52 protein-coding genes and 1 pseudogene (2 of these 53 cut by a window edge) are annotated in these 56,450 nt (G+C 67.3%); 26 read left to right on the top strand and 27 right to left on the bottom strand.

Features of this window, described 5'->3' with window-relative positions; translation table 11 throughout:
* Positions 1 to 493 carry the 5' portion of a response regulator gene (locus L0976_RS13820; RefSeq protein ID WP_234187925.1) on the bottom strand. It extends 212 nt beyond the left edge of the window, so 493 of the gene's 705 nt are visible here — the first part of the coding sequence; it begins with the start codon at positions 491 to 493; its stop codon lies beyond the left edge, outside the window.
* A 108-nt stretch (positions 494 to 601) separates the two neighbouring features.
* Between L0976_RS13820 and L0976_RS13815 the strand changes: the two genes are divergently transcribed.
* From L0976_RS13815 to mog, 8 genes are all read left to right on the top strand, one after another.
* Positions 602 to 3,289, top strand: a complete 2,688-nt coding sequence (locus L0976_RS13815; protein WP_234187924.1) for a molybdopterin-dependent oxidoreductase — start codon at positions 602 to 604, stop codon at positions 3,287 to 3,289.
* A gap of 77 nt (positions 3,290 to 3,366) precedes the next feature.
* Positions 3,367 to 4,596, top strand: a complete 1,230-nt coding sequence (glp, locus tag L0976_RS13810) for a gephyrin-like molybdotransferase Glp (RefSeq protein WP_234187923.1) — start codon at positions 3,367 to 3,369, stop codon at positions 4,594 to 4,596.
* Entirely contained in the window at positions 4,586 to 5,638 is a 1,053-nt protein-coding gene (gene moaA, locus L0976_RS13805) for a GTP 3',8-cyclase MoaA (RefSeq protein WP_234187922.1), read from the top strand. Before glp ends, moaA begins: the two co-directional genes overlap by 11 nt.
* 5 nt (positions 5,639 to 5,643) lie before the next feature.
* A complete protein-coding gene (locus L0976_RS13800) occupies positions 5,644 to 5,898 on the top strand; it encodes a MoaD/ThiS family protein (RefSeq protein ID WP_234187921.1) in 255 nt (84 codons plus the stop codon).
* A 5-nt stretch (positions 5,899 to 5,903) separates the two neighbouring features.
* Positions 5,904 to 6,689: a molybdopterin-synthase adenylyltransferase MoeB gene (locus L0976_RS13795; RefSeq protein ID WP_234187920.1), complete on the top strand. Its 786-nt coding sequence runs from the start codon at positions 5,904 to 5,906 to the stop codon at positions 6,687 to 6,689.
* Entirely contained in the window at positions 6,686 to 7,174 is a 489-nt protein-coding gene (gene moaC, locus L0976_RS13790; RefSeq protein ID WP_234187919.1) for a cyclic pyranopterin monophosphate synthase MoaC, read from the top strand. Before L0976_RS13795 ends, moaC begins: the two co-directional genes overlap by 4 nt.
* Positions 7,174 to 7,686 carry a DUF2478 domain-containing protein gene (locus L0976_RS13785; RefSeq protein ID WP_234188024.1) on the top strand — a complete coding sequence of 171 codons (513 nt, stop codon included), beginning with the start codon at positions 7,174 to 7,176 and terminating at the stop codon, positions 7,684 to 7,686. The genes moaC and L0976_RS13785 overlap by 1 nt, the downstream gene beginning before the upstream one ends.
* Positions 7,676 to 8,215, top strand: coding sequence for a molybdopterin adenylyltransferase (gene mog / locus L0976_RS13780; protein WP_203315560.1), 540 nt, complete (start codon positions 7,676 to 7,678; stop codon positions 8,213 to 8,215). The genes L0976_RS13785 and mog overlap by 11 nt, the downstream gene beginning before the upstream one ends.
* An 83-nt stretch (positions 8,216 to 8,298) precedes the next feature.
* Here the strand turns inward: mog and L0976_RS13775 are convergent.
* From L0976_RS13775 to L0976_RS13745, 7 genes and pseudogenes are all read right to left on the bottom strand, one after another.
* Positions 8,299 to 8,430, bottom strand: a pseudogene (locus L0976_RS13775) (SDR family oxidoreductase); the annotation flags it as partial.
* Between the two features lie 123 nt (positions 8,431 to 8,553).
* The gene (locus L0976_RS13770) at positions 8,554 to 9,201 is read right to left on the bottom strand and encodes a dihydroxyacetone kinase family protein (RefSeq protein ID WP_234187918.1); all 648 of its coding nucleotides are present in this window, start codon (positions 9,199 to 9,201) and stop codon (positions 8,554 to 8,556) included.
* A 4-nt stretch (positions 9,202 to 9,205) separates the two neighbouring features.
* On the bottom strand, positions 9,206 to 10,207 hold the full coding sequence (locus L0976_RS13765; RefSeq protein ID WP_234187917.1) for a dihydroxyacetone kinase subunit DhaK: 1,002 nt from the start codon (positions 10,205 to 10,207) through the stop codon (positions 9,206 to 9,208).
* A 21-nt stretch (positions 10,208 to 10,228) separates the two neighbouring features.
* Complete coding sequence (locus L0976_RS13760) at positions 10,229 to 11,263, bottom strand: ABC transporter permease (protein WP_234187916.1); 1,035 nt, start codon at positions 11,261 to 11,263, stop codon at positions 10,229 to 10,231.
* On the bottom strand, positions 11,260 to 12,828 hold the full coding sequence (locus tag L0976_RS13755; protein ID WP_370643665.1) for a sugar ABC transporter ATP-binding protein: 1,569 nt from the start codon (positions 12,826 to 12,828) through the stop codon (positions 11,260 to 11,262). Before L0976_RS13755 ends, L0976_RS13760 begins: the two co-directional genes overlap by 4 nt.
* 75 nt (positions 12,829 to 12,903) lie before the next feature.
* Complete coding sequence (locus L0976_RS13750; RefSeq protein ID WP_203315555.1) at positions 12,904 to 13,914, bottom strand: substrate-binding domain-containing protein; 1,011 nt, start codon at positions 13,912 to 13,914, stop codon at positions 12,904 to 12,906.
* A gap of 29 nt (positions 13,915 to 13,943) precedes the next feature.
* Positions 13,944 to 14,963: an ABC transporter permease gene (locus tag L0976_RS13745; protein WP_234187914.1), complete on the bottom strand. Its 1,020-nt coding sequence runs from the start codon at positions 14,961 to 14,963 to the stop codon at positions 13,944 to 13,946.
* A gap of 197 nt (positions 14,964 to 15,160) precedes the next feature.
* Here L0976_RS13745 and L0976_RS13740 point away from each other — a divergent pair, with 197 nt between their 5' ends.
* Together L0976_RS13740 and L0976_RS13735 are read left to right on the top strand one after the other, a co-directional pair.
* Positions 15,161 to 16,243: a LacI family DNA-binding transcriptional regulator gene (locus L0976_RS13740; RefSeq protein WP_234187913.1), complete on the top strand. Its 1,083-nt coding sequence runs from the start codon at positions 15,161 to 15,163 to the stop codon at positions 16,241 to 16,243.
* 17 nt (positions 16,244 to 16,260) lie between these two features.
* Complete coding sequence (locus tag L0976_RS13735; protein WP_234187912.1) at positions 16,261 to 17,322, top strand: aldo/keto reductase; 1,062 nt, start codon at positions 16,261 to 16,263, stop codon at positions 17,320 to 17,322.
* 152 nt (positions 17,323 to 17,474) lie between these two features.
* Here L0976_RS13735 and L0976_RS13730 read toward each other — a convergent pair whose 3' ends face one another.
* From L0976_RS13730 to hchA, 4 genes are read right to left on the bottom strand one after another with little or no spacing between them, the layout of a single operon-like run.
* Positions 17,475 to 18,107 carry an NAD(P)H-binding protein gene (locus L0976_RS13730; RefSeq protein ID WP_234187911.1) on the bottom strand — a complete coding sequence of 211 codons (633 nt, stop codon included), beginning with the start codon at positions 18,105 to 18,107 and terminating at the stop codon, positions 17,475 to 17,477.
* Between the two features lie 10 nt (positions 18,108 to 18,117).
* Entirely contained in the window at positions 18,118 to 18,891 is a 774-nt protein-coding gene (locus tag L0976_RS13725; protein WP_234187910.1) for an SDR family oxidoreductase, read from the bottom strand.
* Positions 18,892 to 18,910: 19 nt separating this feature from the next.
* Complete coding sequence (locus L0976_RS13720) at positions 18,911 to 19,633, bottom strand: PA1136 family autoinducer-binding transcriptional regulator (RefSeq protein ID WP_234187909.1); 723 nt, start codon at positions 19,631 to 19,633, stop codon at positions 18,911 to 18,913.
* Positions 19,633 to 20,481 carry a glyoxalase III HchA gene (gene hchA, locus L0976_RS13715; protein ID WP_234187908.1) on the bottom strand — a complete coding sequence of 283 codons (849 nt, stop codon included), beginning with the start codon at positions 20,479 to 20,481 and terminating at the stop codon, positions 19,633 to 19,635. The genes L0976_RS13720 and hchA overlap by 1 nt, the downstream gene beginning before the upstream one ends.
* 325 nt (positions 20,482 to 20,806) lie before the next feature.
* On the opposite strand from hchA, the gene L0976_RS13710 reads away from it, so the two are divergent.
* Positions 20,807 to 24,847, top strand: coding sequence for a Pls/PosA family non-ribosomal peptide synthetase (locus tag L0976_RS13710; RefSeq protein WP_234187907.1), 4,041 nt, complete (start codon positions 20,807 to 20,809; stop codon positions 24,845 to 24,847).
* Entirely contained in the window at positions 24,844 to 25,563 is a 720-nt protein-coding gene (locus tag L0976_RS13705) for a 4'-phosphopantetheinyl transferase (protein WP_370643663.1), read from the top strand. The genes L0976_RS13710 and L0976_RS13705 overlap by 4 nt, the downstream gene beginning before the upstream one ends.
* On the opposite strand, the gene L0976_RS13700 is transcribed toward L0976_RS13705, so the two are convergent.
* The 6 genes from L0976_RS13700 to L0976_RS13675 form a co-directional block, all read right to left on the bottom strand.
* Complete coding sequence (locus L0976_RS13700; protein ID WP_234187906.1) at positions 25,504 to 26,469, bottom strand: ABC transporter ATP-binding protein; 966 nt, start codon at positions 26,467 to 26,469, stop codon at positions 25,504 to 25,506. The genes L0976_RS13705 and L0976_RS13700 overlap by 60 nt on opposite strands.
* Positions 26,466 to 27,377, bottom strand: coding sequence for an ABC transporter ATP-binding protein (locus L0976_RS13695; RefSeq protein WP_234187905.1), 912 nt, complete (start codon positions 27,375 to 27,377; stop codon positions 26,466 to 26,468). Before L0976_RS13695 ends, L0976_RS13700 begins: the two co-directional genes overlap by 4 nt.
* Positions 27,374 to 28,195 carry an ABC transporter permease gene (locus tag L0976_RS13690; protein WP_203315543.1) on the bottom strand — a complete coding sequence of 274 codons (822 nt, stop codon included), beginning with the start codon at positions 28,193 to 28,195 and terminating at the stop codon, positions 27,374 to 27,376. The genes L0976_RS13695 and L0976_RS13690 overlap by 4 nt, the downstream gene beginning before the upstream one ends.
* Before the next feature lie 5 nt (positions 28,196 to 28,200).
* Positions 28,201 to 29,136: an ABC transporter permease gene (locus L0976_RS13685; protein ID WP_234187904.1), complete on the bottom strand. Its 936-nt coding sequence runs from the start codon at positions 29,134 to 29,136 to the stop codon at positions 28,201 to 28,203.
* Between the two features lie 86 nt (positions 29,137 to 29,222).
* Positions 29,223 to 30,815, bottom strand: coding sequence for an ABC transporter substrate-binding protein (locus L0976_RS13680; protein WP_234187903.1), 1,593 nt, complete (start codon positions 30,813 to 30,815; stop codon positions 29,223 to 29,225).
* 56 nt (positions 30,816 to 30,871) lie between these two features.
* Positions 30,872 to 32,497 carry an amidohydrolase gene (locus L0976_RS13675; protein WP_234187902.1) on the bottom strand — a complete coding sequence of 542 codons (1,626 nt, stop codon included), beginning with the start codon at positions 32,495 to 32,497 and terminating at the stop codon, positions 30,872 to 30,874.
* Between the two features lie 240 nt (positions 32,498 to 32,737).
* Here L0976_RS13675 and L0976_RS13670 point away from each other — a divergent pair, with 240 nt between their 5' ends.
* Positions 32,738 to 33,673 carry a LysR family transcriptional regulator gene (locus L0976_RS13670; protein WP_234187901.1) on the top strand — a complete coding sequence of 312 codons (936 nt, stop codon included), beginning with the start codon at positions 32,738 to 32,740 and terminating at the stop codon, positions 33,671 to 33,673.
* Here the strand turns inward: L0976_RS13670 and L0976_RS13665 are convergent, their stop codons facing one another.
* The 3 genes from L0976_RS13665 to L0976_RS13655 are packed head-to-tail and all read right to left on the bottom strand — an operon-like array spanning position 33,674 to position 36,386.
* A complete protein-coding gene (locus L0976_RS13665) occupies positions 33,674 to 34,474 on the bottom strand; it encodes a M55 family metallopeptidase (protein ID WP_234187900.1) in 801 nt (266 codons plus the stop codon). It abuts the gene before it with no gap.
* The gene (locus L0976_RS13660) at positions 34,471 to 35,508 is read right to left on the bottom strand and encodes a P1 family peptidase (RefSeq protein WP_234187899.1); all 1,038 of its coding nucleotides are present in this window, start codon (positions 35,506 to 35,508) and stop codon (positions 34,471 to 34,473) included. Before L0976_RS13660 ends, L0976_RS13665 begins: the two co-directional genes overlap by 4 nt.
* 26 nt (positions 35,509 to 35,534) lie before the next feature.
* A complete protein-coding gene (locus tag L0976_RS13655; protein WP_234187898.1) occupies positions 35,535 to 36,386 on the bottom strand; it encodes a D-amino-acid transaminase in 852 nt (283 codons plus the stop codon).
* Between the two features lie 353 nt (positions 36,387 to 36,739).
* Between L0976_RS13655 and L0976_RS13650 the strand changes: the two genes are divergently transcribed.
* The 9 genes from L0976_RS13650 to L0976_RS13610 all read left to right on the top strand — a co-directional run bounded on the left by L0976_RS13650 (position 36,740) and on the right by L0976_RS13610 (position 46,306).
* The gene (locus L0976_RS13650) at positions 36,740 to 37,243 is read left to right on the top strand and encodes an Lrp/AsnC family transcriptional regulator (protein ID WP_234187897.1); all 504 of its coding nucleotides are present in this window, start codon (positions 36,740 to 36,742) and stop codon (positions 37,241 to 37,243) included.
* A gap of 3 nt (positions 37,244 to 37,246) precedes the next feature.
* Entirely contained in the window at positions 37,247 to 38,791 is a 1,545-nt protein-coding gene (locus L0976_RS13645) for a hydantoinase/oxoprolinase family protein (RefSeq protein WP_234187896.1), read from the top strand.
* On the top strand, positions 38,788 to 39,909 hold the full coding sequence (locus L0976_RS13640) for a DUF917 domain-containing protein (protein WP_234187895.1): 1,122 nt from the start codon (positions 38,788 to 38,790) through the stop codon (positions 39,907 to 39,909). The genes L0976_RS13645 and L0976_RS13640 overlap by 4 nt, the downstream gene beginning before the upstream one ends.
* Before the next feature lie 33 nt (positions 39,910 to 39,942).
* Entirely contained in the window at positions 39,943 to 41,505 is a 1,563-nt protein-coding gene (locus tag L0976_RS13635; RefSeq protein ID WP_234187894.1) for an ABC transporter substrate-binding protein, read from the top strand.
* Between the two features lie 16 nt (positions 41,506 to 41,521).
* Positions 41,522 to 42,544, top strand: a complete 1,023-nt coding sequence (locus tag L0976_RS13630) for an ABC transporter permease (protein WP_203315532.1) — start codon at positions 41,522 to 41,524, stop codon at positions 42,542 to 42,544.
* A complete protein-coding gene (locus L0976_RS13625) occupies positions 42,541 to 43,380 on the top strand; it encodes an ABC transporter permease (protein WP_234187893.1) in 840 nt (279 codons plus the stop codon). The genes L0976_RS13630 and L0976_RS13625 overlap by 4 nt, the downstream gene beginning before the upstream one ends.
* Positions 43,367 to 44,320, top strand: a complete 954-nt coding sequence (locus tag L0976_RS13620; protein ID WP_234187892.1) for an ABC transporter ATP-binding protein — start codon at positions 43,367 to 43,369, stop codon at positions 44,318 to 44,320. The genes L0976_RS13625 and L0976_RS13620 overlap by 14 nt, the downstream gene beginning before the upstream one ends.
* Positions 44,317 to 45,105 (top strand): ABC transporter ATP-binding protein, encoded by a 789-nt coding sequence (locus tag L0976_RS13615; RefSeq protein WP_234187891.1) that lies wholly within the window; start codon positions 44,317 to 44,319, stop codon positions 45,103 to 45,105. Before L0976_RS13620 ends, L0976_RS13615 begins: the two co-directional genes overlap by 4 nt.
* A gap of 106 nt (positions 45,106 to 45,211) precedes the next feature.
* A complete protein-coding gene (locus L0976_RS13610; RefSeq protein ID WP_234187890.1) occupies positions 45,212 to 46,306 on the top strand; it encodes a tyrosine-type recombinase/integrase in 1,095 nt (364 codons plus the stop codon).
* Between the two features lie 48 nt (positions 46,307 to 46,354).
* On the opposite strand, the gene L0976_RS13605 is transcribed toward L0976_RS13610, so the two are convergent.
* The 5 genes from L0976_RS13605 to L0976_RS13585 are packed head-to-tail and all read right to left on the bottom strand — an operon-like array spanning position 46,355 to position 51,865.
* On the bottom strand, positions 46,355 to 47,485 hold the full coding sequence (locus L0976_RS13605; protein ID WP_234187889.1) for a substrate-binding domain-containing protein: 1,131 nt from the start codon (positions 47,483 to 47,485) through the stop codon (positions 46,355 to 46,357).
* Positions 47,486 to 47,536: 51 nt separating this feature from the next.
* Complete coding sequence (locus L0976_RS13600) at positions 47,537 to 48,520, bottom strand: ABC transporter permease (RefSeq protein ID WP_234187888.1); 984 nt, start codon at positions 48,518 to 48,520, stop codon at positions 47,537 to 47,539.
* Positions 48,517 to 49,494, bottom strand: a complete 978-nt coding sequence (locus L0976_RS13595) for an ABC transporter permease (RefSeq protein ID WP_234187887.1) — start codon at positions 49,492 to 49,494, stop codon at positions 48,517 to 48,519. The genes L0976_RS13600 and L0976_RS13595 overlap by 4 nt, the downstream gene beginning before the upstream one ends.
* The gene (locus L0976_RS13590; RefSeq protein WP_234187886.1) at positions 49,491 to 51,008 is read right to left on the bottom strand and encodes a sugar ABC transporter ATP-binding protein; all 1,518 of its coding nucleotides are present in this window, start codon (positions 51,006 to 51,008) and stop codon (positions 49,491 to 49,493) included. Before L0976_RS13590 ends, L0976_RS13595 begins: the two co-directional genes overlap by 4 nt.
* The gene (locus L0976_RS13585) at positions 51,005 to 51,865 is read right to left on the bottom strand and encodes a sugar phosphate isomerase/epimerase family protein (RefSeq protein ID WP_234187884.1); all 861 of its coding nucleotides are present in this window, start codon (positions 51,863 to 51,865) and stop codon (positions 51,005 to 51,007) included. Before L0976_RS13585 ends, L0976_RS13590 begins: the two co-directional genes overlap by 4 nt.
* A 138-nt stretch (positions 51,866 to 52,003) precedes the next feature.
* On the opposite strand from L0976_RS13585, the gene L0976_RS13580 reads away from it, so the two are divergent.
* Positions 52,004 to 53,023 carry a helix-turn-helix domain-containing protein gene (locus tag L0976_RS13580; RefSeq protein ID WP_234187882.1) on the top strand — a complete coding sequence of 340 codons (1,020 nt, stop codon included), beginning with the start codon at positions 52,004 to 52,006 and terminating at the stop codon, positions 53,021 to 53,023.
* Positions 53,024 to 53,037: 14 nt separating this feature from the next.
* Here L0976_RS13580 and L0976_RS13575 read toward each other — a convergent pair whose 3' ends face one another.
* Positions 53,038 to 53,724, bottom strand: coding sequence for a GntR family transcriptional regulator (locus L0976_RS13575; RefSeq protein WP_234187880.1), 687 nt, complete (start codon positions 53,722 to 53,724; stop codon positions 53,038 to 53,040).
* Positions 53,725 to 53,980: 256 nt separating this feature from the next.
* Here L0976_RS13575 and L0976_RS13570 point away from each other — a divergent pair, with 256 nt between their 5' ends.
* The 3 genes in view from L0976_RS13570 to L0976_RS13560 are tightly spaced (at most 2 nt apart) and all read left to right on the top strand, a layout consistent with a single transcriptional unit that may run on beyond the window.
* Positions 53,981 to 55,081 (top strand): ABC transporter ATP-binding protein, encoded by a 1,101-nt coding sequence (locus L0976_RS13570; protein ID WP_370643661.1) that lies wholly within the window; start codon positions 53,981 to 53,983, stop codon positions 55,079 to 55,081.
* A gap of 2 nt (positions 55,082 to 55,083) precedes the next feature.
* Entirely contained in the window at positions 55,084 to 56,007 is a 924-nt protein-coding gene (locus L0976_RS13565; protein ID WP_203315835.1) for an ABC transporter permease, read from the top strand.
* Positions 56,000 to 56,450 carry the 5' portion of an ABC transporter permease gene (locus L0976_RS13560; RefSeq protein WP_203315834.1) on the top strand. The gene runs 365 nt beyond the window's last position, so 451 of the gene's 816 nt are visible here — the first part of the coding sequence; the start codon lies at positions 56,000 to 56,002; the stop codon falls past the right edge of the window. Before L0976_RS13565 ends, L0976_RS13560 begins: the two co-directional genes overlap by 8 nt.

Raw genomic sequence — 56,450 nt, 5'->3', positions numbered from 1 at the left:
GCAGGTCGAATTCCTGCCCGCTCAACGCCTCCACGCGCGCGGCGGAGACCAGCCGGTGACGGATGCGGTCGAAATGCCAGGGACCGAAGTCGTCCACGGCCCCCGGCTGGGGCGCGCTGCGGCCGATGTCGGCGATGCGGGACAGCAGGTTCTTGATCCGTGCCGCCAGCTCGCGGCGGTCGAACGGCTTGGTGACGTAGTCGTCGGCGCCCATTTCCAGGCCGACGATGCGGTCGACCTGCTCGTCCCGGGAGGTCAGGAGGATGATGCCGACGCGTGAGCGGGCGCGTTGTTCGCGCGTGATCGTCAGCCCGTCCTTGCCTTCCAGGCCAATGTCGAGCAGCAGCACCTCCGGCGGATCGCGGTCGATCACGTTCTCCATGGACACGGCATCCTCGACCTCGGTGACCCGATAGCCGAGCCCGCGCAGGTAGCCGGCAAGCCGCATCCGCGTGACGCGGTCGTCCTCGACGATGAGAATATGTGCGCTCATGGGTTTTACATCCCTTTACATCTCTTCACCGCAAAGCTTGTCCCACGTCAACAGCTTTGCATGCCCGGGACATCACAACTGTGCCGAAACACAGACGGGAGTCCTACAATGACAGCGATGCTTTCCACCCGACGCGGCTTCCTACAGGGCGGGGCCGCCCTCCTGGGCACGAGCTGGCTTATGAACAGCACGACCCTTGCGTCGATCGATCCCAATTCCTTCGCCGGGCGCGTCTTCAGCGCCAGCCATTACGGCCCGTTCGAGGCGGTCGTGCGCGACGGCAGGATCCTCGAAATCGCGCCGATGATCGAGCTGGACCAGCGGCCGACCGAAATGCTGAGCTACGGCGTTCTCGACCGTGTCTACGACAAATCGCGCATCGACTATCCCATGGTGCGCAAGTCCTATCTCGCGGGGTGGAAGTCGGGCGACGTGAAGCCCGAACTGCGCGGCAAGGAGGAATATGTCCGCGTCGACTGGGACACCGCCCTGAAGCTGACGGCGAAGGCGATCGTCGACACGATCGAGCAGTACGGCAACCAGGCGATCCTCTCGACCTCCTACGGCGGCTGGAGCCATGCCGGCCTCATGCGGCCCAACGTGCTCCAGGGCAAGTTCTTCAACATGATCGGCGGCTGCACCAACACGGTGGGCGACTGGTCCGGCGGCGCAAGCCAGATCAGCCTGCCGCATGTGATCGGCGACATGGAGGTCTATTCGGCCCAGACGGCCTGGGAAGTGATCCGCGACAACACCGAGGTGTTCGTTCTGGTGGGCTGCGACCCGATCAAGAACAACCGCGTGGAATATACCGTGGCCGACCACGGCATGTACGCGCCGTGGGAGCAGATCCGCGACAACGGCTGCAAGTTCGTCTCGATCAACCCGCAGAAAACCGCCTCGGACGCCTATCTGAACGCGGAATGGGTCAGGATCATTCCCAATACCGACGTCGCGCTGTTCCTCGCCATGGCCCACCATGTGCTCGAAAAGGGCCTGGAAGACCGGGCCTACATGGACAGGTACACCGTCGGTTCCGACAGGTGGATCGCGTATGTCAAAGGCGAGGGTGACGACCGGACGCCCAAGACCCCGGAATGGGCCGCCGCCATCACCGGCATCGATGCCGCCAAGATCCGCGAGCTGGCCGAACTGCTGGCGAAATCGAAGACCGAGATCGCCGGCGCCTGGTCGCTGCAACGCGCCCATCACGGCGAGATGACCCATTGGGCCATCATCAACTTCGCCGCCCTCACCGGCAAGATCGGCAAGCCGGGCGAAGGCGTCGGCTTTAGCTGGCACTACGGCAACGGCGGCATGCCGCAATCGGGCAAGGCCACGCCCGCCGGCCTCAGCCAGGGCAAGAACTTCGTCACCGAGTATATCGTGCCGGCGTCCCGCGTCACCGAAGCGCTGGAAAATCCGGGTGCCGAAGTCGTCTACAACGGCAATCTGCGCAAATATCCCGACGTGCACATGATCTACAATGCCGGCAACAACTTCATGTCGCACCAGCAGGACACCAACCGGCTGATCAGGGCCCTGCAGAAGGTCAGGACCATCGTCAGCCAGGACGTCTGGTGGACCGCGGCCACCCGCTGGGCCGACATCGTGCTTCCCGCCTCCTCGCCGCTGGAGCGCGACGACATGTCGGTCGGCGGCACATATTCGAACGACCGCATCTATGCGATGAAGAAGATCATCGAGCCCGTCGGCGAAAGCCGCAGCGACTTCGACATCTTCGCCGATCTTGCCGACCTGTTCTACAGGAAGTCGCAATTCATCGAGGATCAGGCCTATCCGGAATACATGGACATCCTGAAGGTTGCCTATTCGAAGACCGGTGCGGCCGAGACCACGCCGTTCGAGACATTCTGGGAAAAGGGCTACGCACGGCAGCCCGCCCCCGACGCGGCCCGCGCCTGGGTGCGGCACGGGGACTTCTACACCGACCCGGAGAAGAACCACCTGCACACCAAGTCCGGCAAGATCGAGATGTTCTGCCAGACCATAGCCGACATGAAGCTGGAAGATTGCCCCGGCATGCCGATGTGGCTGGAGCCGGCCGAGTATCTGGGCAATGCCAGGGAAGGCCAGCTCCATGTGGTCAGCCCGCATCCCTGGTATCGCCTGCACAGCCAGATGGCGAACTCGGAGCGGCTGCGCGCGCTCTATCAGGTTCAGGGCCGAGAACCCGTGCGCATCAACAGCAAGGATGCGGCCGCCCGGGGCATTGCCGATGGCGACCTCGTCGAGATCTACAACGATCGCGGCACTGTCATCGCCGGGGCGGTCGTCTCCGACGAGATCATGCCGGGCGTCATCTCGATCTACGAGGGATGCTGGCCGAGCCTCGACGGCAAGGGACGCTGCAATTCCGGCCTGGTGAACTTCCTGACCTCGACGCAGAAATCGTCCGGCCTCAGCCAGGCGACCACGGCAAACACCTGCCTGGCATCCATCCGCAAGTGCGACGATCCCGAAGGCCCGAACCTCGCCTACGAGAAGCCGCCGATCATCGAGGACCTGAAGGTGGCCGCGATCGACGACGACGATCTCGCGCTGGACCGGCTGGATAGCCTCGTGGAGGCACTCTATGCCGACATGAGCCCGGGCGAGAAGCTGTTCTACGAACGCTGCACCGTCTGCCACGGCCCGCGCGACGTGGGCGCCTTCACCCAGTTGCAATGGAAGGCGATCACGCCCTCGATGTTCCCGCGCGCGGGCCTCGACGACGACGAGAAGGCGATCGTCATGGACTTCCTCCTGTCCAACGCCTCCGACGCCGCGAAGTGACCTGCACGAGCAGCGGCCGGCTCTCCCGGCCCTGCCCCCTTTCTCACGGATATTCATGCAAGATGCGCGACCCGGCCATGCCCACCCCACTCATCGACGGCGCGGCAGCCCTTGAGGCGGCCCTCGACCAGATCTCCCCGGTCACGGCCGTGTGCGACGTCGCTCTCGCCCAGGCGACGGGCCGGGTGGCCGCGCGGGACGTTGCGGCCCCAACGGCCATGCCGTTCTTCACCAATTCGGCGGTCGACGGCTTTGCCATTCGCCTTGCCGGCGCTGCGGTCTCACAACGGCTGCCGGTTGTCGCAACCCTTGCGGCAGACGCGGCCGCGGTGCCCGATCTTCCCGAGGGCAAGGCGATCCGCGTCTTCACCGGCGCCCCGCTGCCGGAGGGCACGGAAGCGGTGGTCCCGCTGGAGGACGTGCGCGAGAGCGATCACGCGATCCTTCTGGAAACCCTGCCGGAAGCCGGCGCCAACATGCGGCGGGCCGGCAGCGACCAGCCGCAGGGCGCCATCCTCCTGTCGCGGAGCCGGCGCATCCTTGCGCACCATATCGGCCTCCTTGCCGCAAACGGCGTGAGACAGGTGCGCGTCTTCGCCCGCCCGCGCGTGGCCGTCCTGTCGACCGGCGACGAGCTCACGGCCGACCTCCTTCGTGCCGGGCAGATCTACGACGCCAATCGCCCCATGCTGCTTTCCATGGTGCAGGCGGCGGGCGCCGAGGCGCTGGACGCCGGCGTGCTTCCAGACGCGCCCGGGCCTCTCGCCACCCGGCTTGGCGAGCTCGCCCGGACGGCCGATCTCGTTCTGACCTCCGGCGGCGTATCGATGGGCGGGCGCGATCCGCTGCGCCCGGCCTTCCTTGCCGCGGGCGGCACGATCGCCGCCTGGCGCGTGGCCCTGAAGCCGGGCAAGCCCATTGTCTTCGGGCGCCTCGGCCCGGCAGCCTTCACCGGATTGCCCGGCAATCCCCTTGCCGCTTTCGTCGGCTTCCAGCTCTTCGCCGCCGCACAGATCACACGGCTCTGCGGCACCGAGCCGGCGCCTTTCGCCGCCTTCCGCGGCAGGGCCGCGTTTTCCTGGCGCCGCCGGCCCGGGCGGCAGGAGGTGTTCCCCGTGCGATGCCTCGGCACGGACGAAACCGGCCTTCCCCTGCTCCAGCGCCTGGGCAACGGCGTCTCGGCAACCCTGTTCCCGCTTGCGGGCGCCGACGGCCTTGCCATCGTCGCCGCGGATTGCGCGGACGTCTCGCCAGGCCAGATGCTGCGCTGGCAGCCGCTTTTCGACGGGATGACCCATGATGCCTGAAGCCACCACCACCCTTTCCCCCTGTTCCGCAAAGCCGGGCACCGGCGCGCTGACCGATGCCTTCTGCCGCCGGATCAGCTATCTGCGGGTCTCGGTCACCGACCGGTGCGATTTCCGCTGTACCTATTGCATGGCCGAGCGGGTCGAATTCCTGCCCCGCAAGGACCTGCTGACGCTTGAGGAACTGGATCGGCTGTGCTCCGCCTTTGTCGGGCTGGGCGTGACGAAATTGCGCATCACCGGCGGCGAGCCGCTGGTGCGCAAGGGCATCCTCGGATTTTTCCGCGCCATGTCGCGCCACCTGGCAAGCGGGGCCCTGCGCGAACTGACCCTGACCACGAATGGCAGCCAGCTTGCGCGCCATGCGGAAGAACTGGCCGCCTGCGGCGTACGTCGGGTCAATGTCTCGCTCGACACGCTCGATCCCGGCCGCTTCGCGCGCCTGACACGCCGGGGCCGGCTGGAGACGGTGCTCGACGGCATCGCCGCCGCCCGCGCAGCGGGGCTTCGGGTGAAGATCAACGCCGTGGCGCTGCGCGGCCACACCGAGGACGAGCTGTTCCCGCTGGTCGACTGGTGTGCGGCGGAAGGCCATGACCTGACCTTCATCGAGGTCATGCCTTTGGGAGAGACCTCCATCGAAGAGCGTCTGGATCAGTATCTGCCTCTTTCCGACCTGCGCGCGCGCCTTGCCGGCCGCTTCACCTTGCAGCCGCTGGCCGGAACCACCGGCGGGCCGGCGCGCTATCTGCAACTTGCGGAGACCGGCCAGAGAATCGGCTTCATCACGCCGCTCAGCCACAATTTCTGCGAGAGCTGCAACCGGGTTCGGCTCGGCTGCACCGGAACCCTCCACACCTGCCTCGGCCAGGAGGGCGCCACCGACCTGCGCGCGCCGCTTCGGGGCTGCCCGCAGCAGGCGGAGCTGGAAGAGGCCATCCGTGCGGCCATCGCGCGCAAGCCGCGCGGGCACGATTTCGATTATTCCCGCGCCGCGCCGGGCGGGGCGGTCCGCCGTGCCATGAACCGCACGGGAGGTTGACCGGGATGGCGACGATCGACATCCTCTACTTCGCATGGCTGCGCGAACGCATCGACGAACCGCGCGAGCGCATCCTCACCTCGGCGGTAAGCGTCGCCGACCTCGTCGCGGAACTCCGCCTGCGCAGTGAACGCCATGCCGCGGCCTTCCGCGACCCCGCCTCCGTCCGCGTGGCGCTCGATCAACGCCTGGCGGATTTCTCCGCATCCCTTTGCGAGGTGCGCGAAGTCGCGTTCTTCCCACCGATGACCGGAGGCTGAGGGTCATGGAGATCGAGGCGCCGCTCTATGGCGAAGGCGAACTGCCGCGCTACGAGCGCCACATCCTGCTGCGCGAGATCGGCGGCCAGGGACAGGCGCGGCTCAAGCGGGCGCGCGTGCTGGTCGTCGGCGCGGGCGGGCTCGGCGCACCGGTGCTGTTGTACCTGGCGGCGGCGGGCGTCGGCCGGATCACGGTGGTGGACGACGACAGCGTGTCGCTGTCCAACCTGCAGCGGCAGGTGATCCACAGCCAGCAACGGCTGGGCATGGCCAAGGTGGAATCGGCCCGGATCGCCCTTGCCGGGATCAATCCCTACGTCACCGTGGTGCCGGTCGAGGCCCGGCTTGACCGGACGCGTGCGGCGGACCTCATCGCCGGGCAGACACTGGTCATCGACGCCACCGACAACCTGCCAACGCGCCATCTCCTCAATGCAGCCTGCACCGCCGCCGGCGTGCCGCTGCTTTCCGGCGCCATCAGCCAATGGGAGGGACAGTTGACGCTGTACGACCCGGCGAATGGCGCGCCGTGCCTTGCCTGCCTGTTTCCGGTGCTGCCGCCGGACGAGCTCCAGGTCACCTGCACCTCGGCCGGCGTGATGGGCGCCCTTCCCGGCATTCTCGGCGCGATGATGGCGGCCGAGGCCATCAAGGAGATCGCCGGAGCGGGGCAGAGCCTGCGCGGCCGCCTCCTCCTGCACGACGCGCTGTGGGGCGAAAGCCGCCAGATCGCAATTCACCGCAGCCCTGGATGCCCGGTCTGCGGCCACTGCCGGAAGGATCCGACATGACGCTGACGCATTTCGACGCCGACGGCCAGGCGCATATAGTCGATGTCACCGCGAAGGTGGAAACGACACGGCTGGCTGTGGCCGAAGCGCAGGTCCTGATGGCGCCCGAAACACTTGCCCTCGTGGTCGCGGGCAGTGCCAGGAAAGGCGACGTCCTCGGCGTGGCGCGCATCGCCGGGATCATGGCCGCCAAGCGCACGGCGGACCTGATTCCGCTCTGCCACCCGCTGGCATTGACACGGGCGACGGTGGATTTCGAGATCGATCACCATCTGCCGGGCGTTCACGTCCGCGCCGCGGTGCAGACGAACGGGCCGACCGGCGTCGAGATGGAGGCGCTTGCCGCCGCATCGGTGGCTTGCCTGACGATCTACGACATGCTGAAAGCTATCGAGAAGGGCATGGTCGTCACCGGATTGCGACTGGCGTTGAAGGACGGCGGCAAATCGGGCCGGTACGTGGCCGACGAGAGGAGGACATCGTGATGCGGCTTGCGCATGTCAGCATCGAGGGGCGCGGCGAGACCGACCGCTTCCTGGCCATGGTTGCGGACGCGCTCCAGGCCGAAGGGCTTCGCCTGTCGGGCGTGGTGCAGACCAATACCGCGCGCGCCGACCGGCCCAAATGCGAAATGGACCTGCGCGTCCTGCCCGATGGACCGACGCTGCGCATCAGCGAGGATCGCGGCGCGCTGGCACGCGGCTGCATCCTCGACCACGCGGCGCTGGAACAGTCCGTTGCCGAAGTCTCGCGGCGGCTGCACGGCGCCGACGTGCTGATCGTCAACAAGTTCGGCAAGCGCGAGGCGGAGGGTCACGGAATGGTCCCCGTCATCGCCGAGGCGCTGGAGGCAGGGATTCCCGTCCTCGTCGGCGTGAACAAGCTCAACCTCGAACCGTTCCTCGCCTTTGCCGGGGAGATGTCGCTGGCGCTCCCGGCCGACATGCGGCAAGCGGTCGACTGGTGCCGGGCAAGAGAGGTCGCAGATGTCCGCTGACAATCCGCTGATCGCCATACTCGTCGTCTCGGACCGGGCGGCCCGGGGCGAATATGAAGACCTCGGCGGCCCCGCGGCCGAGGAGTGGCTCCGGCGCGCCGTCCGCCCGCCAGTGCCCCTCCTGCGTCGCATCGTCCCCGATGGCTGCGAGACGGTGGCCGCCGCCCTCCAGGACCTCGCGGACAACCACGGCGCCGACCTCATCCTCGTCACCGGCGGCACCGGGCCGGCACCGCGCGACCAGACGCCGGAAGCGCTCGAAGCGGTGATCGACAAGGCGCTTCCGGGCTTCGGCGAAGCCATGCGGCAGGCAAGCCTTGCCGAGGTCCCGACCGCGATCCTGTCGCGGCAGAGCGCCGGCATCCGCGGCCGGACGCTGATCATCACATTGCCCGGCAAGCCGTCGGCGCTCGCGACCTGCCTCGACGCGGTGTTCAGCGCCGTGCCCTATTGCCTCGACCTCATCGGCGCCGCCCGCATCGAGACCGACCCGCAACACTGCGTCGCATTTCGTCCCTCGAAAAGCTGACCCGGATTCTTCATCGAATTTCCGGACAAAGACCACCGCGCGGCGTTATCCTGCGCGTTGCCGCCGATAGTCCTGCGAAGTCTTCAGCGAAAGACGATACCGCCGTCCACGCTCAATGTCTGGCCGGTGACGAAGGCGGCATCGTCGGAAGCGAAGAAGGCGACGGCGCCCACGACGTCGTCCGGGTCTCCGATGCGGCGCATGGCGGTCTTGTCCCTGCCGGGACTTGCGCACGCAGCAGTAAGTGGTTCAGGGGGGCTTGCCGCCCCGAGCAGAACCGCAAGCCGAAGGCACCGCAGAACGGCAGCGCCCCCTTGGCTCAGGCGTGGTCGAGGAGATTACCGGCTCGCCGCGAACTCCGCCATGCGGCGGATCAGGAGAGCGCCGACCGTCGCGCCGGCATCCTGCAGGCCGACGGTCTTTTCCTGGAATGCCGCCGCCTTGCCATGCTGTGCGAGCATGGACTTGGTGGCCTCCAGCGCCTGTTCGGCCGCATCCGCCGTCGCGGTCAGCGCGTCGGAAAGCGAGGCACCGGCGGCAGCCTGCGCCTCCAGCATCGTGGCGATGGGATCGAGCACGTCGAGCAGCGTCTTGTCGCCGACCTTCGCCTTGCCGCGCTCGGCAACGCCGTCGCGATAGGCGCGCCAGAAGGCGGCCATGTCGGCGGTGCCGAGCGCATCCTTGCCCTCGACGGCTTTGCTGGCGCGCAGGAACCCGGTTGCCGTCAGCGTGCCCATGGTGGAGGGTGCGGTGCGGGCCATGGTGGCGCCGGCGGTGCGCAGCAGCTTGGAAATGCCCGCCGCCTCGCCTTCCGCTTCGAGCGCTTCGGCGGCGGCGGCGAAGGCCTTGCTCATGGTGATGCCGAGATCGCTGTCGCCCACCTTGCCGTCGAGCGCGATGAGGAATTCGCGCTGTTCGGCGAAGAGTTCCTTCCAGCTCTTGAAGAGGTCGATCAGGCTGGCGGCGTCCAATGTCTGAAGCGTCATGGCATCACCCCGCGACGTGCTGGAAGAACGGCGTGTTGGCCGGGGCGGCGATAAGACGGTCCAGTTCCTCGTCGAGATGCAGGATCGAGATCGAGGCGCCGGCCATCTCCATCGAGGTGGCGAACTCGCCGACCCAGACATGTTTCGCGGTGACGCCGCGCGCCTCCAGAAGCTGCGATACGCGGCGGAAAAGGATGTAGAGCTCTTCCAGCGGCGTGCCGCCGAGGCCGTTCATCAGCACGGCGACAGTGTCGCCCTGCTTGTAGTCGGTTTCCGCGAAGATGCGGTCCACCATCTCGTCGACGACGGCGTCGGCCGGCGCAAGCTTCTTGCGGCTGATGCCGGGCTCGCCATGGATGCCCATGCCGATTTCCATCTCGTCCTCGCCGATGGAGAAGGTGGCGTGGCCGATTTCCGGCACGACGCAGCTCGAAAGCGCGACGCCCATGGTGCGGGTGCGCAGGCGCGCCTTGTCGGCAAGGCGGGTGACCTCGTCGAGCGAAAGACCTTCGGCGGCGGCAGCGCCCGCCGCCTTGTAGATGAAGAAGATGCCCGCGACGCCACGGCGCTTGTGCTCCTCGCCGACGATCGACGAGGCGACGTCGTCATTGCCGACGACCTGCTTGACCGCGATGCCGTCGAGATCGGCAAGCTCGGCCGCCATGTCGAAATTGATGATGTCGCCGGTATAGTTGCCGTAGATGTAGAGGACCCCGGCGCCCTGGTCGATGTGCTTCGTCACCTGGTACATCTGCTCGGCGCTGGGCGACTGGAAGACGCCGCCGACGGCCGCGCCGTCCAGCATGCCGTCGCCGACGAAGCCGAGGAAGGTCGGAAGGTGCCCGGAGCCGCCGCCGGTGGCGATGCCGACCTTGCCGGGCCTGGTCCGGGCCGTCACGAGGCAGCGCAGGTCGTCGGCCGCATAGGTGACGGCGGGATGCGCCTTGTAGATGCCTTCCAGCATCTCGTCGACGAAGTTGACGGGGTCGTTCAGGAACTTCTTCATGGGTTTCCTCCGAAGTGGGGGTTATTTCTTGCGCTGGCGCGTGACGAAGAAGGCGGCGGCCAGCAGGATGAAGCTGCCGACGACGAGCCGCTGCCAGGTGCTGGGAATGCCGACCATGACGAGCACGCTGTTCAGCACGACGATCAGCAGCACGCCGAGAAGGGTGCCGAGCACCGTGCCCGTGCCGCCGGTGATGCGCGCGCCGCCGAGCACGACGGCGGCGATGACGTTGATCTCGGTGCCGACGAGATCGAAGGGATTGGCCTGCCGGTTGGCGCAGACATGGATGATGCCGGCAAGGCCCGCGAGCGCCCCCGCATAGCCGAACAGGAAGACGTGCACGGTGCGCAGGCTATAGCCGAGGCGGCTTGCGATGTCGGCATTGCCGCCGACGGCGAAGATGGCGCGGCCCATCAGGGTGCGGTTGAGGATCCACCAGGTCACGAGGGCCGCGACGGGCAGGACGAGGAAGTAGAAGGGCAGCGTGATCAGCGCGCCGTTGGCGGATTCGAACTGGACGAGCGGCATGCGGCCGAAGGCGCCCATCTGCGGCGGCAGCGACATGATCCAGACCGTGCCGATGAAGGAGAGCAGGAAGCCGCGGAAGAGATATTGCGTGCCGATGGTGACGATCAGCGACGGAACCTTGAGGTGATGGACGAGCAGGCCGTTGACGATGCCGAGCGCCACCCCGCCGAGCGTCGCCATGAAGATGACGACGACGATGGGAAGGCCCGGCAGGTAGCTCTGCACCAGCACCGTCATCGAATACATGGTGAAGGCCGCGATCGCCGTGAAGGACACATCGATGCCGCCCGCCGCCAGGATGATGAAGACGCCGAGCGCGAAGAGCCCCATGACCACGCTGGCGCGGCCGATGTCGATGAGCGTCGAGGGTTGCAGGAAAGCCGGGTTGGCGATGGCGACGCTGACGCAGATCGCGACCAGCAGCAGGAAGGTGATGGTCTCCGGGCGGCGGCGCACGAGCTCACCGAAGCTGAAGGAACGCGACGGGCCGGCGGCGCCGTGGAGTTCATCGGTCCGTGAAGCGTTCATTGCACAGTCTCCGTCATGGTCGTCAGCATCGCCTTGTAAAGCTGGTCTTCGGTTGCCGCCTCCGCATCCACCTCCGCGACCACCCGGCCGCTGTTCATGACGAGGATGCGGTCGGCGTTCTGCAGGAGCTCGGGCAGGTCGTCGCTGACGATGACGAGACCCATGCCTGCTTCGGCGAGCGCCTGGATGACGCGGTAGATCGTATCCTTGGAGCCGACGTCGACGCCGACGGTCGGTCCGTGCAGCACGAGCAGCTTCGGCGCGATGCTGAGCCAGCGGCCGATCAGCACGCGCTGCTGGTTGCCGCCAGAGAGCGCGCCGACCGGCAGGTCGAGGTTCTTCGTGTTGAGCCGCATCTCCTCGGAAAGGCGCGCGGCGATCCTGCGCCCCTCCTCCCGGTCGACGACGCCGAGCGAATTGGCAAGGCGCGAGACGATGAGGGCGATCTCGTTCTCGAAGATCGACTTGTCGAGGAAGAGGCCTTCGGCGAGCCGGTCCTCCGGCACGTAGCCGATGCCCTGCTCGATGGCCTCTGCCGGCGAGCGCACGGTGACGGCCTTGCCACCGAGCGTGAGCGTTCCGGCCGATGCGGGGGCGACGCCCGTCAGGGCCATGGCGAGTTCGTTGCGGCCGGAATCGGCAAGGCCGGTGATGCCGAGGATTTCGCCCTTCCTCAGCGAGAAGCTCATCTCCTGCACGCCATCGGCGGCGAGACGGTCGACCTTGAGGAGTTCCTCATCGGAGGGCTTGCCGGTGCGATAGCGCTGGGCGTCGATGGAACGGCCGGTCATCAGCTCGGCCAGCTCCTTCTTGCTGTAATTCGCGATAGGACCCTGCGCGACGCACTGGCCGTCGCGGAAGACGACGGCATGGCCGCCGATGCGGTAGCATTCGTCCAGCTTGTGCGTGACGAAGAGCACGGCGACGTTTTCGGAGCGAAGGCGCTCGACGACGCGGATGAGATTGTCCACCTCGCGGCGCGTCAGCGAGGTCGTCGGCTCGTCCATGATGACGAGCTTGGCGCGGGTCGCGATGGCCCGCGCGATGGCGACAAGCTGGCGCGAGGCGAGCGGCAGGTCGGAAACGATGGTGTTGAGGAAGGCGCGGTCGGTCGGCAGGCCCGCGGCGGCGAGCGCCCGTTCCGCCGTCTCCCGCAGCCGCTTGCGGTCGAAGAGGCGCGCGAGGCGGCCGTTGGCGTTGACCAGCTGCTCGTTCAGCGCGACGTTCTCGGCGACCGTAAGGTTCGGCAGCAGCGACAGGTCCTGGTAGACGGTCTCGATGCCGGCGGCGAGCGACTGGATCGGCGTCAGCGACGAGAAGGTCTCTCCGCCCAGCACAATCTCGCCCGAGGTCGGTGCATGCGCGCCCGACATGATCTTGATGACGGTGCTCTTGCCGCAACCGTTCTCGCCCAGGAGATGGTAGGCCTCGCCCGGCTGGAGCGTCAGGTCGATGCCGCGCAGGGCATGGACGCCGCCGAACCATTTCTGGATGTTCCTGAGTTCAAGGAGCGCCGCCGGTTGCTGCGCGGTATGTGCTTGTGCCGCCACGGAAATTGTCCTCATGCTGACCGGCGCGTCGCCACGCCGGACGGTTCCGGCCGGAAGGAAAACCTCCCGGCCGGCTGACGGTTTGCCGGATCAGAACATGTGTTCCTTGTAGGTCGCCTTGTCGGCGAGGACCATGCCGTTGCCGAGGATCAGGAGGCCCTTGCCCGCGCCCTGCTTGACGGAGACCTTGTTGTAGCCTTCGACGCCGAGGTCCATGCCGTCGGTGACTTCCTTCTTCTCCAGCAGCAGCTTGGCGACGGCGTTCATCGCCATGCCGGCCTTCTGCGGATCCCAGAAGCCGATCGCCGTGATGGCGCCGGATTCCAGAAGGTCGGCCGACGGGTTCGGAAGGCCGGTGCCGACGAGGCAAATCTTGCCGCTCAGGCCCGCTTCGTCGATGGCGCGGCCGACGCCGAGGACGTCGTTGCCGGCAGAGGTCTGGAAGCCCTTGATGTCAGGGTGCTTGCGCAGGATTTCCTTGGCCTTCTCATAGGTGCCGTTGGCGTCGTCGAAGGATTCGTTGTTCGGATCGACGAGCTCCATGCCGGCATATTTCTTGGCGTTCTCCTCGCCCGCACCGACCCACTGCATATGCGTGCGGCTGCCGAGCGAGCCGACGAAGGTCGTCCACTTGCCTTCCTTGCCCATGCATTCGGCCAGGCGCTCGTTCAGCGCCGCGCCGTAATCGGCATTGTCGAAAGCCTCGACGTCGGCATTGGTGTTCACCTGGTTGTCGGCCTCGTGCGTGACGACGACGATGCCGCGCTCCATGGCGCGCTGAAAGGTGCCTTCCAGGACGGCCGGGTCCATCGGCACGACGGCGAGCGCGTTGACGCCCTTGGCGACGAGGTCGTTGACGATCTGAAGCTGCTGGGCCGAGTCGGCCGTCGCCGGGCCGCTCTGGCTGGCGACGACGTCCGGATTGGCCTCCTGATAGGCGACGACGCCCGTGTTCATGCGGTCGAACCACGGAATGCCGCTGATCTTGACCACGGTGGCGATGACGGGCTTTTCCTGGGCGGCCAATACGCCGATGGAACCTGCGAGCGCGACGGCTGCAACGGTGGTTCCGGCCAGAACCTTCTTCGAGAACGATTTCATGTTTTCCTCCACGAATTTTCCCTCCACTTTCACTTCGGCGCTTGAGGGACAGGCACCGAAGGGGTTTGCGAGCGGCAACCCGGGGCGAGGAAGCCGGCAATGTCGTAGCGGCCGACGGCCAGGAAGGTGAGCAGCAGCAGCCCCCAGGCGAAATCGCGCACGAAATTGGAAAGGCCGCCGAAATTGAGCAGGCTCGACATGAGCTGCAGGGCGATGGCGCTGAGCACGACGCAGACGACGCGCCCGTAGCCGCCCTCCGGCTTCACGCCGGCCATCACGGCGATCAGGATGGCGATCAGCAGGTAGGAGCTGCCGTAATCGAACTTCACATTGACGTTGCGCGCCGCGATGATGATGCCGGCAAGGCCCGACAGCGTGCCTGATATCGCATAGGTGGCGACGATCACGCCGTTCCGCGGGAAGCCCGCATAGACCGCGGCCTTGGGATTGGTGCCCATCAGCATCAGCCAAAGACCATAGGGCGTGAACTTCAGCAGCGCGGCGACGATGCCGGCGACCAGCACGAAGAGAAGGAAGCTGATCGGCACGGCCGCGATCATGTCGTTGCCGATGCTGGAAAGCAGCGCCGGGCTGCCGACCATCACGGCCTTGCCGCCGGAAACCACGACCGCAAGCCCCATGAAGGCCATCTGCGTGCCGAGCGTGCAGAGGATGGGCGTGATGTTCAGCCGCGAGATCAAGAGGCCGTTGATGACGCCGCCGGCAAGGCCGACGAGCAGCGCGCCCGCGATGAAGGCGAGGCTGAAGGCCGTGCCGCTCTCCGTCGCCGACAGGAAGGACGAGACGATCACGGCGGAGAGCACGCCCGAGAGATTGGCAAGCGCGATGCCGGAGAGGTCGATACCGCCATTGCCGGCGCACATGGCCAGCATGACGCCGATGGCCAGCAGGCCGATTTCCGGCACCTGGCTCGCCATGGACTGGAGATTGAAAACGGAAAGGAAGCCGCCGGAGATCAGCGCGCCCGCCACGAGCAAAAGGCCGTTGATGACAAGCAGCATCGCCAGCTGTGCGCCGGTTTTGTGCATGATCTCCTCCCATTTGTTTACTAAACAAATTTCGACTTCACTAAAACGCTAGCAAAGGAAATTTGTGCTGACAAGCCCTGTTTGCATGCCATATCGGTTGCGAAAGGCGTCAATTTGCCCTAGGTCTCAGCAGGATCACTTAAATCGTTTAGTAAACTTGTTCGCAGTTGCAGCATAAAAAGGCCGCTGACCGCCGCATGAAAAAACCGGGAAAACTGACCATCAGGGACATCGCCGAGGCGGCGCGCGTATCGCCGGCGACGGTTTCGCTCGTGCTGAACGGCAAGGGGGAGATTTCCGGCGTGACGCGGGCGCGCGTGCTGGAGGCGGTGGCGAGCCTCAACTATGTGCCGCGGGCGACACGCAGCGCCGAACCCGGCGAGACGCTGCGCTTCCTGAAGATCGCCAAGCACGGCCACACCGTCAACCGCGACCACAGCGTCTTCATCTCCGACTATATCGACGGCATGTCCGCCGAGGCGACGCGGCGCAACTATACGCTGGAGGTGGTGAGCTTCGAGGGACAGCCGATCTCCTCGGTCGCCGAATCGCTGGCGGGCGCGCCGATTTCCGGCGTGATCGCGCTCGGCACCGAGCTGACGGAGGCCGATATCAGGCTGATCCAGGGCCTCGGCCTGCCGACCGTCTTCATCGACACGTTCTACGACGTGCTCGACGCCAATTTCGTCGACATGAACAACGAGGACGCCGTCTACAAGGTGCTCTCTCGCTTCCGCATGCAGGGCTTCCAGCGCATCGGCTTCGTCGCCTCCCATGTCGACACGACCAACTTCCGCCTGCGCCGCGAGGCCTTCTTCAAGAACATGGCGCGCCTCGGCCTGCCGGTGAACGAGGCCGACATCCTCTCGGTGGAATCGACCTATGACGGGGCCTATCTCGATACTCGCGCGCTGCTGTCGACCGGGCTCGACCTCGCCGAATGCTACTTCTGCACCAACGACATCATCGCCTACGGCTTCATCCGGGCGCTGCGCGAACACGGCGTCTCGATCCCGGAGGACGTCTCGATCATCGGCTTCGACAACCTGCCGCAGAGCGCGACCATGGAGCCGGGCCTGACGACCATCGACGTTTCGAAACGCAAGATCGGCTACCTCGCCGTCACCGTGCTCGACGACCTGATCACCGCCGCGGACCCGCAGCCGCCGGTCAAGATCCTCGTCGGCGCGGAGCTCGTCCTGCGCGCCAGCCACCAGCACGGCGCGCCGAAGATCACCGAGGAGCGCCCGCGACGGGCGGCAAGGCAGCCGGCGGAATAAACCCGAGGAGGAAGACCATGGAATACAGGACGCTCGGCCGCACGGGCCTCAAGGTTTCGGCCATCGCCATGGGCACCTTCTCCTTCGGCGGGGTCGGCGCGTTTTCGCGCGTGGCCAGCCAGGGCGTGGCGGAAGCCCGTCGCCTCATCGACTGCTGCATCGACGGCGGCGTCAACCTCTTCGACACGGCCAACATGTATTCGCTCGGCCGCTCGGAGGAGATTCTCGGCGAGGCGCTCGGCGACAAGCGCGAGAAGGTGCTGATCTCCTCCAAGGCCCGCATGCGCATCGGCGACGGGCCGAACGACGAAGGCACCTCGCGCTACCACCTCATCCGCGAATGCGAGGCGAGCCTCAAGCGGCTGAGGACCGACCATATCGACATCTACTTCATGCACGAATGGGACGGGGTGACGCCGGTCGAGGAAATGCTCTCGGCGCTCGACACGCTGCGCCAGCAGGGCAAGATCCGCTATATCGGCTGCTCCAACTATTCCGGATGGCACATCATGAAGGCGCTCGGCGTCGCCGAGGCGAAGAACCTGCCGCGCTTCGTGACCCAGCAGATCCACTACACGCTGGAAGCGCGCGAGGCCGAATACGAGCTGCTGCCGATCTCCATCGACCAGGGCCTCGGCGTCATGGTCTGGAGCCCGCTCGCCGCCGGCCTGCTCTCCGGCGCCTTCGGCCGCGACAGGACGCCGGCCGATTCCCGCCAGGCCGCCGGCTGGAGCGAACCGCCGATCCGCGACCGCGAACGCCTGTGGACTATCGTCGATGCGCTGGAAGGCATTGCCCGGCAGCGCGGCGTCACCGTCGCGCAGGTTTCGCTCGCCTGGACACTGTCCCGCCCCGCCATATCGAGCCTCGTGGTCGGCGGCCTCAGCGAGGACCAGTTCCGGGAAAACATCGCGACCGCGGACCTGAGGCTCTCGGAAGATGAGCTCAACACGCTGAACAAGGTCAGCCGCCCGCCCTACATCTATCCCTATTGGCACCAGCACAATTTCGCCAGCCAGCGCTTCAGCGCCGGCGACCGGGCCTTGCATGACGGCTACGCCGATCTTGGACCGGTTTGACCTGACGGTTGGACCAGGGAAAGGCATAAGGTTTGCCGAACGCAGTCACGGGACCAGCGGTGATCCCTTGAGGTCGAAACGATGCATCCATGCCGGCTCATCGGCCCGGGTAATTGGCGACACAGCCCGAATAGGCATCGAGGCCTCTCGCATCATGACATTTCGGCAGAATCTATAACTCTGGTTCCCGCGCGCCCTTCGATGGCGGCGTCAAGCAGGGCCTTTGCAATCCTTGGGCTCGGATTGATCCGCAACGACTTGGGGAGCAACGGCCCCAACAGTTTCAGGACGGCGGCGCCGATTTGCTCGCGTCGACGCATGTCCTCTCGTTCGCCGCCGATCAGCCCCGGTCTCGCCAGCGTCAGCGACGCGAATCCGAGCGTAGCGAGGTCGGCCTCGGTCTCGCCTTTCACCTTGAAATAGAAAAGGGCCGAGCGAGGGTTGGCGCCCCTCGCAGAGACGATGGCGAAAGCCGGCGTTCCATGCGCTCTGGCGAGCCTGGCGACGGCAAGGGCATAGTCGTGGTCCACCCTGCGGAAGTTTTCGCGAGACCCTGCCTTCTTGATGGTGGTGCCAAGCGTGCAGATCACCGCATCGGCCCGCCACCAGTCGGCGTCCGCGGGCAGGTCGTCGAAACGGACCAGCGGGGCGGTCAGCTTGGGATGGGTCACCGCGAGGGGCCGCCGCGTCGGTGCGACCAGCGTTTCGACCCTCGCATCCGCAAGCGCCTGCGCCAGAACCTCCCGCCCCACGACACCGGTCGCACCCAACAACAGAAGTCTCATGCCGGCCTCCTCAGGCTTTTCGATCCCAGACCAGCGCCTGCTCCTTGCGGACCATCTCCCCGGCGCTCTCGGGGCGCACGGTGCGATAGGGCGGATCCTCCGCCTCGATGACGTCGATCATCGCCGCGATCATTTCGGCAGGGTCGTGCTGCCTGTCAAGTTCGCGCACGGGCCAGTGCTCCACGACGCGCTCGCCCAGGCCCCACCACTGGTCCATGCTCTCCATTCCCGTATCGTTGAAGCCGGTGCGATAGGCGCCGGGATTGACTGTCACGACCTCGACGCCATAGGGCTTCAGTTCCTCGTGCAGGGCCGAGCAGATGCCTTCGACCGCATGCTTGGAGGCCGCATAGGCACCGTCGAAGGGCACCTTGACCAGCCCGGCGACCGAGGAGGTCCAGACGATCCGGCCGCTGCCGCGCCTGACCATCTTGCGGGCAAAGCCCTGCGCCAGTTCAAGGGCCGCAAAGACGTTGGTCTCGAAGACCGAGCGGAAGACCGCCATCGGAATCTCGGCCATCGGCCCCGATTCCATGATGCCGGCATTGTTGTGCAGAACGTCGATGTCCAGTTCCAGCGCCCTGGCGCGGTCGATCTCGTTGAGCACGTCGAGCTTGATAACCTGCATCTCAATGCCATCCGCCCTGGCGGCGTTGCGCAATTCCCAGACCTGCGGCCAGATCTGGCAGCCGGCGATCACCTGATGACCGCGCCGTGCGAGGCCGAAGGCGACACCGCGGCCGAACCCGGAGGCCGCGCCGGTGATGAGGACCGTCTTACCCATGTCGTTTCTCCCGGTGCGTTCAGGCCGCGATCTCGCCGTTGCGGATCGCCACCCGGATCGCCTGTGCCGTCGTCGTAACGCCGAGGCGCTTGCGGATGCGCCGAAGGTGATTTTCGATCGTGCGTTCTGAAAGGCCGAGCGTCGCGGCGATCTCGACCTGCCGGCGGCCGGCGGCCGTCCAGGCGAGCACCTCGCGCTCGCGTCCGGAGAGCGCTCCGATCTCATCGTCGGCGGGTGTCTCGAGGAGCTCGCGTGCCGTAAGAAACGCGGCTTCGGCAACAAGTTTCAACGCCAGTTGGGCCTGCGGCGACGCGTCGATCCGCTCGCCGCCGAGGCTCATCGCGCCTTCCAGTCCCAGCGGGCCGAACACCGGCACCTGAAGGCCGTGAATACCACGCCCCCGGGGCGTCCGGACGATCCGGTAGAGCTGGCCGCCCCTTGCCGTCGTCTTGGTCCAGAAGAACGGCTCCCGCGCGTCGAGGATATGCCGCGTGACCGGGCAGCGACGCACATAGGTTTCGGCATCGACCGCCTCGCCGCCGCCGAACCAGTCGCCCTCGACCCAGTAGATGCGCTCGACCACCTCGTCCTTCGCGGCGGAGGCCGAGAACAGGACGAAGCGGTCGTAGCCGAGCGAACCGCAGAACACGCGCAATGCGTCCTCGATCACGGCGAGGCTTTCGGCGCCCTTGATGAGGAGAGCGCTCCGGAATGCCGCCTCTGCCGTGCGCGCGTCCGTCATCAGGCCGTGACTTCCTTGAGGAGGGTCTCCGCCGCGAGCTTGCCCAGGTTGTTGCCGGCCAGCGGGCTGTCTCCCGTGATCAGGGTACGGTCCCTGTGCACGGCGCCGGTAATGCCGTCGTTCACGATCTCGAAGCCGAGCGTCTTCAGCTTCTCGCCGAACTTCCACGTCAGGTGGCCCGGCATGTAGCCGATGTCGGGCGTCGTGGCGTCGAGCGCATCGGGGAAGGCGCAGATCCTGAAGCCGCGATAGATGTCGCTGTCGCCGACTGCCAGGAAGGCCGCCGGGCCGTGGCAGAGAGAAATGACGAAGCGGTCGTTTGCCGCCGCCCATTCCAGCGCCGCGCCGACATCCCTGCTCCCGGGAATGCCGATCAGCGCGCCATGCCCGCCGGGAACGAAGATCGCGGCATAGCCGTCCAGCCCGCCGGCGATCACATCGGCCAGCTTGCGCGGCTGCTTGAACTGCGGATGATATCTGGCGAAGAAGCCCTTCACCTCGTCGTCCTCGGACGGCATGGCCCAGAACTCGAACTTGACCGGATTGCCGGAGACGGTGGCCACGTCGAAGGCGAAGCCCGCCTTGTCGAGGTGATACATCGGCAGCAGCGTCTCCACCGGGTGGTTGCCGGTCGAAAAGAAGCTGCCGTTGTCGGTCAGGAGGTAGCGCTCATCCGCGCCGATCATGAGGATTTTCTTCGCGCCCCTGTAGGGGGTCGGATAATCCGCGCCGCCGAGGTCGGACTTCGGCGACGTGAACTGGCTCAGGGAATAGATCGAGGGAAAGAACGCGTTCTCTTCCGCCGGATCGGGTTGCGGTTTCTTGTCGGATACATTTCGGTAGGACATGCGCGCCTCGCTGGCTTGTGATGATATGACGAAGTTAGCGCGTAGGGAACGATTGCATAATGAGGGATTTCCCTCAACGCCCGGAGAGACGGCCGGGTTCCGCGTCGTCATGCGGTTTCGCGTCGGGACGCCCGATGCAACGCTATTTTATGCCGCGATCCAAAAATCCGCTTTTCTTTTCGCAAAGCCGCGCGTAAGGCGCCTCCCACGACGATGACGGCAGTCGAAGCGACCACGCGGGATGCTTCGCATGGCCTCGCCCCGCAGAGGCGCGCCATTGCCCGACGCCGCCCTCGCCGTATGCGCAACAAGCAGGATTTTGGAAATGAACGACGCAGGGACCCATTTGCGCGGCCTGGCTCGGGACGCTACCGAACTGACGGAGAGCGGCCTGACGCCGCAGATCCTGTGCGGTCCCGATTCGCCGCTTGCAGGCCAGCCGGGCGAACGGCTTTCCCGTGTCTTCGAGGGGCTGGCCGCTGTCCACGCCGCCGCGCCGGCCGTCATGGACAACGGCCGTGTCTGGACCTACCGCGAGATGGATACGGCGGCGAACCGCTTCGCGCATCTCCTCGCCGGGCGCGGCGTCAGGCCCGGCGACCGCGTCGCCCTCCTGCTCGACCGCTCCGCCGAAACCTATATCGCCATCCTCGCCGTGATGAAGGCCGGCGCCGTCTTCGTGCCGCTTGCCCCGGCCTTTCCCGAAGAGCGCATGTCGCTCATCGTCGAGGATGCCGGCGTCAGCCTCGTCGTCACCAACGCCGGCTATGCGCCGCGCGCGGCGGCGCTTTCCGTTCCCCATCTGGTGATCGCGGCCGATTGCCCGCAGGCTGCCGCGCAGCCGGATACCCCGCTCGAGGTCGCCGCCGGCGGGGACGACACCTGCTACATCCTCTACACATCGGGTACGACTGGCCGGCCGAAGGGCGTGGCGGTGCGCCACCAGAGCATCTGCAATTTCGTGCGCATCGCCGCCGAGGCCTACAGCTACCGCCCGGGCGACCGCGTCTACCAAGGCATGACCATCGCCTTCGACTTCTCCACCGAGGAGATCTGGGTGCCCTTCGCCGCCGGGGCGACCATCGTGCCCGCGCCGGGCCGCATGACGCTGGTCGGCGAGGAACTGGCGGATTTCCTCCGCGCCAACGCCATCACCTGCATGGCCTGCTCGCCGACGCTGCTCTCCTCCATCGAAAGCGACGTGCCGAGCCTTCGCGCCATCCTGGTCGGCGGCGAGGCCTGCCCGCACAATCTCGTCACACGCTGGTCGAGGCCCGGCCGCCGGATCCTCAACACTTACGGCCCGACCGAGGCGACCGTGACGGCGACCATGGGTTACCTGACGCCCGAGCGCGCGGTCACCATCGGCGCCCCGCTGCCGACCTATTCCATCGTGATCCTCGATGCGGAGCGTCCGGTTCTGTCGGCACCCGGCGATCTCGGCGAGATCGGCATCGCCGGCATCGGCGTGGCCTCCGGCTATCTCAACCGGCCGGAGCTTACGGCGCAGAAGTTCATCGCCGATTTCATCGGCCTGCCCAACAACCCCTCGCAGCGTATCTACCGCACCGGCGACCTCGGCCGCATAAACGCCGACGGCGAGGTCGAATACCACGGCCGCATCGACACGCAGGTGAAGATCCGCGGCTACCGCATCGAGCTCGGCGAGATCGAGGCCGTCCTGCTCGGCCAGCCCGCCATTGCGCAGGCTGCCGTCACCACCTGGGAAATAGAGCCCGGCCGCGTCGAGCTGGTCGGCTACTACGCGCTGAAGTCCGGCGCGGAGGCGATCGCCCGCGCGGACCTTGCGCGCGAACTGCGCCGCCGCCTGCCCGACTACATGGTGCCCTCCTTCCTGGAGGAACTGCCGGCGCTGCCGATGACCGTCTCCGACAAGGTCGACACGCGCAAGCTGCCGAAGCCGTCCGGCGTGCGGCTCGGCGCCGAGCGCAAGGAGATCCTGCCTTCGACCGACGACGAGCGCTTCCTGACGGAGGCGCTGCGCGACGTGCTGAAGATGGACGACATCTATGTCGAGGACAATTTCTTCGACGACCTCGGCGCCAATTCCCTGCTGATGGCCCGCTTCTGCGCCCGGCTTCGCACGCGCCGGGAATGGGCGACGACGTCGATGCGCGACATCTACCTGCATCCGACGGTGGCGGACCTCGCACGCCACCTGCGGGGACCGGAGGAGGAGGCCGCGGCGGCGGAGGAACCATGCCTCACGCACCGCGCCTCGAACCTTGCCTACTGGACCAGCGGCGCGGCCCAGCTCGCCTTTTACGGCCTCTACAGCTATTTCGGCTTCTGGATGCTGAATTCGGGCCTCAACTGGGTCTATGACATGCTCGACGACCCGGTCCAGCTCTACCTGCGCTGCGCGATCCTGTCGGCCGCCGTCTTCTTCGGCATGTCCGGCTTCGCCGTCGCCATGAAGTGGCTGCTGGTCGGCCGCTGGAAGGCCGAGAGCTTCCCGATCTGGGGCCTTCGTTACTACCGCTTCTGGGTGGTCAAGACGCTGATCCGCACGGCGCCTGTCGTGCTCTTCCGCGGCAGCCCGCTCTACAGCCTTTACCTGCGCCTGCTCGGCGCCCGGCTCGGCCGGAGCACCACCATAGAATGCCGCGCCGTTCCGGTCTGCACCGACCTCATCTCCATCGGCGAGAACGCCATCCTGCGCAAGGAATCGATGGTGCTCGGCTACCGCGCGCAGGCCGGCTATATCCATACCGGCCCCATCGCCATCGGCCGCGACGCCTTCGTCGGTGTCGGCTGCATGATCGACATCGACACCGCGATCGGCGACCGCGCCCAGCTCGGCCACGCTTCCTCGCTCCAGCGCGGGCAGCATATCCCCGACGATGCGCACTGGCACGGCTCGCCCGCCGTTGCGACCACGGCGGACTATTGCAAGGTGCCGGTCGTCACGCTCTCCAAGACGCGGCGCATCCTTTACGAGGCGGTGCAGCTCGTCACGCTTTTCGTCATCGTCACGCCGTTCCCGCTGTGGTTCCACAGCTACTGGCAGGATGTCAGCGACGATTACCAGGAATCCATCGGCATCGTCGCCATCGGCACGACCTTCACGCTGGTCGCGCTCATCGCCGCCCTGCTCTTCGCCGCGCTGGCGCTGCCGCGCCTGTTCAGCCTCGTTTTGAAGCCCGGCCGCACCTACCGGCTCTACGGCTTCCATTTCTGGCTGCAGTCCATCGTGGAGGTGTGCACCAATGCGCGCCTGCTCAACCTGATGTTCGGCGACAGCTCCGCCGTCGTGCATTACATCCGCGCCCTTGGCTGGAACCTCAACAAGGTGGTGCAGACCGGCTCGAACTTCGGCAGCAACCAGCAGCAGGACAACCCGCTGCTCTGCGAAATCGGCACGGGCACGATGGTCTCCGACGGGCTCTACATGATCAACGTGCACAAGTCCGCGTCCGCCTTCCGGCTGGAACACACGAAGGTCGGCGAGCGCAACTATTTCGGCAATAACATCTTCTATCCGCCGGATGGGCGCACCGGAGACAACGTCCTGCTCGGCACCAAGGTCATGGTGCCCATCGACGGGCCGCTGCGCGAGAATGTCGGCCTGCTCGGCTCGCCGCCCTTCGAGATCCCGCGCATGGTCAAGCGCGACAAGGAGCTGATCCAGGGCGTCAGCGAGGAGGACCGCCGCGCGCGCCTGCCGCACAAGAACCGGCACAACCTGGCGACGGCGCTGATGTTCATCGCCGTGCAGTGGACGATGCTCTTCGTCACGCTGGCGATCTGGGACCGGGCGCTGAACTACTATACGGAATGGGCGCAGGCCGCGCTCTTCGCCGCCGTCGTCCTCACCGGGGCCGTCACCATCCCGTTCTATATCCTGATGGAATGGGCGAGCCTTGGCTTCCGCCGCCTCCAGCCGCAGATGACGACCATCTACGACGTCGCCTTCTGGCGGCACGAGCGGCACTGGAAGCTGTCGGATTCGCCCATCGTCCGGCTCTTCGCCGGTACGCCCTTCCGCCCGATGATCCTGCGGGCTCTCGGCGTGAAGGTCGGCAAGCGCGTCTATGACGGTGGCGCGAACCTGACGGAGCGCTCGCTGGTGGAGATCGGCGACGACGCCACGCTCAACGAGGGCTGCGTCATCCAGGCCCATTCGCTGGAGGAAGGCGCCTTCAAGTCGGACCATATCCGCATCGGCAACGGCTGCACGCTCGGCCCCGCCGCCTTCGTGCACTACGGCGTGACGATGGGCGACGGCGCGATCGCCGATGTCGACTGCTTCGTCATGAAGGGCGAGATCCTGGAGCCGAACTCGATCTGGCGCGGCAATCCGGCCAAGCTGCACGGCTTCGTCAAGCCGGTCTCCGCCGAATGAGCAGCAGCGCGGCCGAGACCGCGCTGCTGGCGCAGATGAGCCGGCTGGCCCCGCCGGGGGTCCGGCTCGGCTGCCGCCTTATCCGGCAGGGCGACGAAGCCCTGCTCCTGCCCGAAGAGGCCGCCGTCCTCCCGGCGCGCCGACCGGCGGCCCGGCGCGCGAGCGGCGCCGCCCGTGCGCTTGCACGCGATTTACTGGCCGCGGACGGGATGGGGGCCGTGGGAATTGGACGCTCCCCCGCAGGCGCGCCCCTCTGGCCGGACGGCTTTGCCGGCTCGCTCGCCCATGACGCCGAGATGGCCGTCGCCGCCATCGCTCGCACGGCCGACATTCCATCGCTCGGCATCGATGTGGAGCCGGCCGAGCCGCTGCCGGACGAGATCGCCCCCCTCGTGGTGATGCCAGCGGACGTTCTCGCGGGCGTCGATCCTCGTCTGGCGACGCGGCTTCTCTTCAGCGCGAAGGAGGCCGTCTACAAGGCCGCCTATCCGCTGGACGGGGAGGTGCTCGGCTACGAGGACATCAGCGTCGATCTCGCGCGCGGCGAGGCCCTCGTTGCGAACGGCCGCCGGATGCGGCTGTCCGCCTGCCTCCTCCCCCGTATCGTCGTCCTCGCCGTCGCGACGACTGCTCAGCCTCTCAGCCTATCCTGGGCGTCAGCCGGCGGCGGCCAGCCTGACGCGGTGCTGCGGGGCGATCTCGACCAGTTCGGATGACAGCGGCGCCGTAAAGACATCCGGCGCGATGCTGCCGTCCGTCACGAAGCCGCGGCCCTTGATCAGCGGCGAATCGGGAAGGCTGCCCAATCCCGCAGCAGGGTTCAGGGCGGCATCCGGGTCTGGTATGGCGGCGATCAGGCGGCGGGTATAGGGATGCGTCGGGTTCTCGAAGATCTCCCGCCAGCCGCCCTCCTCCACGATCTGCCCGAAATACATCACCAGCACGCGGTCGCTCATATGCTCGACCACGCTGAGGTCGTGGCTGATCATCAGGTAGGAGAGGCCGAGCTTTTCCTGGAGATCCAGCAGGAGGTTGATGATCTGCGCGCGGATCGACACGTCCAGCGCCGAGACCGGCTCGTCCAGCACGACGATCTCCGGTTCGAGGATGAGCGCGCGGGCGATGCCGATGCGCTGGCGCTGGCCGCCGGAGAATTCATGCGGATAGCGGCGCGCCTGCTCGGGTGTCAGCCCGACATTCTTCATCATGGCCTCGATGCGGCCCTCGATCTCCGAGGATGCCGTGATGCCGTGCAGCTTCAGCGGCGCTGCGAGCGAGGTGCGCACGGACTGGCGCGGATTGAGCGAGGCATAGGGGTCCTGGAACACCATCTGCACCGCCTTCGCGCGCTGCATGCGGCCCGGCGCGCCGGCACCGGCGAGCGGCTGGCCGCGATAGCGGATCGCCCCTTCCGTCGGCTCCTGCAGGCCGAGGATGGAAAGCGCGGTCGTCGACTTGCCGCAGCCGGATTCGCCGACGATGGACAGGCACTCGCCCTTGGCCAGCTCGAAGCTGATGCCGTTGACGGCGTGCAGCAGCCGCTTGCCGCCACCGAAAAGGCCCCCGCCGGAAATCGGGAAGCGCACATGCAGGTCGTCCACCTGAAGGAGCGGGGCGGTCATGGCTGGCTCCCTTCCGCGCCGCGTGGCGCGATGAAGCGGGTCTCCGTCAGCTTCGAGCGGTCGGCGATGATGCCGTCGATATCGACCAGCCGCTGGCGGCCGTGCTGGCTGCGGCTGCCGAGGCGCGGCAGGGCGCCGAGGAGGCCGCGGGTATATTCGTGCCGGGGGGTCTCGAAGAGCGCCCGCGTCTCGTTCTCCTCCACGAGGCATCCCGAATACATGACGCCGACGCGCTGGCAGATGCTGGCGATGACGCCGAGGTCGTGGCTGATGAAGAGCACGGCCGTGCCGCGCTCGGCGCAGAGCTCCTTGATGAGGCGCAGCACCTCGGCCTGGACGGTGACGTCGAGCGCGGTGGTCGGCTCGTCGGCGATCAGGAGGTCCGGATTGCAGGCGAGCGCCATGGCGATCATCACGCGCTGGCGAAGGCCGCCCGACATCTGGTGCGGATAGTTTTTCGCCCGCCGGTCGGGATTGGGCACGCGCACGCTGGCGAGCGCCTCGACCGCCAGCTTCTGCGCCTCGTCCCAGCCCTTGCCCTGATGCAGCACGAACATTTCCGCGATCTGCCGGCCGACGGTGGAGAGCGGGTTCAGCGCCGTCATCGGCTCCTGGAAGATCATGGCGATGCGGTTGCCGCGCAGGCGCCGCATCTCGCGTTTCGAGAGGGCAAGGAGGTCCTGCCCCTTGAACAGGATCTCGCCGCCGGAAACGGCGAGCGGCTTCTTCAGGAGCCCCATGACGGCGAGCGACGTCACCGACTTGCCGGAGCCGGATTCGCCGACGAGCCCGTAGGCCTCGCCCGGCATGATCTGGAAGGAGACGCCCTTGAGGAGCGGATGGGAAACCGAGCGGCCGAGCGCGACGCCGAGCTGCAGGTCCCTGATGTCGAGCAGCGGCTGGGTCATGGCCTGCGCGTCCTCATATGCGGGTCGAGGCTGTCGCGCAGGCCGTCGCCGAGAAGGTTGAAGCCGAGCACCGAAAGGAAGATGGCAAGGCCGGGGAAGAGCGCGACCCAGGGCGCGAGCTGGATGAGCTGGCGCGCATCCGTCAGCATCGAGCCCCAGCTCGGGAACGGCGGCTGGATGCCGAGGCCGAGGAAGGAGAGCGCCGCTTCCGACAGCACCGCCGAGCCCATGCCGAGCGTCGCCATGACGAGGATCGGCCCCATCATGTTGGGCAGGATTTGCGTGAACATGATGCGCAGGTCCCCGTAGCCGAGCGTCTGCGCCGCCTGCACATAGCCCTGCGATTTCAGCGACAGCGTCGAGGAGCGGGCGATGCGGCAGGTCCAGCTCCAGTTGGTGAGGCCGAGCGCGACGAGGAGCGAGGGCAGGCCCGGGCCGAGCACCGCCATCACGGCGAGCGCGAAGATCAGCGAGGGGATGGCGAGCATGACATTGGTGAGGCCGTTGACGAGGTCGTCCCACCAGCCGCCCCAATAGCCGGCGGTCATGCCGAGCGTGACGCCGATGATCGAATTGATCACCTGCGAGACGATGCCGACCGTCAGCGAGATCTGCGCGCCGTAGAGGATGCGGGTATAGACGTCCCGTCCCTGCCCGTCCGTGCCGAACCAGAAGGTGGCATCCGGCGGCAGTTCGGAGTTCATCAGGTCCGCGTCGAGCACCGGATCGAAGGGCGCGATCCACGGCGCGAGGACGCCGGCTAGGATCACCAGCGCCGTCAGCCCCGCGCCGAGCCAGAAGTTGAAGCCGAGACGCATTCTCGTCACTCCTGCTTGATGCGCGGATCGATCGCGGCATAGATCAGATCGACGGCGGTGTTGATGACGAGGAACCAGAGCACGATGACGAGGATCGTACCCTGCACCACGGGAATGTCGCGGATCGCCACGCTGTCGACCAGCAGCGAGCCGATGCCCGGCCAGGCGAAGAGCTTCTCGATGACGACGGCCTGGCCGATCAGCGAGCCGAATTGCAGGCCGACCGTGGTGACGATCAAAACCAGCGCGTTGCGCGCCACATGCCAGCGCACCACCTTCATCTCGCTCATGCCCTTGGAATGGGCGGTGCGGATGAAATCGGCATTGAGCACGTCGAGCACGCCCGCCCGCGTGGTGCGCGCGAGAAGCGCGAGCGGCGTCACGCCGAGCGTGACGGCGGGCAGGATGAGGTTGCGGAACGATCCGTCACCGTAGCCGAAGCTCGGCAGCCAGTTCAGTTGCAGGGCGAAGAGGTACATCAGCAGCAGGCCCAGCCAGAACTGCGGCATGGAAAGCCCCGAGACCGCCCCGACCATCGTCACCGTATCGAGCACCGATCCGGGCCGGAGCGCCGCGAGGAAGCCGAGCGGCACGCCGACGACGAGGGCGAAGGCCATGGCGGCGATCGCCAGTTGCAGCGAGGCCCACATGCGGTCGTTGATGAGGTCGATCACCGGCTGGCGGGTGCGGAAGGACGTGCCGAGGTCGAAACGCGCAAGGTCGGTGACATAGGTCACGAAGCGTTCGACCAGCGGCTTGTTCAGCCCGAATTCCTCGTTGAGGCGGGCGATCATCTGCGGGTCGGCGGCGCGCTTGCCGTCGGCGAAGAGGCTCGCCGCGAAGGTACCGGGCACCACGGAGAAGATGACGAAGATCAGCAGCGCCACCACGACGACCGTGGGGATGACCTGCAGGATGCGGCGCAGGGTGAAGCGTAGCATGAGCGGTTCCGTGTTGGGCGCCCTTGCGGGGCGCGACAATCGATGCGGGGGCGGCGTGAAGACGCCGCCCCCGAACCCCTCAAGGCTTATTTGCGCGAGTCCGGCGCGGTCTCGTCGATCCAGATCTCGTCATAGGGCTGGACCGCCAGTTCCGTCGCGTTCGGAACGAGGCCGTGGATCCACGGCTGATAGGCCATGACGGCCTTGTTGTAGTTGAAGAACCAGACCGGGGCGTCGTCCTGCACGATGTCGTTAGCCTGGCGCAGGAGATCGTTCTGCTTGGCCGGGTCACGCTCCTGCTGGGCCGCGTCGTAGAGCTTGTCGAATTCGGGGCTCGCATAGCTCGTATAGTTGCAGGCCGACTGCGCCGTCCTGGAATGGTAGCAGCGCAGCGCGTTCAGCGGGTCGGGACCGGACAGGTTCGACCAGATGAAGGCCTGGAAGTTGTTCGTCGTCACCGCCTCGCCGAGCGCGGAGCTTTCGACCGGCTTCGGCTTCACGGTGATGCCGACCTTCTTCAGCATCGGAAGGATCGCCTCAACGATCGGCACGCCCCAGCTTTCGTTCGGGCTTGCCGTGACCTCGAACTCGAAACCGTCGGCATAGCCGGCTTCCGCCAGCAGGGCCTTGGCCTTTTCCGGATCGAAGGCATAGGGCGCCTTGTCCTTGTCGAAGGCCGGCGAGGAGATCGGCAGCCAGCCGGAGGCCGGATAGGCCTTGTTCTTGACGAGGCGCTCGATGATCAGCGGCGCGTTGATGGCGTGGTTGATCGCCTGGCGGACGCGCTTGTCCTTGAAGGGCTCGAAGGCCGGGTTGAAGCCGATATTGCGGGTATAGACCTCGGCGACTTCCAGCAGGTGGTCCTTCAGCGCTTCCTCGCCCTGATAGGCCTGGTACTGCGTCGGGCCGAGGATCGAGACGTCGATTTCCTTGTTGCGGAAGGCGACGTCGCGCGCGGCGTCCTCGGCCATCAGCACGATGTTGATGCGGTCGAGATAGGGCTTGCCTTCCTCGTAGTACTTGTCGAACTTCTCGACGACGACCTGCGAGCCCGGCACATGCTCCTTGAAGACGAAGGCGCCGAGGCCGACGGGGTTCTTGCCGAAGGAGGCTTCGTCCTCGACATTCGACGGATAGATGACCGTCGTGTTCTGCATCAGCGGGAAGCCCGGATTGATCGGGCCGGTATAGGTGATCTCCAGCGTGTTGTCGTCGATCTTCCTGAGGCCGGAAATCTCCTCGGCCTTGCCGGCGATATAGTCGTCCGCGCCCTTGATGTTGGCGATGAAGCTTGCGCCCGGGAAGGCATTCTTCGGATTGGCGATGCGCTTGTAGCTGTAGATGATGTCGTCGGCCGTCAGCGGCTTGCCGTTGTGGAAGACGGCGTTCTTGCGCAGGTGATAGGTATGGGTCGTTCCGTCCTCGGAGACCTCTTCGGAATCGGCGAGTTCCAGCACCGGCTTGTTCTGGATGGAGTCCCAGCTATAGAGCGCGCGGTGGATGGCCTGGGTGATGAATTCTTCCTGCGTGTTCGGGCTTGCCTGCACGTCGAGCGTCGCGAAGCTCGAACCATAGGGTGCGGTGAAGACGAGCGTCCCGCCGGAACGTTCGCCCGCAGCCAGCGCCCCGGTAGCCACCCCGAGGCCGAGCATTGCGGCCAATGTCAGTCTTTTCAGCATTTCGTTCTCCCTCTTGTGCCGTTTTCGGCATCGTTTCGTTTCAGTCCGGCAGACCGTCAGCGCGCATCGTGCACGACGCGGCCTGCAAGCAGGGTCAGCAGGCAGCGCGTGCCTGAGAGAATGGTGTCGGTCGGGGCCTCCAGAAGATCGTTGTCGAAGACGGCGATGTCCGCCCACTGGCCGGGCACGAGCCGGCCCTTCACGCCTTCCGCCTTCTGCGAATAGGCGCCGTATTCGGTATAGGCCTGCAGGGCCTCCTCGCGGCCCAGCGTCTCGGAAGCCTCCATCACCGTGCCCTTGCCGGTCTGGCGCGTGATCATGGCGTGGAGGTTCGGGAAGGGATCGGGCGAGCAGACCGGCGAATCCGAGCCGGTCGAGGGCTTGAGGCCGAGGCGCATCCAGGTGCCGATGGGGTAGGACGGAAGGCCGCGCTCCTCACCGAGCACGGCGATGTAGCTGTCGCCGAAATCGTGGATGAAGGCCATCTGCGGCGCCGGCAGGATGCCCGCCGCCTTCATGCGCGCATGCTGCTCAGGTGTGGAGAAGCCGCAATGCTCGATGCGGTGGCGGCGATCCGGGTCGGGATTGCCGGCCAGCGCCTTCTCGTAGGCGGTGATGAGCTGCTCGATCGCCCCGTCGCCGATGGCGTGGCAGACCATCTGGTAGCCGCGGTCGTGATAGTCCTTGACGGCGGCATAAACCACCTCGTCGGACAGCATCTGCACGCCGATATTGTCCGGCTCGCCCTCATAGGGCTTCGTCATCCAGGCCGTGCGCCCGCCGGCCGAACCGTCGAGGAAGACCTTGACGCCGCCGACCCGCAGCATGTCGTCGCCCTTGCCCGAAAGCAGCCCGGCGCGCCAGCAATCCTCGACGATAGAGACGCCGGGATCGCCGAGCAGCGTCAGCCAGACACGCACCGGCAGGCGGCCGGCGAGCTTGGCCATCTCATAGGCCTGGATTTCCGCAAAGCCGGCGACATGGCCGACCGCCGCGTCCATGCAGCTCGTGATGCCGAACGAAAGAAGATGCCTGCCGCCGCGCTCGATGGCATCGATCAGCTCCTCGGTCGTCGCCTCGGGCATTGCCGCCTTGACGAGGTTCTGCGCGTTCTCCGCAAGCAGGCCGTTCAGCCTGCCGCCGGTGAGGCCGATCACGCCGCCGTCCGGCACCGGCGTCGCCTCGGTGATGCCGCCAAGGTCGAGCGCGCGGGAATTGGCAATGGAGACATGGCCGCAGGCCCGCGTCAGCAGGACCGGATGATCCGGCGCGGCACGGTCGAGATCCTCGCGCGTCGGGTGGCGGCCGGTATCCAGCTTGACCTGGTCGTAGCCGCGGCCGCGCACCCAGGCGCCCTTCGGCGTCGTCGCCGCACGCTCGGAAATCCGCGCCATGAGGGCGGCGAGCGTCGGCGCGGCGGCGGGCGTCGCATCCACATGGCCCATGGCGATGCCGGTGGCGATGAGATGCAGGTGGTTGTCGATGAGGCCGGGGCTCGCAAAGCGGCCTTCGAGATCGATGACCTCGGTCGAGGGGCCCTTGAGGCCCAGGATGTCGGCATTGCTGCCGGTTGCGAGAACCTTTCCCTGCCAGACGGCAAGGGCTTCGCTGATGCCCTCCGCGCGGCCGCGCCAGATGCGCCCGTTCACCAGGATAAGATCAGCTTCAATTCCGAATGCCATTCACAATCCCCCTGTCGGCACCGGCAGATCGCGGGAAGGCGACCATACACCAGAAGGCGCTGAAACCCGTCCGCAAGACGGCTCCAGCCGGTACCTATTTCCTCCAGGTGCAAGGTGAGAGGTTAAGCGTGCCTTGGCCAATTCGCTTTTGGCACCACCCCATGCGAAATCAGCATACGTATTTCGATTGAATGACTTATGGTGGATTTCGCGCAGACAGTATCGGAAAGGAAGCCGGCGATGGAGATCAAGTGGCTTGAGGATTTCGTGACGCTTGCCGACACGTCGAGCTTTTCGCGCGCGGCGGAATTGCGCAATGTCACGCAGCCCGCCTTCAGCCGACGCATCAAGCAGCTGGAAGGCTGGCTCGGCGCCACGCTGATCAGCCGCGCCACCATGCCCGCGGAACTGACGCCGGCCGGGCGCAACTTCCTGCCCGTCGCGCAGGAGGCGATCCGCACCTTCTATGCGGCGCGCGAGGCGCTTCGTCCGTCGAACGAGCCGGGCCTCATCCGCTTCGCCGCGCTGCATACGCTGACCGTCACCTTCTTTCCGCGCTGGCTGCAGGCGCTGGAAAGGGAAGGCGGCGCCTTCAGCACCTCGCTCATTCCCGACCGCGGCGGCATCGAGGCCAATCTCGACGCGCTCATCGGCGACGAGGCGGATTTCTTCCTGACCTATGCCCATCCAGAAGTGCCGTTCCACCTCGATCGCGGGCAGTTCGCCTCGCTGACCGTCGCGCGGGACCGGCTGGTCCCGCTCGTGGCGACGGAGATCGTGCTGTCCGGCACGCCGCAGCCGGGGCGCAACATCCTCGACCGGGCCGTCGCGCAGCCGCGACTTGCCGTTCCCTATCTCAGCTACGGCTTCAATTCGTTCTTCGGCGTCGCGCTCTCGCGCCTCATGCTCCGCCGCCCGCCCTTCCGCCGCCGCACGACGCATGAGAACACAATCAGCGCCGGCCTGATGAACATGGCCGTGACGGGGGCCGGCGTGTGCTGGCTGCCGGAAAGCCTTGCGCGCGAGGAAATCGAGGCCGGCCGCCTCGTGCCTGCCTCGGAGGACGAGGGCTGGAACCTCAACCTCGACATCCGCCTCTATCGCCACGCCGCACCGCGCAACCGCAAGGTCGAAGACCTGTGGCGCACGGCGCAGCAGGCGCTGGAACGCGCCTGATCAGACTTTCAGGAAGAGCAGCGCGCGCAGGATCTCGGAAAAATCCCTGTGCTCGAAGGCGACGGCGCGGGGGCCGTGCGCCTTGGCGCCCGGATACCAGCCGGCGCGATAGGCCTCCGTCGGCGTTCCGAACTCGATCACCACCTCGTAGTGGTCGGCCCTTGCCGGAAGCGCCTGCGCGAAATCGCCCGAGAGCGCCGCCGCCACGCCTTCACGGATCAGGCGGCGCGACCAGGCGGGCGAGATCGACGTCGAGGCCTTGCCCCTGCCGTCCAGCGTCTCGACCGCGGCAAGGCCGGGCACCATGGCCCGCGCCTCCGCGCACATGCCGACATCGCCCGAAAGGAAGACGGACGGCACGCCGTAGCCGGCGGCACAAAGCGCATTGAAGGTGAATTCCGAGGCGACCTCGCCGTTGAGCAGCAGCCGCGAGATGCGGAGGTTGGACGTATGGGCGAGCGGATTGACCTCCGTGCCCGCCTTGGAATGGTAGCCGGTATAGAGCGCCGCCGCGAAGGTCTCGTCGATGCCGAACATCATCTCGTCGGGATGGCCGGACCAGCCGCGCACGATGCGCGCATAATCCGGCAGGCGGTCGAGGATGAGGTTGCGGCCGCTGTCATGGGCGTCCTTGATCACCACTTCCGTCGCGCCCGCGGCCCGCGCCCCCTCACAGGCGGCGACCACCTCGGCGGTCATCAGCGCGCGGAACTCGGTCCAATCAGGGTGCGTGCGGTCGGCCTCATTCCAGTGGGCGATGCCGGCGGTGCCTTCGATATCTGCGGAAATGAAGACTTTCATGGCAGCGGATTCTCCTTGAGCCAGTCGGCGAGCGAGGGATAGAGGCGGCCGTTGCGGGCGGGCGTGGCGGGCGCCATGCAGAGCGCGTTCAGCACGGCCTCCTGCACCGTCTCGGCGGCGGCGCGGAAGGCGATGTCGATATGGTCGTCGGCAAGCCGCTCCTGCGTGGAAAAGGCCCTGGCCGGATCGTGCTCCACCGGATCGGCAGTGGTGAAGCAGAGGACGACATCGCCGCTGCCATGCCCCCAGAACGCGCCGAGCCGGGCAAGCCCCGCCCCGCCGCGCCGCGCGACGCGCTGCAACTGGCGATCGCCGAGCGGAAGGTCCGTCGCCATGACGACGATCACCGAGCCGCGCTCGGGATTGGCCGGCGCGCGCGGATCGGGCCGGCGGCCGTCCGGCAGGACGAGATCGCCCGCCGCGCCGAAATTGGCGAGCACCAGCGTGCCGAGCGTGAAATCGCGCTTGCCGATGCGCATCAGCCGCGAGGCCGTGCCGATGCCGGCCTTGAAGCCGAAGGCGGTCATGCCGGAGCCGGCCCCAACCGCACCCTGCTCCACCGGACCGGGCTTCGCCGCATCCAGCGCGGCGTCGGCATCGGCGGGCGTCACCGCCAGCGCCTGGATATCGTTGATGCTGCCGTCGTTGCACTCGCAGACCAGCGCATTGACCGTTGAGGTCTTGCGGCCGATGGCGGGATTGGCGGTGATGGCGCGGCGGATGAGCGCCTCGGTGCAGGCCGCGACGCCGAAGGTGTTGGTGAGCAGGATCGGCGTCTCGATGGTGCCAAGCTCGGCCACCTGCATCAGGCCGGCCGACTTGCCGAAGCCGTTGATGACCTCGACCGCCGCCCGCGGCTTCAGGCGGAACGGGTCGCCGGCATGGGGAACGATGGCCGTGACACCGGTGAAGCACCCATCGCCGCGCAGCGAGCGATGGCCGACGGCAACGCCGGCGACGTCCGTGATGGCATTGCCCGGCCCCGGCGCGAGCCTGCCTTCGGGCATCAAGCCCCATTCCCGTGCCGTCCTCATGCCGCCTCTCCCAATTCCTGTCGTTCCTAGACCGGAACGCCGGCCGCTTCCAGATAGAGGGCCTGGAGTTTTCGCGTCATCGGGCCGGGCCTGCCATCGCCGACCGTACGCTCGCCGATGCGCACGACGGGCATGACGAGGCTGGAGGCGGAGGTCTGGAACGCCTCGGCGGCGCCCTGCGCCTCTTCCGGCGAAAAGGCGCGCTCCTCGATGGTGAGCCCCTCGGCGGCGCAGAGCCGGGCAAGGGCGCGCTGCGTGCAGCCGGGCAGCGTCGCCTGCGAGGCGGCGCGGGTGAGGATGCGCCCGTCGGCGGTGATGACATGGGCCGTCGCGGAGGCGCCTTCCGTCACCAGCCCGCCCTCCACCAGCCAGACGTCGTCGAAGCCCCGGGCGCGCGCCGCCTGCTTGGCCATGACCTGGCCGAGCAGCATGGCGGTCTTGATGTCCCGCCGCCGCCAGCGCGGGTCCTCCGCCAGATCGATGGAAATGCCCTCCCGCTGGCCCTTGGTGCCGGTCAGCACCTTTGCCTGCGTGAAGCCGACGAGCCGCGGCGCGAGCGCGTCCGAGTAGAGGAAGTCGCGGTCCGCCTCGCCGCGCGAGACATGCAGGTAGATCGTGCCGTCCCGCAGGCCATTGCGGGCCATCAACTCCGCCTGCACCGCCGCGATCTCCTCCAGCGGCAGCGGCAGCGGAATGGCGAGCTCCCCCACCGAGCGTTCCAGGCGGGCAAGGTGCAGGTCGTTGTCGATCATCCGGCCGTCGATGACGGCCGTCACCTCGTAGATGGCATCGCCGAACAGGAAACCGCGATCGAAAAGCCCGATGCGGGCCTCCTCCTCCGGCACGAATTGACCGTGGACGTAAACGATCCTGCCCATCTTTTCCTCTTGCTGCGCCGGTTATCCCTGGCCGGACCATAGGAACGACCCGGCGCGGCTGACCAATTCAATTTGGGCAGGACCTTATGCAAAATCTGCCTGGGTCTTTATCTTTCAAAGGCTTGGCATGCTTTTTCAAAGCCGGCGCCTGGCGCTGTCCGACAGCCGGGCGTGAACAGCGCATTGAAATCGGCTGATGACGAGCCGGTTTATGCCGGTTCGGCAAGATTTCTTCATAAAACTTCCGAAGCGGGACATTTCCGCCAATGATTCCCTGTCATGGCTGAAATATTCTTGACATAATTCCGTTTCGGAAATTTACTCTCCCCATTCAGGCCGATATGGAACCGGAAATGAGCCAGCGCTACATCGTCGACGATCTGGACCGCGAGATCATCCGCTATCTCTCCGAGGACGGCCGTCTTTCGGCCGCCGAAATCGCCGGCCGGATCGGCAGCGTCTCCGAGCGCACGATCCGCAACCGCATCGCCGGCCTCCTTCAGGCCAAGATGATCGTGATCGGCGCCATTCCCGATCCCGTGGCGCTCGGGCGCGACGTGCAGGTCGAGCTGTTGATCGAGGTCGAGGCGGGCAAGCTGGAGGAGGTCGCCATCCAGCTCGGCGAATACGAGGAGATCGGCTACCTTGCCGCCACCAGCGGCACGGCCAATCTCAGCGCCTCGCTCTTCGTCGCCGACCATGCGGCGCTTCTCGAATTCATCGACCAGGAGCTGGGCAAGCTGCCCGGCGTCAAGCGCGTGACGAGCTCGGTCGTCCTGCGGCTCTACAAGGTATTCGGCACGAGGACGACCGCGATCAGCCGCGGCTCGGACCTCGGCGGCAAGAAGAAAGGATAACCCATGCTGCGCATTGGGGTTGATGTGGGCGGAACCAACACGGATGCAGCGCTGCTGCGCGGCACCGAGGTTCTGGCGACGGTGAAGTCCTCGACCACGGCGGACGTGACCTCGGGCGTGAGCGCGGCCATCCGCACGGTGCTCGCCGAGGCGGGCGTCGCCGCCGGCTCGGTCGATGCCGTCATGATCGGCACCACGCACTTCCTCAATGCCGTCGTCGAAGGCCGGCATCTGGAAAAGGTCGGCGTGCTGCGCGTTTGCGGCGCCTCCACCCGTTCCCTGCCGCCGATGATCGACTGGCCGGACACGCTCCGCCCCGTCGTCGACGGCGGCGCGGCGCTGGTCGGCGGCGGCGTCAACTATGACGGCTCGGAGATTGCCCCGCTCGACGGTCCGGCGATCCGCGAGGCCTGCCGCGACTGGCGCGCGCGCGGCATCGCCGCCGTCGCCATCTGCTCCGTCTTCGCGCTGGTCGATCCGCGCATGGAGAACGAGGCGGCCGAAATCGTCGCCGCGGAAATGCCGGACGCGGCGATCAGCCTGTCGCACCGCGTCGGCCGCACGGGCCTGCTGCCGCGCGAGAGCGCCACCATCCTCAATGCCAGCCTCCACACGCTCGGCCGCGAGACGGTCGGCGCCTTCCGCGCGGCGTTTTCCGCGCTCGGCCTTAACTGCCCGCTCTACCTCACGCAGAACGACGGCACGCTGATGACGGCGGACTTCGCCGAGCGTTATCCGGTCTTCACCATCGCCTCCGGCCCGACCAACTCCATGCGGGGCGCGGCCTTCCTCACCGGGCTTTCCGACGCCGCGGTCATCGACATCGGCGGTACCACCACCGATATCGGCATGCTGGTCGCCGGCTTCCCGCGCACCCGCAGCGAAGGCGCGATGATCGGCGGCGTGCCGACGAATTTCCGCGTGCCCGACGTCTATTCCTTCGGCCTCGGCGGCGGCAGCATCGTGCGGCCCGGCGACGCGCCGACGGTCGGCCCGGACTCGGTCGGTTTCCGGCTGCCGGAAAAGGCGCTCTGCTTCGGCGGCGATACCCTGACGGCGACCGACATCGCGGTGGCCGCCGGCCTCGTCGATCTCGGCGAGCGCGACCGCCTGTCCCAAATCACGCCCGATTTCGCCCGCCGGATGCTGGCGCAGATGAAGGCCAGCATCGAGACGGTGCTCGACCGCATGAAGCCGAGCGCAGAGCCGATCCCGGCCATCCTCGTCGGCGGCGGCTCGGTGCTCGTCGACGGGCTGCTGGAAGGCACCTCCGTCTCGCTGAAGCCGGATCATTTCGGCTCGGCCAATGCCATCGGCGCGGCCATCGCGCAGGTCTCCGGCGAGGTCGACAGCGTGGTCTCGCTGGAAGGCACGACGCGCGAGAAGGCGCTCGAAAGCGTGGTGGCAGAGGCGCGCGCGCGCGCGGTCGAGGCGGGCGCGGCGGCCGAGACGGTGACGCTCGCCGAAATCGAGGAGACGCCGCTGGCCTACCTGCCCGGCAATGCCGTGCGCATCGCGGCGAAAGTCATTGGAGAACTCAGGGCATGAAGTACTGGACGCTCACCGAGGCGGATATCGACCGGATCGCGGTCGGCTGCGGCATTCTCGGCACCGGCGGCGGCGGCAGCACCTATCACGGCTCGCTGCGCGCCAAGGCGCTGCTGCGCGAGGGCAAGCGCATCCGCATGGTGCGCCCGGCCGACATGGCCCCGGACGCGCAGATCATCGGGATCGGCGGCATCGGCGCGCCGACCGTCGGCATCGAAAAGATCGCGGAGGGCGCCGAGGGCGTGCGCCTGATGCACGCGCTGGAGCATCACCTCGGCCGCAAGGTCGACGCGCTGCTCGGCGACGAGGTCGGCGGCGGCAACGGCATCGCGCCGATGCTGACGGCCGCCATGGTCGACCTGCCGGTGGTGGACGCCGACGGCATGGGCCGCGCCTTCCCCGAAGTGCAGATGACGACCTTCTTCATCCACGGCCAGCCGGTGCAGCCGGCGGCGCTTGCCGATGCGGATGGTAACGTGCTGATCGTCACCGAGGCGACCACGCCGAAGATGCTGGAAAAGCTTTTGCGCGCCAGCACCATCGCCATGGGCTGCACGGCGCTGATGACGACCGCGCCGATGTCCGGCGACTTCGTGCGCCGCTTCGGCGTGCCGCACACGACGAGCCAGGCCTGGAGCCTCGGCAATGCGGTGCTGGACGCCCGCGCCGCCAAGGAGGATCCGGTCGAGGCGATCCTCAGGCAATCCGGCGGCATACGCCTGATGCGCGGCAAGGTCACCGACATCGCCCGCCGCGTCAGCGCCGGCTTCAACCGCGGCACGCTGACCGTCGCGGGGCTCGACGAGGATGCGGGACGCTCGATCGCCATCGAGATCCAGAACGAATATCTCATCGCGCGCGAGGGCGAGGCGATCATCACCATGGTGCCGGACCTGATCTGCATCGTGGATTCGGAGACCGGCCGCGCCATTGGCACGGAAGAGCTGCGCTACGGCCTGCGCATCGACGTTCTCTCCATGCCCGCGCCGGTGCTGCTGCGCAGCGAGATCGCGCTCGAATCCGTCGGCCCGCGGGCCTTCGGCTATGATTTCGACTTCGTGCCCGTCGGCATATCCGCCGATGCGCCCGCCGTCCCGCAATACGAAGAAGACGCCTGACCGTCCGCCCACCAACCTCCATGGGAGACCGACATGAACCGCCGTAATTTCCTGAAGACGACCGCTCTCGCCGCTCTTGCCGCCGCGGGCACCCGCTGGAACCTTGCCATGGCGCAGGGCACGGGCAGCATCTTTACCCTCGCCTGCCCGACCAGCTTCCCGGACCTCGACCCCGCGACCTCGTTCTCCAACGACGGCGCGGTGCTCGCCAATGTCTATGAGGGCCTTGCCCGCTACATCCCGGCGACCGATACGACTGAGGCGAAGATCGAGCCGCTGCTCGCCACCGGCTGGGAGGTCAGCGAAGACGGCCTCGCCTGGACCTTCACCCTGCGCGACGGCGTGAAGTTCCACGACGGCAGCCCGCTCACCTCGGAGGCCGTCAAGGGCTCCATCGAGCGCACGAAGAAGATCGGCGGCGGTGCCTCCTTCATCTGGGGGCCGGTGACATCAATCGAAACGCCGGAGCCGCTGAAGGTCGTCTTCAAGCTTTCCGAGCCGCAGCCGCTCGACCTCATCGCCTCGGCCGGCTTTGCCGCCTGGATCCATGCGCCGTCGTCACTCGACAAGGACAATGCCTGGTTCAACGCCGGCAACGATGCCGGCACCGGCCCGTTCAGGATCTCGCGCTACGAGCCCGGCCAGCGCGCGGTGCTGGAGCGCGTGGAAGGCTATTGGGGCGAGGTGCCCGAGGGCGCCTTCCAGACGGTCGCCTTCGAGATCGTCGAGGATGCGACGCTCGCCCAGAACATGATCGAGAGCGGCCAGGCCGACTGGACCTACAGCCTGCCCTACGAGAACCTGGAAGCGCTGAAGTCCAACCCGGACCTCAACGTCGTCGTCAACCCGTCCTTCGAGACGCTGTTCGGCCTCTACAACGTCAAGCGCGCGCCGCTCGACAAGGTGAAGGTGCGCCAGGCCCTGTCGCTGGCCTTCCCCTATGACGACGTGATCGCCGCCGGCACCAGCGGCTTCGGCACGCGCGCCAAGGGCGTCGTTCCGGCCGGCATCTGGGGCCACGACGCGGAAGCGCCGGTTCCGAAGACCGACCTCGAAGCCGCCAAGGCGCTGCTGGCCGAGGAAGGCATCGAGCCGGGCCTCGAACTCACAATGACCTATTCCACCTCGCAGGCGCTCGAAGCCGTCGCCGGCGAGCTCTGGAAGGCCAATCTGGAAACCCTCGGCATCACGCTGACGCTGCAGCCGATGGCCTGGGAGGCCCAGTGGCAGCTCGGCAAGTCGAACCCGGAAGCCGCGCAGGACATCTTCGTCATGTTCTGGTGGCCGACCTTCGTCACGCCCTACGACTTCCTCTTCAACCTGTTCCACAGCGAGGAGAAGCCCAACTTTAACCTCGGCTACTATTCGAACGCCGATGTGGATGCCAAGATCGACGAGGCGGCAAAGCTCTCCGGCACCGACCGCGCCCGCGCGGAAGCCCTGTTCATCGAGGCGCAGCGCAAGATCATCGAGGACGCCGCGGCCGTGTTCATGCTGGACCAGCCCAATGTCCACGTCATCCGCGCGGACGTGAAGGGCTATGTCGACAACCCGGCCTACGGGCATGTCAACTTCGTCAACGAACTGAGCCGGTAAGGCCTACGGCGGTCCGATGGAACTTCTCCGCTACATCCTGCGCCGCATGATCCTCTCCGCCTTCGTGGTGGTGGGAGTGACCTTTCTGGTCTTCATCGTGGCGCAGGTGGTTCCCTCGGACCCCGCAGCGCTCTATGCCGGCCCGCGCCCGACGGCCGAGCAGATCGAGAAGGCGCGTCAGGAACTCAATCTCGACGCGCCGCTCCCGGCGCGCTTCGCGACCTTCGCCTCGGCCATGGCCTCCGGCGATTTCGGCGTCTCCTACAAGTCGCGCCGGCTGATCGCGGAGGACCTTCGGGCCTATCTTCCAGCGACGCTGGAGCTTGCGGTCTTCTCCACCGGCCTTGCGCTACTGATCGGCATTCCGCTCGGGGTCGCCGCCGCCGCGCGGCAGGGCCGGTGGCCTGACCGGCTCGGCAGCCTCGGATCCATCGCGGCCGTCGCCATGCCGACCTTCTTCCTGGCGATGCTGCTGCAGCTCGTCTTCGCGCAATGGCTCGGCATCCTGCCGCTTTCCGGGCGCCTGTCGCGCGAGATCGCCATTTCCGCGCCGTTGCAGATGGTGACCGGCTTCAACCTCATCGATGCGATCATCGCCGGGCGCGCCGACGTCTTCGGCAATGCGCTGGCCCACCTCATCCTGCCGGCCCTGACGCTCGCCTCCTATCCCGCCGGCGTCGCCATGCGGCTGACGCGCTCGGCGATGATCGAGATCCTGGAGCGCCGCCATGTGGTCGCCGCCCGCGCGCTCGGCCTTTCCGAGCCGCGCATCCTCTTCGGCCACGCGCTGCCGAACGCCATGGGGCCGGCGCTGACCGTGATCGGCCTGTCCTTCGCCTATGCGCTGACCGGGGCGGTGCTGGTCGAGATCATCTTCGCCTGGCCGGGCCTCGGCCGCTATGTCTCCGAGGCGATCCTCGCCAAGGACTTCCCGGTCATCGCCGCCGTCACCATGGTGGTGACGATCTGCTATGTCGTGATGAACCTCATCATCGACATTGCCCAGGCCCTGGTCGACCCGCGGGTGGCGCTCTCATGACACGTCTCGTTCAACGCCTCGGCTGGCCCGGCACCATCGCCCTTGCAATCGTCGTCCTCTTCGTCGCCGCCGCGATCCTCGCGCCGTGGATCGCGCCCTATCCGGCGCAGGGCGCCGGCGCACCGAACGTCATCGCCAAGCTCCGGCCGCCCTCGGCGGAGTATTGGCTCGGCACCGACCATCTCGGCCGCGACATCCTCAGCCGCATCATCTACGGAACCCGCGTCTCGCTGACCAATGGCGTGCTGATCGTCGCCTTCTCGCTGCTCATCGGCCTGCCGGTCGGCCTTGCCGCCGGCTATTTCGGCGGCTGGGTCGACGAGGCGCTGATGCGCGGCACGGACGTCTTCCTCGCTTTCCCCGCCCTGCTCCTCGCCGTGCTGATGGCGGCGGCGCTCGGGCCGGGCTTCCTCAACAGCATCGTCGCCGTCGCCGTGACCTGGTGGCCCTGGTATGCCCGCCTTGCCCGCGCGGAAGTGCTGGTGCTGCGCGGCCAGCCCTATGTCGAGGCCGCGCGCCTTGCCGGCGTCTCGCATCCGCGCATCATCATAAGGCACATCCTGCCCGCCACGGGCCGGCCGCTGACCGTCCAGGCGGCGCTCGACGTCGGCCCGGCGCTCCTGACGGCCGCCGCCCTCTCCTTCCTCGGCCTCGGCGTCCTGCCGCCGACCGCCGACTGGGGCCAGATGGTCGATGCCGGCCGCAAGTTCTTCCCGGCGCGCTGGTGGTATTCGGCCATGCCCGGCATGACGATCTTCATCGTGGCGCTCGCCTTCAGCGTGCTCGGCGATGCGCTGCGCGAGCGCAAGGGAGGTGCCGTCCGTGCCTCTGCTTGATGTCCGCGACCTCTCGGTCAGCATCCCGACGCCGGACGGCGATGTCCATGCCGTGCGCTCCGTCAGCCTTGAGATCGAGCGCGGCGAGATCCATGGCGTGATCGGCGAATCCGGCTGCGGCAAGACCATGACCGGCATGGCGGCGCTCGGCCTCGTGCCGAAGGGCGCGCGCATTACCGCCGAGCGCTTCCATTTCGACGGCGAGGACCTCGGCGAAAACGCGGCGCGCCTGCGCGGCCGGCGCATCGGCCTCATCTCGCAGGACCCGGCGGCCGCGCTCAATCCGGTGCTCTCCATCGCCCGCCAGCTCGACGACGTCATCCGCGCCCATCGCGACATGTCCCGGCAGGCCCGCCGCGCGGAAGCCCTATCGCTTCTCGCCGCGACCGGCCTTCCCGACCCTGAAAGGGTGCTGAAGAGTTATCCGCACCAGCTCTCCGGCGGCATGCAGCAGCGCGTCGTCATCGCGCAGGCGCTCGCCACCGGCGCGGACTTCCTGATCGCCGACGAGCCGACGACGGCGCTCGACGTCTCGGTCGGCGCGCAGGTGCTGGCGCTCCTGCGCAAGCTCGTCGCCGAGCGGGGCCTGACCGTATTGATGATCACCCACGACATGGACGTGATCGCGGAAGCCTGCGACCGGGCGACCGTGCTCTATGCCGGCCGCTCCGTCGAGACCGGGCCGGTCGCCGCCGTGCTGCAAAGCCCCGGCCATCCCTATACCCGCGCGCTTCTCGCCGCCCTTCCCGATGCCGCCCCGCATGGCGCGCGCCTTGCCGCCATCGAGGGCTCCATCCCGCCGCCGCGCTCGGCCATCACCGGCTGCGCCTTCGCGCCGCGCTGTCCGCAGGCCATGGCCGTCTGCAGCGCCGAGCCGCCGCCCGAGCGCCGCCGCGATGCCCATCGCTGGCTGTGCCACCTGCCGGAGGACGCCGCATGACCCCGGCCCCGATGCTCGACGTCGACACGCTCGTCATCCGATACCGCGCCGGCCTTTTCGCCGCGCGGCCGAAGCCTGCCGTCAACGGCGCGAGCTTCCGCCTCGAAAGGGGCGAGACGCTCGGCATCGTCGGGGAAAGCGGCTCGGGCAAGACGAGCCTGCTGCGCGCCATCCTCCGGCTGCTGCCGGTCGAGAGCGGCGCGATCCGGCTCGACGGGCAGGACTGGCTGGCGCTGAAGGGCGACGCGCTTCGAAAGGCGCGCCAGAAGATCGGCGTCGTCTCGCAGAACCCCTTCCTGTCGCTGAGCCCGCGGCTCACCATCGAGGAGATCCTCGCCGAACCCATGCTGGCGGCCGGCCGGTGGCAGGGCGCCGCCATGCGCGAGAAGATCGCAAGCCTCCTCTCCGACTGCGGCCTTCCGGCCGACTTCCTCGCCCGGCGCGCCCGCGAGCTTTCGGGCGGGCAGGCGCAGCGCGTCGCCATCGCCCGTGCGCTGGCGCTGGAACCCGGCCTCCTCATCCTCGACGAGCCGACCTCGGCGCTCGACGTCTCCGTGCAGGCGCAGATCCTCAACCTGCTCTCGGACCTCAAGGAAAGCCGCGGCCTTTCCATGCTCTTCGTCACGCACAACCTGAAGGTCGTCGCGCATATTTCCGATACGCTCCTCGTCATGCGGCGCGGCGACGTCGTCGAATTCGGCCGGACCGAGGACGTGATCGGCGCGCCGGCCGAGGCCTATACCCGCGAATTGCTCTCCTTCGGCCGCAAGGCCGCAACAGTCTAGACGGCTCCTTTCCGCGGCAGCCCGTGGCTTCGCGCGAAAAGGGGCAGGACGGCGCCCCACGCATTCGAGGCTCGCCTCACGGGAGGTCATGGCGTTATAAGGAGAGATGGCCAGAATCACGTCGCACCGCCCGGATGATCACGAAGATGCGACCGACGCGTCGCCCGGCGACGGCCTTTCGCAAGAAGTCGCCGTTTCCGCCCCGCCGGCGCCGCCCGCGCATCTGCAAGACCTCACCGACCGCGCCCGCTCCTATGTCGAGGCGGCAAGTTCGGCCAATACGCGGCGGGCCTATGCGGCGGACTGGAAGCATTTTTCCGCCTGGTGCCGGCGGCAGGGCCTTTCGCCGTTCCCGCCGGACCCGCAGGTGGTCGGCCTTTACATCACGGCCTGCGCCTCGGGCACGGCCGAGCGCGGCACCAGGCCGAACACCGTCTCGACCATCGAGCGGCGCCTTTCCGCCATCGGCTGGAACTGCGCCCAGCGCGGCGTGCCGCTCGATCGCAGGGACCGCCACATCGCCACCGTGCTGGCCGGCATCCGCAACCGGCATGCCGCCCCGCCGCGGCAGAAGGAGGCGATCCTGCCCGAAGACCTCCTCGCCATGCTGGAAACGCTCGACCGCGGCACGCTGCGCGGCCTGCGCGACCGCGCCATGCTGCTCATCGGCTTTGCCGGCGGCCTGCGCCGCTCGGAGATCACCGGGCTCGACCTCGGCCGCGACCAGACGGAGGACGGCCGCGGCTGGATCGAGATCTTCGACAAGGGGGCTCTGGCGACCCTGCGCGGCAAGACCGGCTGGCGAGAGGTGGAGATCGGCCGCGGCTCCTCCGACGCCACCTGCCCGGTCGCCGCGCTGGAGACGTGGATAAAATTCGCCCGGATCGCCAAGGGGCCCCTCTTTCGCCGCGTGACCGGCAAGGGAAAAGACGTCGGCCCGGACCGCCTCAACGACCAGGAGGTGGCACGCCTCGTCAAGAAGACCGCGCTCGCCGCCGGCGTTCGCGGCGACCTCTCCGAGGCCGAGCGGGCGGAAAGGTTCGCCGGCCATTCGCTGCGCGCCGGCCTTGCCTCCTCCGCCGAGGTCGACGAGCGCCATGTCCAGAAGCAGCTCGGCCACGCCTCGGCCGAAATGACCCGCCGCTACCAGCGCCGGCGCGACCGCTTCCGCATAAACCTCACCAAGGCGGCCGGCCTGTGATGCGGCAAAGGGGGCGGAATCCGCCCCCCTCGCCTTCCCGAACTTCGCTTACTTCTTGCCGCCCCAGCGTTCCGGGTAGCCCGGAAGTTCCTGGCAGCCGCAGAGGCTGTAGTGCAGCGGCGGCATGCGCTCGTCGACATAGTTCGCCAGAACGTCCTCGGTGATCGCCGGCTGCGGCAGCACCCATTCGGGGCCGGGAACCGCCTTGCCGTCCAGCACGTCGAGGGCCGCGATGACGGCCGTGCGCCACTGGTAGGTCGGGTAGGACGGGCCGATCGCCGTCAGCTTCTCCGACTGCCACTTGCGCAGGAAGTCCTGCTGGTCCTCGCCGCTGATGACAGGATAGGGAAGGCCCGCATCCTCGAAGGCTTCGAGCGCCGCCGTCGCCGTATCGCCGGCATCCATCCAGACCGCGTCGATCTTCTCGCCGCGGTTGATGTAGTCCTCGACGACGGACTTGGTCTTGGCCCGGTCGCTGCCGGTGAATTCCGAGCCGATCACGTTGATGCCGGCCTCGTCGAAGATGTTCTTGGCGGCCGAATAGCGGGTCTCCAGCACGTCGACGCCCGGCATGATGCGTAGCGCCAGCACGTTGTCGCCCTTCTTCAGCTTGCCGGCGATGAACTCGCCCGAGGTGATGCCGAAGCCGTAGCCGCCGACAGGATGGATATAGGTCACCGGGCAGCTCGTATTGACGCCGCGGTCGAAGACGACGACCGGGAGCTTGCCGCAGGCCGCTTCCACGGCCGGAGTGAGCGCCGCCGTCGTGTTGGGCGAGACGATCAGCGCATCGCACTTGCCGCCGCTGACGAGGGCCTCGATATCGGAGATCTGCTTGTCGTCCTTGCCCTCGGCATCGACGACGATCAGTTCCTTGAGGCGATCCTTGTGCAGCTCGGCCTCGGCATTGAGGTTGTTGAGGCCGACGACGCGCCAGGGATTGAAGACGCCGGCATTGGAGAAGCAGAGCGTGACCTGGCCGTCCTTCCTGTATTTCGCCGTGTCGACCATGCCATCGCCGAGATGCTGCGCCCAGGGCTGGCCTTCCGGTCCCTGCGGCGTCATCGAAAGCTGCTCGCGCTGCTTCTTGAACTCGGCCGGGTCGTTGAAGTCCTGCGCCAGCGCCTGCCCGGCGAATGTGAGCGCGACGGTCGTCGCCAGAAGTGTCCTCAGTGTCATGTCTTCCTCCTCCAGAATGCCGGCCGCGCCGGCGGTTGATGCTATGTCGGGTCAGGTCCGCCGCCGGCCACGCCACACGCTGGCGCCCACCGCGGCGATCAGGATCAGGCCCTGGATGCTGTCGCGTAGCGCCTGCGGCAGGCCGATGAGATTGAGCAGGGTGAAGAGCGCGAAGAGGCTGAGCGCCCCGAACACCGCGCTCCAGATGGAGCCGCGCCCGCCGAGAAGCTGCGCGCCGCCGATGACGCAGGCGGCGATCGCCTGCAGCTCCAGCCCCTCGCCGGCATTGACGGAGACGCCGGAAAAGCCGCCGATCAGGATGCCGGCCGTCACCGCCGAGACCGCGGAGACCACGAAGGCGAGGATGCGCGTCGCGGCGACCGGCGTTCCGGCCAGCTGCGCCGCCCGCGGATTGTCGCCGACGGCGAGCGCCCGCTTGCCGTAGACGGTGCCGTTGAGACCCCACCAGGCGAGTGCCACGAAGCCGGCAAGGACGATGGCCGCCAGCGGCAGCGCGCCGAGGACGGGAACGTCGCGCCAGACCAGACGGCCGAGATTGCGGAAATTGTCCGGCAGGTCGCCGCGCGCCGCCCCGCCCGACCAGGCGAGCGCCAGCCCGTTGACGGAGAGCATCGTGCCGAGCGTCGCGATGATCGAGGGCACCTTGAGGAAGGCGACGACGAGGCCGTTCACGAGGCCGACGGCGATGCCCATGGCATAGAGCACGCCGATGACCGCCCAGGTCGTCTCCGGATCGCCGTTGATCAGGATCGAGGCGGCGAGCACGACCAGCGTCGCGACCGCTCCCATGGAGAGATCGAAGCCGCCCGTCAGGATGACGTAGAGCTGGCCGCAGGCGAGGATGACGAGCGGCGCGGCGCGCCGCAGGAAATTCATGAAGAGGCCCGGCTCCAGATAGTTCGGCTGGAGGAAGGCGATGCCCGCATAGAGCGCGAGGAAGATGACGAGGCCGGCATTGACCGCGATGCGTGCCGGGCGGCGAAGGGAGGAAGGGGTCTGCGGGACGGGGCTCATGCGACATGCCCCTTCGAGCGGACGGCGTGGATGGCGACGGCGGCAACGACGATGGCCCCGCGCAGCACCTGCTTGAGGAAGGCGTCGATGCCGAGCATGTTGAAGCCCGCATCGAGGCTGGCGAAGAGCAGGACGCCCGCCAGCGTGCCGGCGACGCCGCCCTTGCCGCCGGCAAGGATCGTGCCGCCGATGACCGTCACGGCGATGGATTCGAGGTCGTAGATGCCGTCGCGGCCGATCCAGGGCGTGCCGGATTGCAGCCGGGCGGCGAGATAGAGCCCCGACGCGCCGGCAAACAGGCTGGCGACCACATGGGCGGACAGCGTGACGCGCTCCGTGCGGATGCCGGCGAGCCGCGCCCCGTCCGGATTGCCGCCGACGGCATAGATGCGCGCGCCGAACAGCGTGCGGTCGAGCACGAAGGCGGCGGCGAGCGAGAGGGCGGCGAGCAGCAGGATGGAATAGGGCACGCCCAGCACGCCGCCATAGGCGACGACCTGGAATTCCCGCGCCACCGCCCCCTGCAGCATGCCGAACGAGGCGGCGAGCACGCCCTGGATGACGAGCCCCGTGCCGAGCGTCGCGATCAGCGGATTGATGCCGCCATAGGCGACGAGCGCGCCGTTGACGAGGCCGACCGCGAGGCAGAGCCCGAGGCAGATCACGATGGCCGGCAGGATCATCGCCGGATCGCCCTGCATGATATGCGAGGCGAGGACGGCGACGGCGCTGATGAGCGCGGCGACCGAAAGATCGATCGACCCGACGAGGATGACGAAGGTCTGGCCGACCGCGACCAGCCCGAGGGCCACCATGCGCTGGAGGAGGCCGACGATGCCCTGCCCGCCGAGCTGCGCGGTCTCGCCGGTCGCAAGCGCGACAACGACGAAGAAGCCGATGGAGAGCCCCGCCAGCAGCACGGCGATGGAGAGGCCCGGAGCGGCCGGCTTCGGCTTCACGATATCCGTCGTCATGCGCGTGCCTCCGCTTGCGGCGCATCCGCAAGGCCGAGGGCGAGATGCATGACGTCCTCCTCGCTCGCGCCCCTCGGCAGTTCGCCGGACAGGCGGCCCTGGTGCATGACGAGGATGCGGTCGGCGATGCCGATCAGCTCGGGCATGTCGGAGGAGATCACGACGATGCCGCGGCCGGAATCGGCGAAGCCGCGCATCGTCTCGTAGATCGCCGCCTTGGCCGCGATGTCGATGCCGCGGGTCGGCTCGACGAAGACGAGGATGTCGGATGCCTGCGCCAGCCAGCGCACGATGATCGCCTTCTGCTGGTTGCCGCCGGAGAGCGTGCCGATCTCCTGGCCGAAATCCCCGGCCCGCACGTCCATGCCGCGCAGCCGTTCGTCGATGGCGGAAGGCGCGAAGGCGCCGCGCTCCGGCCGCGTGAAGAGGCCGGCCATGGAGCGCAGGGTCAGGAGCGCATTGTCGCGCACGGACTGGCGCAGCGCGAGCCCCTCGCGCTTGCGGTCGCCCGGCAGGTAGCCGATGCCGGCGGCCGTCGCCTGCCGGGGCGTGCGAAGGGCGACCGGCCTGCCGCGCAGCGCGACCGCGCCGCCGGAGAACGGCGCATCGCCGACCAGTGCCTGCGCCAGCGCGCCCTTGCCGGAATCTTCCAGGCCCGCCACGCCGACGATCTCGCCGGCCCGCACGCTGAGGGCGATGTCGCGCAACGCCGCATTCACCCCGCCCTCGACAGCAAGGAGGACGGCACCCGGCGCGGAGACCGACGGCGCGGGGTAGAAATCCTTGAGGTCGCGGCCGACCATCGCCCGCACGATCTCGCCGATCGGGGCGGCCTCGCGCGGCCGCGTCCAGACCTTCCTGCCGTCCTTGAGGACGGTGATGCGGTCGGCGATCGCCGTGACCTCCGGCATGCGGTGGGAGATATAGACGATCGAGACGCCCTCGCCCCGGAGGGTCCGCACCAGCGCGAGGAGCGTGCGGCTGTCGCGCTCGTCCAGCGCCGCCGTCGGCTCGTCCATGACGAGGATGCGCGCATCGAGGAGAAGCGCCTTGGCGATCTCCACGAGCTGCTGCGTGGCGATGGAGAGCGAGGAAACAGGCGCCTGCGGATCGATCTGCGCGCCGATGCGGCGAAGGAGCGACGCCGCCTTCTTTCGCATCGCCGCCTTGTCGAGGATGCCGCGCCGGGCGATCTCGCGCCCCATGAAGATGTTTTCCGCCACCGTGCGGTGCGGCAGCAGGCTGAGCTCCTGATGGATGATCGAGATACCCGCTTCCGCCGCCTGACGTGGATGGGTGAACTGCACGGCCCTGCCGTCGAGGCGGATCTCGCCGGCATCCGGCCGGTAGCTGCCGCCGAGGATCTTCATCAGCGTCGACTTGCCGGCGCCGTTCTCGCCGCAGATCGCATGGACCTCGCCGGGCAGGCAGTCGAAATCCACGCTGTCGAGCGCGCGCACGCCCGGAAAGACCTTGCCGATGCCGGACATGCCGAGGGTGGGGACAGCCGTCATGCCAGCCGCTCTCCGGCCGCCGCCCATTCGCGGCGGATGAAGGCGACGCTCTCGGCGAAAAGGCCGTCGAGATCGTCGAAGAGATCGCGCCAGACGCGCGTCGCGCCGGCAAGCTCCGGCAGGGCGCGGCCGAAGGATTCGACCGTCAGCCAGCCGTCGTAGTTGCAGCGGCGCAGCGCGTCGAAATGCGCCGCGAAGGGCACATGGCCGGAGCCGGGAACGCCGCGGTCGTTTTCCGAGACATGGAAATGGTTGATCTCGCCGTGATAGCGCTCAAAAGTCGCCGGCGGGTCCTTTTCCTCGATATTGGCGTGGAACGTGTCGAACATGTAGCCGTAGTTGGGATGGTTGACGGCGCGGTAGATGGCCGATGCCTGAGCGATGGTCGACATCATGTAGCATTCGAAACGGTTGACCGCTTCCGCCGAAATGCGCACGCCCGCGGGCGCCGCGTATTCCGCCATCGCGCGCATCGCCTCCACGCAGCGGCCGGTTTCCTCCGGCGTCGGCCCGAAGCCGGTGAAGACACCGACTGGCGAATGGAGGGGCCCCGCGACGATCTCGCCGCCCATCGCCGCCGTGCAGTCGACGATCCAGCGATGGTGGTCGCGCGCTTTCGCGCGCACCGCCGGATCGGGGCTGACGGGATTGGCCTCGGGCGTCGCGACGGCGGCCGCGCCCGCCGTCAGGCCGATATCGGCAAGGAGCCGGCCGAGCGCCGCATAGTGCTTGACCTTGCCGGAGAAGACAGGAACCTCCACCGCGTCGTAGCCGAGCGCCTTCAGCCGTTCGAGCTGGCGCGCGTGCTGCATGCCGATATCCGCGCCGATGACGAGCAGGTTGAATGCGACCTTCACTGATATCCTCCCCTTCGCCGCGCCGGCCTCTCCCGTCGGCCTGCGCGACACGGCCACAATGGCAGGCTTGACTCGGCAATTCTTGCGGACGACAACAGTGGTAAATTTCTTAAGTCATTTTGTGTTGGGAGGCGCGACGTGAACAGACATGCGGTGATTTCGCCGGCCGATTGCCGGCCCTCGGTCTTCCGCCAGCCGGACTCCGTCATGTATGCCGACAACTGCAAGGAATTGCAGGCCGCCGCCCGCCGCGGCGAGGTCGAGCTTCACGCCTGGACGCGCGGCAGCTACCCCGGCACCTCGCTCGGCGAGCGCCTGCCGGGCATCCGCACCGTCGGCTTCTGGGATGCGCGCCACGGCCAGTCCTGGGGGCTCGGCCGGCATTGCAACGAAGGCTTCAAGATCGCCTATCTCGCCCGCGGCAGCCTCGACCTCGTGGTGGACGAACGGACCTATGCGCTCAAGCAGGGCCAGTTCATCGTCATCCGCCCCTGGCAGCTCCATTCCATCGGCAATCCGAATGTCGGGCCGAGCCGGCTCTTGTGGATCATCCTCGATGCGGGCCTGCGCCGGCCGAGCGAAACGCCCGACTGGCCGGACTGGCTCGTCTTCTCCAGGGACGAGGCGGCGCGGCTCGGCGAGATCCTGACGCAGAACAATCAGCCGGTCTGGGACGGCGGCGCCGAGCTCTGCCGCACCTTCGAGGCCATCCCCTCCATCCTGCTCGAGCGCAGCCCGGAGGACGGCGAGACGCGCCTCAAGGTGGCGATCAACGCCATGATGCTGAGCCTGATCGACCGGATGGGCGAGCAGGCGCCGACACTCGATCCCGATCTTTCGACCTCGCAGCACACCGTCGCGATCTTCCTGCGGCGGCTTGCCCATGCGCTGGAGGAGGACTGGTCGCTGGAAGGCATGGCCGAGGAATGCGGGCTCTCGCGCACCCGCTTTTCCGACTATTGCAAGAAACTCACCAACATGGCGCCGCGCCAGTATCTCCAGCACCTGCGGCTGGAGCACGCCTCACGCCTGCTGCAGGAGCCGCGCAACACCAGCGTCACCGAGATCGCGCTGAGCTGCGGCTTCAATTCGAGCCAGTACTTCTCGAATGCCTTCAAGAAGCGCTACGGCTACTCGCCGAGCAGCCATCGCGCCTGACGGCACGCTCCGGGCTAGGCGCCGGCGGCAAGCGCGGCGACCCGCTCGAAATGGCCCCGGCCGAGGTGGCCCGTGCCGTCGCGGATATCGGCCGCGATCGCCGCCTTCAGCGCCTCGGCATCGCGCCGGGCGATGGCGGCAAGCGCCTCGGCATGGCGGTCGACCTGGTAGGTCTCCGACAGCGTCTCGCCGGCCCGGCGCATGAAGGGACCGAGGCGCAGCCACAGCGATTCGATGAGCGGCAGCATGACGGTGCCGGGCCGCGCCTCGTAGAGACAGCGGTGAAAGTTGAAATTCGCCTCCACCAAGCGCCCGAAATCCCCCGCCGCAAGCGCCTTGTCCGCCTGCTGGTCGAAGGCCCGCATGCGGGCAAGCCGCATCTCGTCGACGAAGGGCATGGCGCGCTCGGCGGCGCGCGTCTCCAGCGCCACGCGCGCCTCCAGCACCTCCTCGAAGCTCTGCGGGTCGAGATCGCGCACGCGCACCCGGCGATTGTCCAGCAGCTCCAGCGCGCCCTCGGCGACGAGACGGTGCAGGGCCTCGCGCACCGGCATCGCGCTGACCCCCAGCGCCTCGGCAAGGCCGTTGATCGTCACCGGATCGCCCGGCTCGAACTGGCCCGTCATGATCGCGTGCCGCAGGACGCGATAGACCCATTGCTTGGCGGATTCAAAGGCCTCCCGGCCGGCCGCGACCAGCATGCTGAAATCCTCCCCGTGCTCTCCCGCTCCTGCGCAGGCTTATCGTCCCAGGGCTGAATTTCCGGGTATTTGCACCCAGGACGGATAAATCCCCAAAGCCCAAAATCGCCCTTTACAGATTTGATCAAATTATGATTTGTTGTGATCATAAGCAAGTCAAGCCTATCACATGAGAGCCGTGACCAGCGGCCGGACAGAGGATAGCCGGCGGTCCGGGCGGAGGAAGCTCGGGCGCCGGTCGAACAACGGGGAACCGATGACTGAGACGCGCACGACCGCGGCCCATGGCGGCGCCATCGGCATGCATGGCATCAAGAAATGGTTCGGCAACTTCCAGGCCGTCGACGATGTCACGCTGGATATTCGCCCGAACGAATTCTTCACCCTTCTCGGCCCGTCGGGCTGCGGAAAGACCACCCTCCTCAGGATGATCGCCGGTTTCGAGTTGCCCACGGAAGGGCAGGTCCTCCTCGACGGAACGGACATTTCCCGCCTCCTGCCGAACCAGCGGCCGGTCAATACGGTCTTCCAGAACTATGCCCTGTTCCCGCATCTGACGGTCGCCGAGAATATCGGCTTCGGCCTGAAGATGCTGGGCAAGGCGAAAGCGGACATCGAGGCCGTCGTCAGGGACATGCTGAAGCTCGTGCACCTCGAAGGGCGCGGCGACAATCCGGTGACGCAGCTTTCCGGCGGGCAGCAGCAGCGCGTGGCCCTCGCCCGGGCGCTGGCGCCCCGGCCGAAGGTGCTGCTGCTCGACGAGCCGCTTTCCGCGCTCGACCTCAAGCTGCGCAAGTCCATGCAGATGGAACTCAAGCGCCTGCAGCTCGAAACCGGCATCACCTTCGTCTTCGTCACGCACGACCAGGAAGAAGCGCTCACCATGTCCGACCGCATCGCCGTCATGTCGACGGGCACGGTCCGTCAGGTCGGCTCGCCCTGGGACATCTACGATCGCCCGGCCGAACGCTTCGTCGCCGATTTCATCGGCGAGACGAATTTCCTGGAGGCCGACGTCGTGTCCGTCTCCGGCAACACGGCCCGCGTGCGGCTTTCCTCGGGCGCGGAAATCTCCGCGACCTACCCCGCCGACCTCAAGCCGGACGGCAAGGTCACCATCGTCGTGCGCCCCGAACATGCCCGCGTCGGGGCGCCCTCGCCCGGCTCGGTCCTGAACGGCACCGTCCACGAGATCGTCTATCTCGGCACCGATACGCATCTCCACATCCGCCTCGACGACGGCAAGGCCTTCATGGTCCGCCAGCAGAACGCCCGCAGCGGCCATTGCGGCTTCTCCAAGGACGACGCGGTCGGCATCGACTTCAGCGACGACGTCGCCCAGATTCTGAGGGACTGACGATGAACGGCGCCCAGCAGGCCGCCCTGGCGGCGCGGAAAAAGGACATACGCTCCCGCTGGCTGCTGAGCACGCCGGCCCTTGCCATCATCTTCTTCGCGGCGGTCGGGCCGCTTTTCGTCATGCTGCTCTATTCCTTCATGGCGAAGGGCGACTATGGCGACGTGCGGTTCGGGGAATTCTCGCTGGACGGCTGGACCTCGGTGTTCTTCCAGCGCGACATATTCGACGACACGCTGGGCTTTGCCGATGCGCACCTGTCGATCATCTGGCGCTCGATCCAGCTTTCGTTCTTCACGACCCTTCTTACGCTTCTTCTCGGCTTTCCGACCGCCTATTTCATCGCGACCCGCCCGCCGCATACCCGCGAGATCTGGGTCTTCCTGGTCACGATCCCGTTCTGGACCAATCTGCTCATCCGCACCTTCGCGATGCAGCAGGTCATCCGCAACGAGGGCCTGCTCAACAACGCGTTGATCTGGCTCGGCGTGATAAAAAGCCCCTTGCAGATCATGTATACCGACACCGCCAACCTCCTCGGCATGACCTATGTCTATCTGCCGCTCATGGTGCTGCCGCTCTATGCCTCGATCGAAAAGCTGGATTTCCGCCTGGTGGAGGCCGGGTACGACCTTTATGCGACGCGCTTCCAGGTTCTGCGGCGCATCGTCATCCCGCTGGTCAAGCCCGGCCTCGTCGCCGGCTCGATCCTCGTCTTCATCCCCTCGCTCGGCGCCTATGTCATTCCGCGCGTCCTCGGCGGGGGCAAGAACATGATGCTCGGCAACCTCATCGAGATGCAGTTCGGGTCGGGCCGCAACTGGCCGCTCGGGGCCGCGATGTCGATCACGCTGATGGCGCTGGTGATGGTGGCGCTGATCGTCTATGTGCGCAACGCCTCGCGGGGAGGCGCCGGCCATGCTTAGATCGCGCTTCGACGTCCGCGCCCAGCCCGGCTTCGGGCTCGTCACCCTCTTCACCTTCTTCGCGCTCTACCTGCCGATCGGCGCGCTGGTCATCTATTCCTTCAACGGCGCCGATTCGCTCTCGCGGTGGGACGGCTTCTCGACGCGCTGGTTCGTCACGGCCTGGCAGAACGCGGCCGTCCAGGATGCGGCGATGCGCTCGCTGATCATCGCGATATGGGCCGCGTTCCTGGCAACGGTCGCGGCCACGATGGCGGCGCTCGCGACGACGCGCACCGAGCCCTATCGCGGCCTCACCTTCAAATATGCGCTCATCAACCAGCCGCTGATGGTGCCGGAAATCGTGACGGCCGTGGCGCTCCTGATCGTCTTCTCGCGGATCAAGGTCTGGACCGGCTATTCCGGCCTCGGCTACCTGATCGCCGCCCACACCGCCTTCTGCA

Origin of the sequence: Shinella sp. NM-101 (genome assembly GCF_021401195.1) — a bacterium.
Lineage (GTDB): Bacteria > Pseudomonadota > Alphaproteobacteria > Rhizobiales > Rhizobiaceae > Shinella.
Note: the sequence above shows the minus strand (reverse complement) of the source record. Positions and strands in the feature narration are given on the sequence as shown.

Coding starts and splice junctions, on each gene's coding strand:
- L0976_RS13705 (WP_370643663.1), top strand. CDS start 24,844: ATGAGCAGCAGCGCGGCCGAGACCGCGCTGCTGGCGCAGATGAGCCGG.
- L0976_RS13570 (WP_370643661.1), top strand. CDS start 53,981: ATGACTGAGACGCGCACGACCGCGGCCCATGGCGGCGCCATCGGCATG.
- L0976_RS13755 (WP_370643665.1), bottom strand. CDS start 12,828: ATGAGGACAATTTCCGTGGCGGCACAAGCACATACCGCGCAGCAACCG.
- L0976_RS13750 (WP_203315555.1), bottom strand. CDS start 13,914: ATGAAATCGTTCTCGAAGAAGGTTCTGGCCGGAACCACCGTTGCAGCC.
- L0976_RS13660 (WP_234187899.1), bottom strand. CDS start 35,508: ATGAGGACGGCACGGGAATGGGGCTTGATGCCCGAAGGCAGGCTCGCG.
- L0976_RS13685 (WP_234187904.1), bottom strand. CDS start 29,136: ATGCTACGCTTCACCCTGCGCCGCATCCTGCAGGTCATCCCCACGGTC.
- L0976_RS13645 (WP_234187896.1), top strand. CDS start 37,247: ATGCTGCGCATTGGGGTTGATGTGGGCGGAACCAACACGGATGCAGCG.
- L0976_RS13670 (WP_234187901.1), top strand. CDS start 32,738: ATGGAGATCAAGTGGCTTGAGGATTTCGTGACGCTTGCCGACACGTCG.
- L0976_RS13575 (WP_234187880.1), bottom strand. CDS start 53,724: ATGCTGGTCGCGGCCGGCCGGGAGGCCTTTGAATCCGCCAAGCAATGG.
- moaA (WP_234187922.1), top strand. CDS start 4,586: ATGATGCCTGAAGCCACCACCACCCTTTCCCCCTGTTCCGCAAAGCCG.
- L0976_RS13565 (WP_203315835.1), top strand. CDS start 55,084: ATGAACGGCGCCCAGCAGGCCGCCCTGGCGGCGCGGAAAAAGGACATA.
- hchA (WP_234187908.1), bottom strand. CDS start 20,481: ATGTCCTACCGAAATGTATCCGACAAGAAACCGCAACCCGATCCGGCG.
- L0976_RS13735 (WP_234187912.1), top strand. CDS start 16,261: ATGGAATACAGGACGCTCGGCCGCACGGGCCTCAAGGTTTCGGCCATC.
- L0976_RS13700 (WP_234187906.1), bottom strand. CDS start 26,469: ATGACCGCCCCGCTCCTTCAGGTGGACGACCTGCATGTGCGCTTCCCG.
- L0976_RS13770 (WP_234187918.1), bottom strand. CDS start 9,201: ATGACGCTTCAGACATTGGACGCCGCCAGCCTGATCGACCTCTTCAAG.
- L0976_RS13725 (WP_234187910.1), bottom strand. CDS start 18,891: ATGGGTAAGACGGTCCTCATCACCGGCGCGGCCTCCGGGTTCGGCCGC.
- L0976_RS13745 (WP_234187914.1), bottom strand. CDS start 14,963: ATGCACAAAACCGGCGCACAGCTGGCGATGCTGCTTGTCATCAACGGC.
- L0976_RS13665 (WP_234187900.1), bottom strand. CDS start 34,474: ATGAAAGTCTTCATTTCCGCAGATATCGAAGGCACCGCCGGCATCGCC.
- L0976_RS13720 (WP_234187909.1), bottom strand. CDS start 19,633: ATGACGGACGCGCGCACGGCAGAGGCGGCATTCCGGAGCGCTCTCCTC.
- L0976_RS13615 (WP_234187891.1), top strand. CDS start 44,317: ATGACCCCGGCCCCGATGCTCGACGTCGACACGCTCGTCATCCGATAC.
- L0976_RS13640 (WP_234187895.1), top strand. CDS start 38,788: ATGAAGTACTGGACGCTCACCGAGGCGGATATCGACCGGATCGCGGTC.
- L0976_RS13600 (WP_234187888.1), bottom strand. CDS start 48,520: ATGAGCCCCGTCCCGCAGACCCCTTCCTCCCTTCGCCGCCCGGCACGC.
- L0976_RS13650 (WP_234187897.1), top strand. CDS start 36,740: ATGAGCCAGCGCTACATCGTCGACGATCTGGACCGCGAGATCATCCGC.
- L0976_RS13710 (WP_234187907.1), top strand. CDS start 20,807: ATGAACGACGCAGGGACCCATTTGCGCGGCCTGGCTCGGGACGCTACC.
- L0976_RS13730 (WP_234187911.1), bottom strand. CDS start 18,107: ATGAGACTTCTGTTGTTGGGTGCGACCGGTGTCGTGGGGCGGGAGGTT.
- L0976_RS13765 (WP_234187917.1), bottom strand. CDS start 10,207: ATGAAGAAGTTCCTGAACGACCCCGTCAACTTCGTCGACGAGATGCTG.
- L0976_RS13605 (WP_234187889.1), bottom strand. CDS start 47,485: ATGACACTGAGGACACTTCTGGCGACGACCGTCGCGCTCACATTCGCC.
- L0976_RS13655 (WP_234187898.1), bottom strand. CDS start 36,386: ATGGGCAGGATCGTTTACGTCCACGGTCAATTCGTGCCGGAGGAGGAG.
- L0976_RS13675 (WP_234187902.1), bottom strand. CDS start 32,497: ATGGCATTCGGAATTGAAGCTGATCTTATCCTGGTGAACGGGCGCATC.
- L0976_RS13625 (WP_234187893.1), top strand. CDS start 42,541: ATGACACGTCTCGTTCAACGCCTCGGCTGGCCCGGCACCATCGCCCTT.
- L0976_RS13695 (WP_234187905.1), bottom strand. CDS start 27,377: ATGACCCAGCCGCTGCTCGACATCAGGGACCTGCAGCTCGGCGTCGCG.
- L0976_RS13680 (WP_234187903.1), bottom strand. CDS start 30,815: ATGCTGAAAAGACTGACATTGGCCGCAATGCTCGGCCTCGGGGTGGCT.
- L0976_RS13795 (WP_234187920.1), top strand. CDS start 5,904: ATGGAGATCGAGGCGCCGCTCTATGGCGAAGGCGAACTGCCGCGCTAC.
- L0976_RS13635 (WP_234187894.1), top strand. CDS start 39,943: ATGAACCGCCGTAATTTCCTGAAGACGACCGCTCTCGCCGCTCTTGCC.
- L0976_RS13630 (WP_203315532.1), top strand. CDS start 41,522: ATGGAACTTCTCCGCTACATCCTGCGCCGCATGATCCTCTCCGCCTTC.
- L0976_RS13610 (WP_234187890.1), top strand. CDS start 45,212: ATGGCCAGAATCACGTCGCACCGCCCGGATGATCACGAAGATGCGACC.
- moaC (WP_234187919.1), top strand. CDS start 6,686: ATGACGCTGACGCATTTCGACGCCGACGGCCAGGCGCATATAGTCGAT.
- L0976_RS13740 (WP_234187913.1), top strand. CDS start 15,161: ATGAAAAAACCGGGAAAACTGACCATCAGGGACATCGCCGAGGCGGCG.
- mog (WP_203315560.1), top strand. CDS start 7,676: ATGTCCGCTGACAATCCGCTGATCGCCATACTCGTCGTCTCGGACCGG.
- L0976_RS13800 (WP_234187921.1), top strand. CDS start 5,644: ATGGCGACGATCGACATCCTCTACTTCGCATGGCTGCGCGAACGCATC.
- L0976_RS13760 (WP_234187916.1), bottom strand. CDS start 11,263: ATGAACGCTTCACGGACCGATGAACTCCACGGCGCCGCCGGCCCGTCG.
- L0976_RS13690 (WP_203315543.1), bottom strand. CDS start 28,195: ATGCGTCTCGGCTTCAACTTCTGGCTCGGCGCGGGGCTGACGGCGCTG.
- L0976_RS13590 (WP_234187886.1), bottom strand. CDS start 51,008: ATGACGGCTGTCCCCACCCTCGGCATGTCCGGCATCGGCAAGGTCTTT.
- L0976_RS13595 (WP_234187887.1), bottom strand. CDS start 49,494: ATGACGACGGATATCGTGAAGCCGAAGCCGGCCGCTCCGGGCCTCTCC.
- L0976_RS13815 (WP_234187924.1), top strand. CDS start 602: ATGACAGCGATGCTTTCCACCCGACGCGGCTTCCTACAGGGCGGGGCC.
- L0976_RS13785 (WP_234188024.1), top strand. CDS start 7,174: ATGCGGCTTGCGCATGTCAGCATCGAGGGGCGCGGCGAGACCGACCGC.
- glp (WP_234187923.1), top strand. CDS start 3,367: ATGCCCACCCCACTCATCGACGGCGCGGCAGCCCTTGAGGCGGCCCTC.